General features: G+C 65.0%; 47 protein-coding genes (1 of these 47 only partly in view). 26 read left to right on the top strand and 21 right to left on the bottom strand.

The features are described 5' to 3' along the window. Window positions 1-251: 251 nt before the first annotated feature. Together BHE01S_RS27335 and BHE01S_RS27330 are read right to left on the bottom strand one after the other, a co-directional pair. Window positions 252-2516, bottom strand: coding sequence for an EAL domain-containing protein (locus BHE01S_RS27335; RefSeq protein ID WP_167337715.1), 2265 nt, complete (start codon window positions 2514-2516; stop codon window positions 252-254). A gap of 374 nt (window positions 2517-2890) precedes the next feature. Continuing rightward, entirely contained in the window at window positions 2891-5104 is a 2214-nt protein-coding gene (locus BHE01S_RS27330; RefSeq protein WP_042269365.1) for a glycoside hydrolase family 3 C-terminal domain-containing protein, read from the bottom strand. 508 nt (window positions 5105-5612) lie between these two features. On the opposite strand from BHE01S_RS27330, the gene BHE01S_RS27325 reads away from it, so the two are divergent. Beyond that, a complete protein-coding gene (locus BHE01S_RS27325) occupies window positions 5613-6050 on the top strand; it encodes a hypothetical protein (protein ID WP_042269363.1) in 438 nt (145 codons plus the stop codon). Between the two features lie 265 nt (window positions 6051-6315). Here BHE01S_RS27325 and BHE01S_RS27320 read toward each other — a convergent pair whose 3' ends face one another. After that, window positions 6316-7233 carry a LysR family transcriptional regulator gene (locus tag BHE01S_RS27320; RefSeq protein ID WP_042269361.1) on the bottom strand — a complete coding sequence of 306 codons (918 nt, stop codon included), beginning with the start codon at window positions 7231-7233 and terminating at the stop codon, window positions 6316-6318. Window positions 7234-7462: 229 nt separating this feature from the next. Here BHE01S_RS27320 and BHE01S_RS27315 point away from each other — a divergent pair, with 229 nt between their 5' ends. Then, window positions 7463-8326, top strand: a complete 864-nt coding sequence (locus tag BHE01S_RS27315) for an NmrA family NAD(P)-binding protein (RefSeq protein ID WP_042269360.1) — start codon at window positions 7463-7465, stop codon at window positions 8324-8326. Window positions 8327-8442: 116 nt separating this feature from the next. Next, window positions 8443-9156 carry a GNAT family N-acetyltransferase gene (locus BHE01S_RS27310; RefSeq protein WP_042269357.1) on the top strand — a complete coding sequence of 238 codons (714 nt, stop codon included), beginning with the start codon at window positions 8443-8445 and terminating at the stop codon, window positions 9154-9156. Window positions 9157-9169: 13 nt separating this feature from the next. Here BHE01S_RS27310 and BHE01S_RS27305 read toward each other — a convergent pair whose 3' ends face one another. Continuing rightward, window positions 9170-10135: a GlxA family transcriptional regulator gene (locus tag BHE01S_RS27305; RefSeq protein ID WP_042269355.1), complete on the bottom strand. Its 966-nt coding sequence runs from the start codon at window positions 10133-10135 to the stop codon at window positions 9170-9172. A gap of 109 nt (window positions 10136-10244) precedes the next feature. Here BHE01S_RS27305 and BHE01S_RS27300 point away from each other — a divergent pair, with 109 nt between their 5' ends. From BHE01S_RS27300 to BHE01S_RS27260, 9 genes are all read left to right on the top strand, one after another. Next, window positions 10245-10538, top strand: coding sequence for a hypothetical protein (locus tag BHE01S_RS27300; RefSeq protein WP_042269353.1), 294 nt, complete (start codon window positions 10245-10247; stop codon window positions 10536-10538). A gap of 145 nt (window positions 10539-10683) precedes the next feature. Continuing rightward, the gene (locus BHE01S_RS27295; protein ID WP_321898828.1) at window positions 10684-11094 is read left to right on the top strand and encodes a BON domain-containing protein; all 411 of its coding nucleotides are present in this window, start codon (window positions 10684-10686) and stop codon (window positions 11092-11094) included. Window positions 11095-11238: 144 nt separating this feature from the next. Further along, window positions 11239-12114, top strand: coding sequence for a GNAT family N-acetyltransferase (locus BHE01S_RS27290; protein ID WP_167337714.1), 876 nt, complete (start codon window positions 11239-11241; stop codon window positions 12112-12114). Between the two features lie 17 nt (window positions 12115-12131). Further along, on the top strand, window positions 12132-13058 hold the full coding sequence (locus BHE01S_RS27285; protein ID WP_042269351.1) for a 2-hydroxyacid dehydrogenase: 927 nt from the start codon (window positions 12132-12134) through the stop codon (window positions 13056-13058). A 202-nt stretch (window positions 13059-13260) separates the two neighbouring features. After that, complete coding sequence (locus BHE01S_RS27280; RefSeq protein WP_042269349.1) at window positions 13261-14679, top strand: aspartate aminotransferase family protein; 1419 nt, start codon at window positions 13261-13263, stop codon at window positions 14677-14679. Between the two features lie 44 nt (window positions 14680-14723). After that, window positions 14724-15224, top strand: a complete 501-nt coding sequence (locus tag BHE01S_RS27275; protein ID WP_042269347.1) for an Lrp/AsnC family transcriptional regulator — start codon at window positions 14724-14726, stop codon at window positions 15222-15224. A gap of 166 nt (window positions 15225-15390) precedes the next feature. Further along, window positions 15391-16863, top strand: coding sequence for an NAD-dependent succinate-semialdehyde dehydrogenase (locus BHE01S_RS27270; protein ID WP_042269345.1), 1473 nt, complete (start codon window positions 15391-15393; stop codon window positions 16861-16863). Continuing rightward, window positions 16860-17831, top strand: a complete 972-nt coding sequence (locus BHE01S_RS27265; RefSeq protein ID WP_042269343.1) for a M14 family metallopeptidase — start codon at window positions 16860-16862, stop codon at window positions 17829-17831. The genes BHE01S_RS27270 and BHE01S_RS27265 overlap by 4 nt, the downstream gene beginning before the upstream one ends. Before the next feature lie 36 nt (window positions 17832-17867). Next, window positions 17868-18212 carry a cupin domain-containing protein gene (locus BHE01S_RS27260; RefSeq protein ID WP_042269397.1) on the top strand — a complete coding sequence of 115 codons (345 nt, stop codon included), beginning with the start codon at window positions 17868-17870 and terminating at the stop codon, window positions 18210-18212. Window positions 18213-18236: 24 nt separating this feature from the next. On the opposite strand, the gene BHE01S_RS27255 is transcribed toward BHE01S_RS27260, so the two are convergent. The 11 genes from BHE01S_RS27255 to BHE01S_RS27205 all read right to left on the bottom strand — a co-directional run bounded on the left by BHE01S_RS27255 (window position 18237) and on the right by BHE01S_RS27205 (window position 30803). After that, window positions 18237-18599, bottom strand: a complete 363-nt coding sequence (locus tag BHE01S_RS27255; RefSeq protein WP_042269341.1) for a helix-turn-helix domain-containing protein — start codon at window positions 18597-18599, stop codon at window positions 18237-18239. 2 nt (window positions 18600-18601) lie between these two features. Next, window positions 18602-19771 carry an NAD(P)/FAD-dependent oxidoreductase gene (locus BHE01S_RS27250; RefSeq protein WP_042269339.1) on the bottom strand — a complete coding sequence of 390 codons (1170 nt, stop codon included), beginning with the start codon at window positions 19769-19771 and terminating at the stop codon, window positions 18602-18604. Then, window positions 19768-21243: an FAD/NAD(P)-dependent oxidoreductase gene (locus tag BHE01S_RS27245; RefSeq protein WP_084069294.1), complete on the bottom strand. Its 1476-nt coding sequence runs from the start codon at window positions 21241-21243 to the stop codon at window positions 19768-19770. The genes BHE01S_RS27250 and BHE01S_RS27245 overlap by 4 nt, the downstream gene beginning before the upstream one ends. Then, window positions 21222-21542: a (2Fe-2S)-binding protein gene (locus tag BHE01S_RS27240; protein ID WP_042269337.1), complete on the bottom strand. Its 321-nt coding sequence runs from the start codon at window positions 21540-21542 to the stop codon at window positions 21222-21224. The genes BHE01S_RS27245 and BHE01S_RS27240 overlap by 22 nt, the downstream gene beginning before the upstream one ends. Next, window positions 21539-23404: an ABC transporter ATP-binding protein gene (locus BHE01S_RS27235; RefSeq protein WP_042269335.1), complete on the bottom strand. Its 1866-nt coding sequence runs from the start codon at window positions 23402-23404 to the stop codon at window positions 21539-21541. The genes BHE01S_RS27240 and BHE01S_RS27235 overlap by 4 nt, the downstream gene beginning before the upstream one ends. Next, window positions 23401-24357, bottom strand: a complete 957-nt coding sequence (locus BHE01S_RS27230) for an ABC transporter permease (RefSeq protein ID WP_042269333.1) — start codon at window positions 24355-24357, stop codon at window positions 23401-23403. Before BHE01S_RS27230 ends, BHE01S_RS27235 begins: the two co-directional genes overlap by 4 nt. After that, entirely contained in the window at window positions 24354-25310 is a 957-nt protein-coding gene (locus tag BHE01S_RS27225) for an ABC transporter permease (RefSeq protein ID WP_042269331.1), read from the bottom strand. Before BHE01S_RS27225 ends, BHE01S_RS27230 begins: the two co-directional genes overlap by 4 nt. A 92-nt stretch (window positions 25311-25402) precedes the next feature. Beyond that, window positions 25403-27019 (bottom strand): ABC transporter substrate-binding protein, encoded by a 1617-nt coding sequence (locus BHE01S_RS27220; RefSeq protein ID WP_042269330.1) that lies wholly within the window; start codon window positions 27017-27019, stop codon window positions 25403-25405. Window positions 27020-27093: 74 nt separating this feature from the next. Further along, entirely contained in the window at window positions 27094-28368 is a 1275-nt protein-coding gene (locus BHE01S_RS27215; protein WP_042269328.1) for an NAD(P)/FAD-dependent oxidoreductase, read from the bottom strand. A 25-nt stretch (window positions 28369-28393) separates the two neighbouring features. Then, window positions 28394-29062, bottom strand: coding sequence for a haloacid dehalogenase type II (locus tag BHE01S_RS27210; RefSeq protein WP_042269327.1), 669 nt, complete (start codon window positions 29060-29062; stop codon window positions 28394-28396). Between the two features lie 250 nt (window positions 29063-29312). Further along, a complete protein-coding gene (locus BHE01S_RS27205; RefSeq protein WP_042269325.1) occupies window positions 29313-30803 on the bottom strand; it encodes an aldehyde dehydrogenase family protein in 1491 nt (496 codons plus the stop codon). A gap of 240 nt (window positions 30804-31043) precedes the next feature. Between BHE01S_RS27205 and BHE01S_RS27200 the strand changes: the two genes are divergently transcribed. Together BHE01S_RS27200 and BHE01S_RS27195 are read left to right on the top strand one after the other, a co-directional pair. Then, a complete protein-coding gene (locus tag BHE01S_RS27200) occupies window positions 31044-31916 on the top strand; it encodes a GNAT family N-acetyltransferase (RefSeq protein WP_042269323.1) in 873 nt (290 codons plus the stop codon). An 87-nt stretch (window positions 31917-32003) separates the two neighbouring features. Next, a complete protein-coding gene (locus BHE01S_RS27195) occupies window positions 32004-32312 on the top strand; it encodes a hypothetical protein (RefSeq protein ID WP_042269321.1) in 309 nt (102 codons plus the stop codon). 359 nt (window positions 32313-32671) lie between these two features. On the opposite strand, the gene BHE01S_RS27190 is transcribed toward BHE01S_RS27195, so the two are convergent. Then, on the bottom strand, window positions 32672-32926 hold the full coding sequence (locus BHE01S_RS27190) for a hypothetical protein (RefSeq protein ID WP_245639875.1): 255 nt from the start codon (window positions 32924-32926) through the stop codon (window positions 32672-32674). A gap of 386 nt (window positions 32927-33312) precedes the next feature. On the opposite strand from BHE01S_RS27190, the gene BHE01S_RS27185 reads away from it, so the two are divergent. Next, window positions 33313-34089, top strand: a complete 777-nt coding sequence (locus tag BHE01S_RS27185) for a substrate-binding domain-containing protein (protein ID WP_245639878.1) — start codon at window positions 33313-33315, stop codon at window positions 34087-34089. Between the two features lie 31 nt (window positions 34090-34120). On the opposite strand, the gene BHE01S_RS27180 is transcribed toward BHE01S_RS27185, so the two are convergent. After that, entirely contained in the window at window positions 34121-34579 is a 459-nt protein-coding gene (locus tag BHE01S_RS27180; RefSeq protein ID WP_042269318.1) for a VOC family protein, read from the bottom strand. Between the two features lie 225 nt (window positions 34580-34804). Between BHE01S_RS27180 and BHE01S_RS27175 the strand changes: the two genes are divergently transcribed. Continuing rightward, window positions 34805-35971: a radical SAM protein gene (locus BHE01S_RS27175; RefSeq protein ID WP_052406147.1), complete on the top strand. Its 1167-nt coding sequence runs from the start codon at window positions 34805-34807 to the stop codon at window positions 35969-35971. Window positions 35972-36109: 138 nt separating this feature from the next. Here the strand turns inward: BHE01S_RS27175 and BHE01S_RS27170 are convergent, their stop codons facing one another. Further along, complete coding sequence (locus BHE01S_RS27170) at window positions 36110-37441, bottom strand: leucine-rich repeat-containing protein kinase family protein (protein ID WP_052406146.1); 1332 nt, start codon at window positions 37439-37441, stop codon at window positions 36110-36112. Between the two features lie 278 nt (window positions 37442-37719). Then, window positions 37720-38175: an MEKHLA domain-containing protein gene (locus BHE01S_RS27165; protein WP_042269316.1), complete on the bottom strand. Its 456-nt coding sequence runs from the start codon at window positions 38173-38175 to the stop codon at window positions 37720-37722. A gap of 374 nt (window positions 38176-38549) precedes the next feature. On the opposite strand from BHE01S_RS27165, the gene BHE01S_RS27160 reads away from it, so the two are divergent. From BHE01S_RS27160 to BHE01S_RS27135, 6 genes are all read left to right on the top strand, one after another. Beyond that, window positions 38550-40091 (top strand): methyl-accepting chemotaxis protein, encoded by a 1542-nt coding sequence (locus BHE01S_RS27160; protein WP_042269314.1) that lies wholly within the window; start codon window positions 38550-38552, stop codon window positions 40089-40091. 206 nt (window positions 40092-40297) lie between these two features. Continuing rightward, window positions 40298-40591, top strand: a complete 294-nt coding sequence (locus tag BHE01S_RS27155; RefSeq protein ID WP_167337713.1) for a hypothetical protein — start codon at window positions 40298-40300, stop codon at window positions 40589-40591. 64 nt (window positions 40592-40655) lie between these two features. Beyond that, on the top strand, window positions 40656-40997 hold the full coding sequence (locus BHE01S_RS27150) for an RcnB family protein (RefSeq protein ID WP_042269310.1): 342 nt from the start codon (window positions 40656-40658) through the stop codon (window positions 40995-40997). Further along, entirely contained in the window at window positions 40994-41185 is a 192-nt protein-coding gene (locus BHE01S_RS27145) for a hypothetical protein (protein WP_042269309.1), read from the top strand. The genes BHE01S_RS27150 and BHE01S_RS27145 overlap by 4 nt, the downstream gene beginning before the upstream one ends. 73 nt (window positions 41186-41258) lie before the next feature. Next, on the top strand, window positions 41259-42530 hold the full coding sequence (gene cls / locus BHE01S_RS27140) for a cardiolipin synthase (RefSeq protein ID WP_042269307.1): 1272 nt from the start codon (window positions 41259-41261) through the stop codon (window positions 42528-42530). 130 nt (window positions 42531-42660) lie between these two features. Then, window positions 42661-43902 (top strand): cystathionine gamma-synthase family protein, encoded by a 1242-nt coding sequence (locus BHE01S_RS27135; protein WP_042269305.1) that lies wholly within the window; start codon window positions 42661-42663, stop codon window positions 43900-43902. A gap of 64 nt (window positions 43903-43966) precedes the next feature. Here BHE01S_RS27135 and BHE01S_RS27130 read toward each other — a convergent pair whose 3' ends face one another. Continuing rightward, entirely contained in the window at window positions 43967-44869 is a 903-nt protein-coding gene (locus tag BHE01S_RS27130; protein ID WP_042269304.1) for an NAD-dependent epimerase/dehydratase family protein, read from the bottom strand. 138 nt (window positions 44870-45007) lie between these two features. Continuing rightward, entirely contained in the window at window positions 45008-45937 is a 930-nt protein-coding gene (locus BHE01S_RS27125; RefSeq protein ID WP_042269302.1) for a LysR substrate-binding domain-containing protein, read from the bottom strand. 137 nt (window positions 45938-46074) lie between these two features. Here BHE01S_RS27125 and BHE01S_RS27120 point away from each other — a divergent pair, with 137 nt between their 5' ends. The 4 genes from BHE01S_RS27120 to BHE01S_RS27105 form a co-directional block, all read left to right on the top strand. Further along, on the top strand, window positions 46075-47241 hold the full coding sequence (locus BHE01S_RS27120) for a mandelate racemase/muconate lactonizing enzyme family protein (protein WP_042269300.1): 1167 nt from the start codon (window positions 46075-46077) through the stop codon (window positions 47239-47241). A gap of 105 nt (window positions 47242-47346) precedes the next feature. Then, the gene (gene dctA / locus BHE01S_RS27115; protein WP_042269298.1) at window positions 47347-48711 is read left to right on the top strand and encodes a C4-dicarboxylate transporter DctA; all 1365 of its coding nucleotides are present in this window, start codon (window positions 47347-47349) and stop codon (window positions 48709-48711) included. A gap of 108 nt (window positions 48712-48819) precedes the next feature. After that, entirely contained in the window at window positions 48820-49815 is a 996-nt protein-coding gene (locus BHE01S_RS27110; protein WP_042269388.1) for an aldo/keto reductase, read from the top strand. A 230-nt stretch (window positions 49816-50045) separates the two neighbouring features. Next, on the top strand, window positions 50046-50571 hold the 5' portion of the coding sequence (locus BHE01S_RS27105; protein ID WP_042269296.1) for a glucose 1-dehydrogenase. Its footprint extends 221 nt past the window's final position; 526 of the gene's 747 nt are visible here — the first part of the coding sequence; it begins with the start codon at window positions 50046-50048; its stop codon lies off the right edge, out of view.

Here is a 50571-nt window from a genome sequence, read left to right as displayed (position 1 = left end):
GCAATTCGTCTTAATCGCTTCGTTTTCGTTCGCAGCGATCAGCGAAGGAGGCGAATTATGCGGGTCATTCCGGATATCGTCAAGCGACTTTCGAATATTTATTTTTGAGGGCCGCTACGTCGACTATTTCGAGTCGCATTACCGCCCTATCGGGAGCCACCGGCACCCACGCGTGCCAGGGCGTCCCTTCTGTCACCAAATCGGGAACCGGTGCTGCACCCGGCCCTCCGCACAATCGGATTCAAGCGCAATCAAGCGCTGACGGTCTCGACGACGCCTTCGGGAAGCGGCTGGGGCACGCCGACACAAAACCCCTGCGCGTAGTCGATGCCAATCCCGCTGAGGCGCCCGATAATCGCCTCGCTTTCCACAAACTCGGCAATGGTCGCCTTGCCCGCTGCGTGGGCCACCTGGTGAATGGACTGGACGATCGTCCGATCAAGGTCGCTGTTGGCAATTCCACGCACGAAGCTGCCGTCGATCTTCAGATAGTCCACGGGCAGGCGCTTGAGGTAAGTGAACGAGGACATGCCGGAGCCGAAATCGTCGAGCGCGAATCGGCAACCGAGTGCGCGCAAGCTCTCCATGAGGGTAATCGCTTTCGAGAGATTGGTGATCACGGCCGTTTCCGTGATCTCGAAGCAGACGCTTTCGAAGCTGATTGCGCAGCGCTGCTGCTGCTGGACGATGTACGCGAGCAAGTCCTCGTCGCCGAGCGACGCGCCGGAGAGGTTGATCGACCAGACGTTTGCCGCAAGATGGCCCGCCGCGATGGCTTCGAAAGCACGGCCGATCACCCATCGATCGACGAGCGGCATCAAGTTGAAGCGCTCGGCGGCACCAATGAAGTACACGGGAGGAATCACATCACCCGATTCATCGACCATGCGCAGCAGCAACTCAACGTGCACTTCCTCGCCAACACTGCCCTCCTTGAGCGACTTGATCTGTTGCGCGTACAGGCGGAAACGGTCGTGCTCGAGCGCCGCTTTCACGCGGGCCACCCACTCCATCTGCGTATGGGTGGCCGACTGGAGCTGATCTTCGAGGCAGTACTGATGCACGCGGTTGCGGCCTTTTTCCTTGGCCATATAACAGGCGACGTCAGCCGCCTTCATGATGTCCCACGTCGAGATTTGCGTGGCGTCCACCTCCACCACACCGATGCTCACGCCAGTCGTCAACAAACGCTGGTCCCAGGGTAGCCGGATGACGGTCACTGCCTCCCGCAGATCCTCCGCGACCCGCATGGCGTCGTCGATACCGCACTCCGGCAGCACGACGCCGAATTCGTCACCGCCCAGCCGTGCGAGGATATGGGCAGCGCGCAACTGTTGTTTCAAGGCGCTGCCCACACTGCGGATCAATTCGTCGCCGGCCGCGTGGCCGCACGTATCGTTGACGACCTTGAACTGATCGAGGTCGAGGAACATCACCGCATGCGGGCGTGTCCCGGCCTTCTCGAGCAAGCCCGATAGCCGGCGCTCGAATTCACGGCGATTCAGCAAACCCGTCAGATGATCGTGCGTGGCCTGATATTCGAGTTCGGCCGCATGCTTGCGCTCCGTGCTCGCGTCTCGAAGCACCATCACCGTGCCCAGCACCTCCCCTTCGTCGTCGCGGATCGTCGCCACAGAGCAGGCCACCGGCAGGAGCGAGCCATCCGGGCGCGTCACCGACAGCCTGCGCTGCGCGTCGTCGGCCGCTGCTGCGCGGTTGTACAGGCATGGAGCAGTGACGATATCGCCGGACCGCTCGTCGTAGAGATCACACACGTCGAATAACAGCCTCTGGTAAATATCTCGCCTGGGACGCCCGAGCATGCGCTCGGCGGCGGCGTTGCAATAGGTCACGCTCGCCTCGTTGTCCATGCGGATCACACCGTCGTCGATCGAAGCGAGCGTGGCTTCGGTGAGGCTCTTTTCCTTCGCGGCGGCCGCTTCTGCCCGCTTGAGCCCGGAGATATCGAAGAGACAACCCACGATGCGCGTCGCCCGGCCGGTTTCATCGCGTATGGCCTTGCCGCGCCCCCGACACCACAGGTATTGACCGTCGGCCATTCGCAGCCTGTACTCGACATCGTAGAGGCTGTCGTGCTTCAGGTGATTGATGATAGTTTCGCGCAAGCGGAGCAGATCCGCAGGATGCACGAGCGCATTGAAAGCGCGGGTATCCATGGGGAGGTCGCCGTCGCCATAGCCGAGTTGCTGATACAGATAGCGGGAATAGTAGGCACGGTCGCGGACCAGGTCCCAGTCCCATAGTCCAGCATTGATGCCCTCGAACCCGAGGCCAAGACGCTCCTCACTCAAACGCAAACGGGCGGCCAGGCGCCGGGAGTGGCGCAGCAGCAATAGCACGCCGGTGCAAGCGAGCGCCGCGACGAGCCACACTATCGCAGCATGGGCAGCACGGGAATGCCGAGCGTGCGCGGCCGCCGCAACGGCACTCACCCATACAGGGACGAGCACCACAACGATTCGGCCGCGGCGGTTGCCTTCGGTAAGCCAGTTCACAGCACGTGTGATCAGTCTCATGGCTGATTTAGTATTCTTCTTGGTTCAGCTTCCATGCGTTGCGTGCGCGCGGCACTACGAGACAAAGTCACAGTAAAGTGTGACGGCGTGTATCTGGAAAACGCGCAAACGGAGGAAGGCCCACGGACGGGTGGGTAAGTCTACCCGCATTCCGTATTCTGAATGAATGGGGATTACCCGTGGAAGGCATTTATGTTTATGGGAGTATGCATTTACGTTCTTGCGCGCGCAAATGACAGATAAAGAAAGTATTGCCAGTTTAATGTTGAACCGGCCCGCAAACGTTCGCGAGCCGGCCGTTTTCAAGAATAGAAAACAGAGGCCGCCAACGCAGCCTCCATGTGCCCTCCTTCTTACCGGGTCTGCAGGCGGATATCGCGCGACGAGGCGCCCACATACACCGCGCTGCCAGGCACATAGGCCCAGTCGTTACGCGTCGTGTCCCAAACGCTCTGCGCACGTTCCGTGATCGTCACGCGCACCGGCTGCGACTGGCCCGGCTTCAGGAACACCTTCTGGAAACCAACCAGCCGACGCGGCGGCTCGCCTGCATAACTCACGCCCAGATACACCTGTGCCGTTTCCGCACCGGCTACGCGGCCGTCGTTGCGCACCGTGAACGACGCCGTGAGCGTATGCCCCGGGCCCTGCTTCACCGTCAGTCCCGAATAGCTGAAGTGCGTATACGAAAGGCCATAGCCGAACTCGTAAAGCGGCGTGATGTTGTTCGCGTCATACCAGCGATAGCCCATGTCCAGCTTTTCGGAGTACACGGGATCGCTCGCGAAGGCGCCGTTTGTCCCCCACGTCGGCGTGTCCTGATCGTGCGCCGGGAACGTGACCGGCAGCTTGCCCGAAGGGTTCACCTGACCGAACAGCACGTTCGCGATCGCCTTGCCGCCGCCCTCGCCCGGATACCATGCCTCGACGATTGCCGAGACCTGATCCTTCCACGGCATCAGTACCGGATTCCCGCTTTCGACGATCACGATCGTGCGCGGATTGGCCTTCGCAACGGCCTCGACCAACTGATCCTGATTCGACGGGTTTGCGAGGCCCAGGCTTTGCAGATCGCCGAAGTCCTCACCCGCAGGCTGCGCCACGACGACGATCGCGACATCGGACTGGCTGGCGAGCGTCGCGGCCTGGGTAATCTCCTGCTGTGTATAGGCGCGGAACGGCTGCGTCTGGTCGGTGTTGCCTGCGAAACTCACCTGCGCCGAAGGCGCGAGCTGCTGGATCGCCTGGGTAATAGGCGTATTGAGCTTGAGCCACGGGTTGGTCCACCAGCCGCAGCCCGTGGACGAAGCGAACGTGAGGCCGCCGCAGCCCGAGAAGTTGCCTGTGACCGGATCGCGCGTATTACCCGAGCCGCCGCCAGTCAGCACGGCCGTATCGGCGTGGGCGCCGATCACCGCGATCTTGTGCAGGCTCGGCGCCGAAAGCGGCAGCTGGCTGTTATCGTTCTTCAGGAGAACGATGGATTGCTCTTCCGCAGCCTGCGTGAACGCGTTATACCTCGCGAAGTCGATCGTGGTGCCGCCCTGCGCCGGATGGTCCAGCACGCCCGTGCTGATCATCACATAGAGCTTGCGCCGCACCATGTCGTCCAGACGATCCTGCGAGACCGCCTTCGAGGCGATCGCCTGTTTGACCAGATCGGGCGTGAGGTAGACCGTCGGGCCCACATCCTCTTCCTCGTCGAGGCCTGCGTTGATCGCCGGGGCCGTGCTATGCGTCGCGCCCCAGTCCGACTGCACCTGGCCCTGGAATCCCCAGTCCTTCTTCAGCACGTCGGTCAGCACATGCGTGTTTTCGCATGCGTAGGTGCCGTTCAGGCGGTTGTAGCTGCACATCACGCTGCCTGGCCGCGCTTCCTTCGCGGCGATTTCGAACGGCAGCAGATAGAGTTCGCGCAGCGTGCGCTCGTCGATCTGGCTGTTGCCGCCCTGGCGGCCCGTTTCCTGTTCGTTGCCGACGTAGTGCTTGATCGTGGCGATCACCTGCTGGCTTTGCGTGCCGATGGTGCGCGCCGCCAGCATTTCGCCCGCCAGCACGGGGTCTTCGCCGAGGTACTCGAAGAGGCGCCCGCCGCGCGGTTCGCGCGCGAGGTTCGTACCGCCGCCCAGACCCATGCCGAATCCTTGCTCGCGCAACTGGTCGGCTATGCGCGCGCCGAAGTCGCGCGCGAGGTACGGATCCCAGCTTGCAGCGAGCGCGATCGTCGCCGGGAAGGTCGTGCTCTTCTGGCTCGTGCTGCCCGAGCCCGTTGCGGAATCAACCATATTCAGGTCGGGAATGCCCAGACGCGGCACGCCCTGAATATAGCCCGCACCGCCGCCCGGCACGGCGCTCATCTGATATTCGGAATGGATGAACTGGAGCTTCTCGTCCTGCGTCATGCGCTTGAGCAGCAGGTCGGCACGTACGTGCGCGCCGAGGTTCTGGGGGACAGCCATCAACGGCATCGGCAATGGATAAGGTACGTCGTTGCTGCTGTCGCCGGCATGGGCGGTAGCGGCCATCGCAACCAGCACGGCGGCGGTGGCCCAACGGGTGATCCTCATATGTCTCTCCGAGAGTTCGAATACGTTATGGAGTACTGATCAGACCGGTAAGCAGGGTCTGGCAGAGCGGCCGGCCGCGTCAGGCACCGACAAACTTCCTGCGGGGGAAACCGGTTGAGCCGCGGAACGCAAACGTTTGCCTCTGTATGTCCGCGTGAGCCTCGCCGGTTGATGTAGCAAAACTCCAAATAATCATATAAAAACTATTGAGTAGCCTTACGGGCTTTTATCTCAGTATTTTCCCGGCTGGCGGTAGCTGACATGCATGAAAGGCGCGAAATCGACAGTTAAACGTAATGTTAGCGTAATGCGATTGTTGCAAACGCAACGGAAAGTCGGTATTCGATGTCATTTGCATGGCACTCGCGAGTTCGGAGCGGCGCCCTGTGGACGCGGCGCCCAGAGCGCGCTGCGGGCCGAAAAAAGCTAATCTGTCACGAGGCCTGCGCTAGCGGCAGCGCTCACGCTGCCGCGCGCGAAATCGACATCACTGTAAGGAGTGACCACGATGGAAAGGCAACGCAACGCTTCCCGAATTGCTTCGACCCTGCTCGCCGCGGCATGCGCATTCGCTCTGGCGAGCGGCGCACTCGCGCAAACGGGCATGCCTCAAACGGAGCAGCAAGGCGACATCTCGTTCGTGTCCGGCGGGGTTGGCCGCGACGAGTCCACGGCGCTGCGGCACGCGCGCAGCCAGTGGCCGCTCTCGATGCTGTTTACCGGTCCCGGTTCGAGCTATGTTGCGGACGTGCATGTGCAGATCGCGGGCGCCGACGGCACGTCCGTGCTCGATACGCGATCGCACGGTCCGTACATGCTCGTGCGACTGCCCGCCGGACGCTATACGATCACCGCCACGTATAACGAGGTCACGAGGACGCAGCGCGTAAACGTCGCCGGCAACGGCAGCGCGCGTGCGACGTTCTCGTTTCCGGGCAAGCACTGAGCACGAATCGCGGCGCCGGTCTGTCGAGACGGCTCACCAGAGAACGGCTCGCCCGAGCCAGGCTTTTGCGTCGTTTTGATGGCGGGCCTCGACGACACACATCGGACTCAACGCGTTCGTCGCCATCACGAACGAACTCGTCGGCTGAAACATCTGCAATCGTTTCGCGATGGTCATTCGTGACGCCGGCGTTCGCGAAGCGCTGGCTGCGCCAACTCGTGCTCACGGCATGCCGGCAACGCGTGCCGGCGTGATGTCGCCGCAATCAATGCCCAGCGGCCCAGGCGACGATGAAATCGATGAATGCGCGCGTCTTCGCGGGCGTGTAGTGGCGCGACGGATAATAAACGTATAGCGGGAAGCGTTCGTCGGGCCAGTCGGGGAACAGGTTCACCAGCCTGCCATCGGCAATCAGGGGTTCGGCACCGAGAAGCAGCATTTGCGCAATGCCGGAACCGGCCAGACATGCGTTGAGCAATGCGCCCGGATCGTTCATTGTGAGCCGACCATTCGTCGCCGCCACGACACGCTTGCGCTTGCGATGAAACTCCCACGGATAAGGCTTGCCTGTCTCGGGATCGCGGAATTCGAGGCACCGGTGAGCGGAGCCTTCGAGATCTTCGGGGCGCAGCGGCCTGCCCCAGCGCGAGAGATACGCCGGCGCCGCGACCGTCACGACGGCGGTATCGAGCAGCTTGCGGGCGACCAGCGTAGAGGATCTCGGCTTGCCGAATCGCATCGCGGCATCGAAGCCCTCCGCAACCAGGTCGCCAAGGCTATCTCTCGCAATCAGTTCGATCTCGAGTTCGGGATGGGCGTCCATGAACCGGTCGAGATCCGCGCCGAGAATCGCCCGATAGCACACCGGGTCCAGATTCACCCGCAACCTGCCACGCACCGCCGACGCATTGCCCGATGCCGCGATGGCCGCTTCCTCGAGCCCCGCGAGATGCGGGACGACCTGCTCGTAGAAACGGCGCCCGCCTTCGGTAAGCGAAATCGATCGCGTCGTGCGATTGAAGAGCCGGATGTCGAGCCGCTTCTCCAGCCTCGCAATCGCGCGGCTCACGCCTGGCGGCGACATGCCTAGCACGTCTGCCGCGGCGGCAAACGTCCCCGCGTCGACGACGGCGGCAAACACGCTGATCGCGCCGGAAATGTTCTCGAGTGTCGTTGTTCTCAATGTCGTCGTTCCACTGGCAGCCGGTACGGCGGCCCTCGCAGCCTCTGGCGATGATGGACCGGCCATCCGATTCGTGCGCCCGAGTCACTGATGTAGTGCCCTTCGCGGCATTTAGCTTCGGCCGCCCTGCGTCCAGAATGCCTCTCACCGAAACGCAGCCAGGCAGCGCCTTGCTGCCATCGCGTTCGGCTCTTTCGACCAATTCGTCGTCGCATGCGGAGGGTTTCAAGTGTACGCAATTACAGGCATTACCGGAAAAGTGGGCGGTGCACTCGCCCGTGCGCTGCTCGCCTCGGAGCAACCGGTGCGGGCGGTCGTGCGCGACGCTGCGCGCGCCGCGTCGTGGCAAGCGCAAGGATGCGAGCTGGCCACGGCAAGCATGGAAGACGCTTCAGCGCTTACCGCCGCCTTCAGCGGCGCGCAGGGTGTGTTCATCCTGCTGCCTCCGCAGTTCGACCCTTCGCCGGGATTCCCGGAATCGCGTGCGATCATCGATGCCGTTTGCACCGCGCTTCACAAGGCACGGCCCGCGAAGGTCGTTTGTCTGTCGACCATCGGCGCACAGGCGCAGGAAAGCAATCTGCTCACGCAACTCTCGTTGATGGAGGAGGCGCTAGCCGCGCTGCCTGTGCCGGTGACGTTCCTGCGGCCCGGCTGGTTCATGGAGAACGCTGCATGGGATGTCGCGCGCGCACGCGACGATGGCGTGATCGAGAGCTACCTGCAACCGCTCGACCAGGCCGTGCCGATGGTCGCGACCGCGGACGTCGGCCGCCTCGCAGCCGAATTGCTCACGCAGAGGTGGCGCGGCACACGCGTGGTCGAGCTGGAGGGCCCGCGGCGCGTGAGTGCCAACGATATGGCTTGCGCGTTTGCCCGCGTGCTTGGCAGGCCTGTGCATGCGGTGGCGGTGGACCGGCAGGAATGGGAGTCGCGCTTTCTGTCACAAGGCATGAAGCATCCCTTGCCGCGTATGCGCATGCTGGACGGATTCAACGAGGGCTGGATCTGCTTCTCGAAGGCCGCCGATGAAATCCTTCGCGGGCATGTCGAACTGGACACCGTGCTCGAAGCGCTCGCAAGCAGTGCGTGACGAAGGGCATTGGCGCGAATGACGCCAAACCTGGCGCGTTCAGCCGTGGTCCGTCGAACGCGCCTCATCTAGACTATCGTCGCAAACCGTCCTCAACCCTCAATGGAGCGCGAATCATGTTCGATGTGCCGGCAACGAAACCTGCGGGCAGCATAACCGGGCTGGACAACGTGCCATGGCACGCGCTAACCGGCCGCCAGCGCCATCTTGCAGTTGGGAACGATCGTGCGGTCCGGTATGCGCCAGCCGTCGCCCCTTTTGCGGCGATGGCTGACACCTCGCCTGAATCGTTCGACGTCTTGGCGCGCCTGATCGAAGAGCACGCGCCCGTTGCTCTGACCACGCTGGATGCCGTGGAGCCACCCGCCGGCTTCGCGCTGATCCGGCACGCCACGCTGCTGCAAATGGTCTGGCAAGGCGAAGCGCCTGCGCCCGCCGCGCTGGAGCACGTGCCGCTAACGGAGCATGACGTGCCGGAGATGCTCGAGCTGGCCGCAGCAACGCAGCCCGGCCCCTTTGGCCCGCGCACCATCGAATTCGGCGGCTACCTGGGCGTGCGCAGGGAGGGCAAGCTCGTCGCCATGGCCGGCGAACGCATGAAGATCGAGGGGTATACCGAAATCAGCGCCGTATGCGTGGACCCGGCCTTCAGGGGGCAAGGGCTCGCCGCGGGCCTCATGAAGCTGCTGATGGCGGCAATCCGCGCGCGCGGCGAGACACCCTTCCTGCACGTGCTCACGTCGAATCACGGCGCCATTTCCATCTATCGCACGCTGGGCTTTGTCGAGCGCCGCGAGATGCATCTCACGGTGCTTGGCGTTGCGCCATAGAAGGGCCGCTCGTTCATAACAAGTCGCTGCGCAGTTCCCGTACGCCTCTTCCCAACCGCTGCCGCAACAGGCTGCGCAGCGTCGCGCCGTCGCCGTAACCGACTTCGGCGGCAATCCTTTCCAGATCGAGCTTGCCGCTGCGCAGCAGCGACTGCGCGTGCTCGACCCGCAAATCCTGAAAATACGCCAGCGGCGACTTGCCGAGCACCTCCTGGCAGCGGCGCTGCAATGAACGCGAGCTCGTCGCCAGCGCCTTCGCGGCATCATGCAACGAGAATCCCGACTTGAGATTCTTTCTCGCCCATTGTTCGAAGCGCTGAATGAGCGGATCGGCTTGCGCCAGATGATTCGGGATGATGTACGGCGCCTGCGAAGAGCGGATGTCGGCCAGCAGATAGCGCGAGACGAGCGATGCGAGTTCGGGGCTCGCCGAGCGGATCAGCCAGAGCGCGAGATCGAGATGCCCCATCGCTGCGCCTGCCGTGACGCCAATATCCGAAGGCACGAGCATACGCGATTCGTTTAGCTGAACATGCGGATAGCGTTGCCGGAAGAACGGCGCGAGCGACCAGTTGGTCGTGGCTTCGCGGTGATCGAGCAGCCCCGCCTCCGCGAGGATGAACGTCCCCACGCACGAAGCGCCGATTCGCGCACCTGCCGTTTGCCATTCGAGCAAACGCGCCATGCCCTCTTCGACGTCCCGGCGCTCGAACGACTGCATCAACTCCTGCGCGGACAGCGTCACCAATGCCGGCACGATCACCCAATCGGGCTTCGCATCCGGCGCGACCGGCTGCACCGGCACCGCGAGACCGTGAGCCGAGCGCACCCGCTTTCTCACCCCCACGAGCGTGACGTCGAAACGCGGAACACCGCCCATGGTCGCGGCCGAAAGCTTGTTTGCAGCCGAGAACGCGTCGAGCGTGACGGAGAGCCCCGTATCGAACACGCCATCGAGAGCCAGCACAGAAATGCGCATGGCGTAAATACCTCTAAAGTTGTCGTTTGTGACAGTACAGCCGACGAGAACCCAACGATACACTCAATCGCGTTGCCAGTCGCAACAAACATGAATCAAGAAGGTTGTCATGAAGGTTCTCGCCATTGGATCGATCGTCAAGGAACTCACGCCCGCGCAGCGCGACGAGATCATGCCGCACGAAGTGCCCGCCACGCTCAAGCTCTACCTGGACGACAAAATCGAGCAGTACTGGTTTCGCCAGGACAAGCCGGGCGTGGTGTTTCTCATGAACTCGGGCTCGGTCGACGATGTGAAGGCCACGCTGGATACGCTGCCGCTCGCTCAGGCCGGCATCCTCGCGTTCGATCTGCTGCCGGTGGGCCCGCTCGCGCCGCTCGGCCTGCTCCTGCAAGGAAAGTAAGCGCTGCGAAGGAGGCGCCGCCCACGCATGCGCCACGGGTCGGCGGCGGCCTCCTGGCAGCCTTCTTCTCCTCGCCAAGGATTTCACCTACAACGTACGGATCCGCCGCTCGTTTTCGATGTACTCCGGCGGCGGGTGCGCAACCTTGGGGAACCTGCAGAACCTGGCAAAGGGAAAAAGGATGAAAACTAACGGTAAACGCCAAATTGCCCGCACGCTGGTCTTCGCGGCCATCGCGGGCTGCGCGGGTCATGCGCACGCACAAGCGGCCGCGAGCGCGCCCGGCGAGGCATCCGCTCAGCAAGGCGCGAGCGCGCCATCGGGCAGATCGGACAGCGCGCTCGTGCGCGATGTCCGCCGGGCCTTCACCCGCACCACGGGACTGAATTTCGCCAACATCCATGTGACGGCGCACCACGGCGTCGTCTCCTTGACGGGGTCGGTACCGCACCAGTCACAGATCGCGCGGGCCGGCGACGCGGCCGGCTCGGTGCGCGGCGTCACCTCGGTGTCGAACCATTTGACGGTACGTACGGCCCGCGGCAGCGGACCTTGACTGGCGGACGCACAGGCAGACACACCAGCGGACCTGGCAGCGGACTCAAAACCGGATTCGATCGGCCGCACAACAGGATCGTCCTATTCCCGGCGCGCGCGTCCTGTCAAAGTGAGCCATCGAACTTCGATCAAGGAGCCCTCCGTGTCCGGCCAGCCCGCGTCCACGAGCCTCGTCTGCGAGGCTTTCACCGAATCCGACATCGAGGGTGCCCACGCGCTTTCCCAGCAATTCCGTTGGCCCCATCGTAGCGACGACTGGCGTTTCGCTGCTGCGGCCGGGCACGGCTTCGTGGTTCGCGAAGGCGAGACCGTGGTGGGCACGGCGCTGTGCTGGCCCTGGGGCGAGCAGGGTGCGACGCTCGGGCTCGTGATCGTCTCGGCCGACCAGCAAGGCCGCGGCATCGGCCGGATGCTGATGGAGCGCCTGCTCGCAGCGCTCGGCCCGCGCATGACGGTACTGCATGCCACCGAGGCAGGCGAGCCGCTCTACGAAAAGCTCGGTTTCAGGAAGATCGGCCTGCTGCATCAGCACCAGGGCGACCGCTTTGCGGCGCCCATTGTCGAGCCGCCGGCGGGCGAGCGTTTGCGGCCGCTCGAGCCGGGCGACACGCCGCGCCTCATCGAACTCGCGTCGCGCGCGAGCGGGCTCGAGCGCAGCGCACTCGTGCCGCCGCTGCTCGATGTGTCCCAGGGCGTCGCGGTGGTGCGCGGCGACACGCTGCTCGGCTTCGCGCTGCTACGCCCGTTTGGCCGCGGCCATGCGATCGGTCCGGTGGTCGCCGCGGCCGTCGACGGCCTGCACGTGCAGCGCGCCAAAGCGCTGATCGCCAACCGCCTCGCCGCCAACGCGGGCGCCTTCACGCGACTCGATACGCCCGACGAGCGGGGCCTCGGCCCGTGGCTCGAATCGATCGGCCTCGCGCGCGTCGACACGGTCGTGAAGATGGCGCGCAACGGCGAGCCCGCGCACGATCCGGCCGTGCTGCAATTCGCCATTGTCAATCAGGCGCTAGGCTAAGCGCGGGAACCGCCTTCATGACGCTCCTCTACAAGGCCGACCCCGAGCGCGGCAAACAATGGGCGCAGCTCTTCGCACACAAGGCGCCCGAGATCCCTTTCCGCCTTTGGCCCGATACCGGCGAGCCCGCCGACGTGCGTTATCTCGCGGCGTGGCAGCCGCCAGAGGACCCCGCACGCACATTGCCCAATCTCGAAGTGATCTTCTCCGTGGGCGCGGGCATCGACCAGTTCGATCTCTCGGGTGTGCCCGAGCACGTCGCCGTGGTGCGCATGATCGAGCCGGGCATCATCGAAGGGATGCTCGAGTATGTGACGCAGTCGGTCCTGACCATCCACCGCGATCTGTTCGACTACGCCTTGCAACAGCAGCAGCGCGTGTGGCGCGCCCTGCCGGTGCGCCCCGCCGCGTCGCGCCGCGTGGGCGTGCTGGGACTCGGCATGCTGGGCAGCGCGGTGCTCGAACGCCTGCGCCTCTTCGGCTTTGCCTGCGCGGGCTGGAGCCGCTCGCCGCGCACCTTGCCCGGCGTGCAATGCTACGCAGGCGCCGAAGCGCTCGACGCGTTCCTCGCGCGCACCGATATCCTTATCTGCCTGCTGCCGCTCACCGAAGCGACGCGCGGCCTGCTCGACGCCACGCTCTTCGCGAAGCTGCCACAGGGCGCGTCGTTCATCAATGTCGGACGCGGGCCGCAACTGGACCAGCGGGCGCTGCTCGACGCGCTCGACAGCGGTCGTCTGCGCAACGCAATTCTCGACGTGGCCGATCCCGAGCCGCTGCCGCCTGAACATCCGTTGTGGACACATCCGCGCGTACGCCTCACGCCCCACATTGCGAGCGCCACGCGCCCCGAAACGGCCGTCGATGTCGTGCTCGAAAACATCCGCCGCCACCGCGACGGCTTGCCGATGCTCGGCCTGATCGACCGGACGCGCGGCTATTGATACGACCGGGGCAAAAAGGGGCTCGGCAGAATATGCTGCGGCCCCCGATCAAAACGCTACAAACTCGCTATTTCGCGAATTATTTGGCGAAACGTGCACCGGTCCCGGCCCGGTAGCATGGAACGGTGAATCAACGGCCCATCCATGGCAAATCAACGCCGAGGCGCCGCACTCCTCTGACTTTTCAGCCGGAAACCGAACCATGCCGAATCGCTCGCCGAATCTTTCACTGATCGAAGCCGACCGCAAACATCTGATCCATCCCGTCGTGAACTACCGCGCGCACGAGGCGCGCGGCGTGACCGTGCTCGAATCCGCCCAGGGCGTGTTCCTGCGCGACGCCGACGGCCGCGAACTGCTCGACGCGTTCTCCGGTCTCTGGTGCGTCAACACGGGCTATGGCCATCAAAACATCGTCGAAGCCGCGTCGCGCCAGATGGCGCGCCTGCCCTACGCTACCGGCTACTTCCACTACGGCTCGGCGCCCGCCATCGAACTGGCGGCGCAACTCGTGGATCGCTCGCCCGCTTCGCTGCAACACGTGTACTTCACGCTGGGCGGCTCGGATGCGGTGGATTCGGCGCTGCGCTTCATCACGCACTACTACAACGCAACCGGCCGCCCCGCGAAGAAGCACGTCATCGCGCAGGAGCGCGGCTATCACGGCTCGTCGGCAGTCGGCGCGGGGCTGACTGCGTTGCCCGCGTTCCATCGCAACTTCGACCTGCCGCTCGCCACGCAGCATCACATCCCCTCGCCCTATGCGTATCGCAGCGAGCATGCGGACGACGCGGCGCTCATCGCCGCTTCCGTCGCCGCGCTCGAAGCGAAGGTCGCGGCGCTCGGCGCCGAAAACGTCGCCGCGTTTTTCTGCGAGCCGATCCAGGGTTCGGGCGGTGTGATCGTGCCGCCCGTCGGCTGGCTGAAAGCCATGCGCGAAGCGTGCCGCAAGCTCGACATTCTGTTCGTCGCCGACGAGGTGATTACGGGCTTTGGCCGCACAGGTCCGCTCTTCGCGTGCCAGGCCGAAGACGTCGAGCCGGATCTGATGACTGTCGCCAAGGGCCTCACCGCAGGCTACGCGCCGATGGGCGCCGTGCTGATGTCGGATGCCGTTTATCAAGGCATTGCCGATGGCGATGCCGCCGCCGTGGTCGGCCACGGCCACACCTATTCGGCGCACCCGGTGAGCGCGGCCATCGGCCTCGAAGTCATGCGCCTCTATCACGAAGGCGGCCTGCTCGCGAACGGCGTCGCGCGCGCGCCGCGCTTCGCTCAGGGGCTCGACGCGCTGCTCGCCCACCCGCTCGTGGGCGACTCGCGTCACCGCGGTCTGCTCGGCGCGCTCGAACTCGTGGCCGACAAGGAGAGCAAGCAGCGCTTCGACGCAGCGCTCGGCCTGCCCGAGCGCATCGCGGCGGCGGCCTATGGCAACGGCCTCGTATTCCGCGCGTTCGGCGACGGCATTCTCGGCTTCGCGCCCGCGCTTTCGTACACCGAAAGCGAGTTCGACCTGCTGTTCGAGCGCCTCGAAAAAACGCTCGACGACGTGCTCGCGCAGCCCGAGGTGCGCGCGGCACTGAAGGTCAAGAATGGGGTCAGCGCCCGTGTCGCCGCGTGATAACATCACTCGACACTTCGACATGCAGGGCCGCCCCCATCACGATGAGCAACGACTGCAAGCTGGACCGAATCGATCTGCGCATCCTCTCGCAGCTGCAGAAGCGGGGGCGCATCACGAATGTCGAACTGGCCGACGCAGTCGGGCTGTCGCCCAGCCCCTGCCTGATCCGCGTGAAACGTCTGGAGAAGGCGGGGTTCATCGTCGGCTACGGCGCGCAGATCCAGCTGGAAAAGCTCGGCGACGTGCAGATGGTATTCACCGAGGTGACGCTCGCCGACCATCGCCGCGAGGACTTCATCAAGTTCGAGAAAGCGATACGCGAGGTGGACGAGGTGGTCGAATGCCATCTCGCGAGCGGCGGCTACGACTATCTGCTGAAGTTCGTCGCGCGCAGCGTGAGCCATTATCAAAGCATTGTCGAGGGGCTGCTGGAACGCGATATCGGCATCGAGAAGTACTTCAGCTACGTGATCATCAAGACAGCGTTCGTCAAGACGCACTATCCGCTCGAAACGCTGTTTTCGCAGAACCTGCATTCCTGAGCATGGGTAACGGACGTGAGGCACGCGCCTCGCGCGCCTGCCTCACGCATTCATGTTCTCGCGCACGCTTCGCGCCGGCACCTCACGGTTTCGGCGCGCCAGTCGTGCGCGTTCACTTCCTCGCATCGAACCATCGACTTCCGCACGGGCGGAAAGGAATCGGCAAATGACTACGCGTTATCCCTTGAGCGCGCTGATTCGCAGCGACAACTTCATCGACGGGCAATGGGTGAGCGCCGCCTCCGGCACGCGCTTCGCGGTGACCGACCCCGCGACCGGCAAAACGATCGCCGAGGTCGCCGATAGCGACGCGAACGACGCACGCGCCGCCACCGACGCCGCCGCCCGCGCATTCCCCGCCTGGCGCGACACGCTCCCCGCTGAACGCGCCGCCGTGCTGCGCCGCTGGCATGCGCTGATCGTCGCGAACGCCGACGAACTGGGTCGACTGATCTCGCTCGAACAAGGCAAGCCGCTGCACGAGGGACGCGGCGAAGCGATGTATGGCGCGTCCTATGTCGCCTGGTTCGCCGACGAGGCCACGCGCATCTACGGCGACCTCATCCCGCAGCAGCAGCGCGGCAAGCGCATGAGCGCGGTGAAGGAGCCCGTTGGCGTGGTCGCGGCGATCACGCCGTGGAATTTCCCGCTCGCGATGATCGCGCGCAAGATCGCCCCGGCCCTCGCCGCGGGCTGCACGGTGGTCGGCAAGCCGGCCGAAGACACCCCGCTCACCGCCCTCGCTCTCGTCATGCTCGCGCACGAGGCGGGTGTGCCTCCCGGCGTGCTGAACCTCATTTGCGCATCGCGCCAGCGCGGCGTGACGGCCGTCGCCGCGTGGCTCGCGGACGGCCGGGTGCGCAAGATCACCTTCACCGGCTCGACGCCCGTGGGCAAGCACCTCGCGAAGGAATCGGCGGGCACGCTAAAGAAGCTCTCGCTCGAACTGGGCGGCAACGCGCCGTTCATCGTGTTCGACGATGCCGATCTCGACGCCGCCGTTGAAGGCCTCATGGCTGCGAAGTTCCGCAATGGCGGCCAGACCTGCGTGTGCCCCAATCGCGTGTACGTGCAAGCGGGCGTGTTCGAGCGCTTCGCCGACAAGCTCGCCACGCGCGTGGCCGCCTTGAAAGTCGCACCCGCGACCGACCCCGCCGCGCAGATCGGCCCGATGATCAACGCGCGCGCGGTCGAGAAGATCGCCCGCCACGTGGACGACGCCGTGAGCCGCGGCGCACGCGTGCTCACGGGCGGGAAGCGCCTCGCCGAGCTGGGCGCGAACTGGTACGCGCCCACCGTGCTCGCGGGCGCCACGCCCGACATGCAGCTAAGCTGCGAAGAAACCTTCGGCCCCGTTGTGCCGCTGTTCCGCTTCGACGACGAAGCCGAGGCGATCCGCGCCGCCAACGACACCCCGTATGGCCTTGCCGCCTACTTCTACAGCCAGGACGTGCGCCGCATCGATCGCGTCGCGCGGCAGCTCGAAGCCGGCATCGTCGGCATCAATGAAGGCGCGCTCGCGAGCGAAGCGGCGCCGTTCGGCGGCGTGAAGGAATCGGGCTATGGCCGGGAAGGCTCGAAGTATGGGCTCGACGATTACCTATCCATCAAATACCTCTGCCAGGGAGGGCTTGCATGAGCGCCTATCCGATCGAAGTCGCGTTTCCCGACATCGCCGCCCACGAGCGCAGCGAAACGGGCATCCCCTATGTGCATACCTTCGACTCGGGCGCACCCGGGCCGCACGTGATGATCAATGCGCTCACGCACGGCAACGAGGTGTGCGGCGCGATCGTCGTCGATGCGCTGTTGCGCGCGCGGCTGCGGCCGCGACGCGGCAAGCTCACGCTCGCGTTCGCGAACGTGGAGGCCTACCGCCGCTTCGACCCCGCGCACCCCGACGCCGCACGTTTTGTCGATCAGGACTTCAACCGCGTGTGGACCGCGCAGACGCTGGACGACCTCGCGCGCGAATCGAGCGAACTGCGCCGCGCCCGCGCGATGCGGCCCGTGATCGACGAGGTCGATCTGCTGCTCGATCTGCATTCGATGCATGAGAAGTGCATGCCGCTGATCGTCGCGGGGCCGCTCGCCAAGGGCGTCGAGCTCTCCACGCGGCTTGGCGCGCCGGCCACCGTCATTGGCGACGAGGGCCACCCGGAAGGCCGCCGCATGCGCGATTACGAAGGCTTCGGCGACCCGGCGAGCGCAAAGAACGCGCTGTTGATCGAGTGTGGCCAGCATTGGGAAGCGAGCGCCGTGACCGTGGCGCGCGATGTCACCGCGCGCTTCCTGCTGCTCCCGGGTGTCGTAGACGAAGCGGATCTGCCGGCAGACTGGCTGCAACCGCTGCCGCCGGAAATGCGCGTGGTGCGCGTGACCGAGCCCGTGGTGGCGAAGAGCATGGACTTCCGGTTCGCAGGCGAGTACACGGGCCTCGAGGTGTTCCCCAAGGCCGGCGCCGTGATTGGCTGGTCCGACGGCGAGCCGGTCGTCACGCCCTACGACGACTGCATTCTCGTGATGCCGTCGCTGCGCCAGCTGCGCCCGGGTGTAACCGTGGTGCGGCTCGGCAAGATCGAGCAGCGCATCGTTCAGAAGCGCTGAAGCGCCCTTCCCTTTATTCAGGTTAACGAACGAATGATGAAAGTTCAGCAGATCATGCAAAGCGTCGACGTGCAGGCGCTCGAAGACTGGGGCACGGCGGGCGCGCCCGGCTCGCAGGCGATACGCGTTTCGGGCGTGCAAAAGGTCATTCCGGGCACCGAATCCGTCGACACCGGACTTTTCGAATGCACGAGCGGCACCTACCGACGCTCCGTGAAGGAAGCGGAGGTCATGCATATCCTGAGCGGCAGCGGACGCTTCACGCCGGACGGCGAGGCGACCGTGCATTTTCGCGGCGGCGATACGCTTTTCTTCGCCGCCAACACGGAAGGCACGTGGGAAGTCGACGAAACGATGCGCAAGGTCTACGTCATTCTGTGACGCGTGACACAGGCCAGCAGGCGCTCAAGCCGCTTCGAGCGCCCTCGCCTGCTGCAGGAAGGCGCTGGGCGTCACGCCGCAAAAGCGCTTGAAATGGCGCGCCAGATGGCTCTGATCGAAGAAACCGACCTGCGTCGCGACCACGGCGCCCGGCACGCCCGCCAGCAGCAGTAGCTGTGCGCGGCGCACGCGCACCTCGCACAGGTACTTGTATGGCGAAAGGCCGATCTGCTGACGAAACACGGTAGCGAACCGCGAGACGCTGAGCGCCGATACCTCGGCCAGTTCGGCGAGGCTCACGGACTTGTCGAAATTCGCGTCGATATAGGCCAGCGCGTCGCGAAGCGGAGTGACTGGCGCGGCAACGGATGCATTCGCGTCATGCATGATCAAGCCTCGCTGGCAGTCGCTGTGTGCGCGCCGACAACGGGCGCAGCACGCCCGAAGCGCGCAATCGAAAACGGTTCGAGCGGAATGTCGGTTGCGCCTGCGTCGAGCAGTTCCGCAAGCGTTTCGCCGACGCCCGGCCCGATCTGGAAGCCCGAACCGCTGAAACCGAACGCATAGAAAAGGCCCTCCGTGGTCGAACTCGGGCCGATCACGGGCTCCGAATCCGGCAGGTAGCTTTCCACGCCGCTCCACACGCGGATCACGTGCAGCGGCGCTAGCGCGGGAACCAGCCGGCGGAACTGCGCGATCTGCTGCACGGTGTTGCCGGGCAGCACGCCGGCGCGGCGCGTGCCTGGGTCGGCGGGACCCGGGGGGCCGCCGCCCAGGACGAGGTTGCCGCGCGGAATCTGCCGGAAATACACGCTCTCTTCCTTGACCGAGGTGTAGACCCCCATTGAATGCACGAAGCGATAGGGCACGGGCTCGGTCACAGCCATCTGCGGGCCGCGCGCAACGAGCGGCACCGGCTCGCCGAACTGCTCGGAAAGCGCCCCCGCCCATGCACCGGCGCAAATCAGCAGTTGCTCCGCGCGCCATACCGCCCCGGTCGCGCTTTCCACGCGAAAGCCGCCCGCTTCCTTTTCCACGCGCACGATTTCGGTGTTCTCCACGAGATGCGCGCCGTGCCGCGCGGCGGCGCGGCCGAAAGCCGGCGCGGCCAGACGCGGATTGGCGTGGCCGTCGCGCGGCGAGATGGAGGCGGCCAGCACTTCGCGGCCAAGGAACGGGAAGCGCCTGAACATCGCCGCGCCTTCGAGCACTTCGAGATCGAGCCCGTACCCGCGCGCCTGCCCGGCGTAGCGATGGAAGTATTCGGCGTCGTGCGCGTGGTAGCACACGCGCGTGTGGCCCGAAGGCAGAAACTCCACGTCTTCGCCGAGCAGCGACTGCGCGCGATACCAGATATCGAGCGCGCGATTGGACATGGCGAGCTGCGCGAGCGCGCGGCCCTGGCGGCGCACGCCGCCGAAGTTCACGCCGCTCGCCTGCTGGCCTGTGAGCCCGCGTTCGATCAGGATCACTGAGCGCTTGCGGCGGCTCAGGAAGAACGCCGTGGACGTCCCGATGATGCCACCTCCAATCACGATCACATCGGCGCGATCCTTCATTCGCTGAACTCCTTTGTGCAGCATGCGCGGTACGGCTCGTGCGCGGCGGGCGCCGTACCGCCCTGGGTTTCGTCGATACCCTTCCCGGCGGCACTCAGCGCCATCGTCAGCGGCTTGACCGGCGCCTGCCCGCGCAGCCGGCCCACGGCTTCCAGCGGCACGCGCGCCTCGGCGGCGATGACTTCGGCCCCCGCGTGCGCGCAGAAGCGGCCCTGGCAGCGCCCCATCCCTACGCGTGAAAATGCCTTCGCACGATTGGCTTCCGTGGCGCCCGTCTCGCGCACCACGCGGCGCAATTCGCCTGCCGTGACGGCCTCGCAGCGGCACACGACGGTGTCGTCGGGCAACGTCGCCGCGAAATGCGCGGGCCAGGGAAACGCATTGCGCAAACCTTGTGCGAAACGCGTGAAACGTGCGAGTTCAACCCGCAGCCTTGCCGCTTCGGCGAACGCGCCGTTCGATGAGGCCGCGCCCGCATCCTGCAATGCCGCCAGCGCGGCGAGTCGGCCCGCGCGCTCGGCCGCGTCGGCGCCGCGCACGCGCGCGCCGTCCCCGGCCAGATAAACGCCTGCCACGCTGCTGCGGCCGTCCTGATCGACCTCGGGCAGCCATTGCCGCGCGGCCCGATCGAAATGGAACACGCAACCCGCGAGATCCGCGATTTGCGTCTCGGAGCGCAAGTGATAGCCGAGCGCGACGGCGTCGCACGCCACGCGCGCTTCGCCGCCGTTCGCGAGTTTCACGCGCACTGCGGTCACGCCGTGCCCGGCCGAGCCTTCGATCGCAAGCGGCGTCACACCGCGATACATCGGCACACGCGCGCGGCGCAGCGTGCGCAGGAGCGCCGCGCCCTTGCGCAGCGTGGCGGGCACCTGCAGCAAATCGGGCAACGCGCGCATGCGCTGGCCGAGCGTGGACGTATCGAGCACCGCGCTCACCGTCGCGCCCGCTTTCACGTACTGCGCGGCGACGAGGTAAAGCAGCGGGCCGGTGCCCATCATGACGGTGCGCGCGCCGATGGCGCAGCCCTGCGACTTCAGCGCGACCTGCGCGCCGCCCAGGCTATAGGCGCCCGCCAGATGCCAGCCCGGCACCGGCATGAGCCGGTCGGTCGCGCCGCTGCAGACGATCAGCGCGTCGAAGGCAAGCTCGTGGTAGCGCGCGCCGCTCGCGAGATGGACTGACTTCGGTCCGACGTTCCAGACGAGCGTGTCGGGCAGGTAGTCGATCTGCGAGCGCAGCGCGTCGAAGTCGCGATGCAGCGACGCGGCACGTTCGGCCTCGGTGCCATAGAGCGCTGCGTAGCTGCGCTTGAAGCCTTCGGGCTGACGCCGATAAATCTGCCCGCCGTCGCGCCGCCCTTCGTCCACGACAACGGGGCGCAGGCCCGCCGCGACCAGCGTCTGCGCCGCACGAACGCCCGCAGGTCCCGCGCCGATCACGACGACCTTCAGCTCTGCGCGCGCGGCCATACGCCCTCCCCGGCAAGCACGTTGCGCGTGACGATCGACATGCCCGGCGCCGCGGGCGTCGTGCAGGCGCGCAGCCGCTCGCCCTGCGCGGTCCACACCCAGCAGTCCTGGCACGCGCCCATCAGGCAGAAACCGGCGCGGCGCCCGTCGTCGAACTCGCAGTCGCGCAGCGCGTCCTGCGTGGCGAGCAGCGCGACCATCAGCGTGTCCCCCTCGGCGGCCTGCGCCACCCTGCCGTCGATCTCGATCTCGAAGGTCGGGCGGCCCGTTTCCGCCACTCTCACGAAGCGCGCACTCATGCAGCGGCCCTCCCGGTGGATTGCGTTGCCTGCGCGACCTGCGCGGCCTGTGCGGTCTGCAGGCGCTCCAGTTCGGCCGTCGTGTGATGGCAAAGAATCTGCGCGCCGCTGGGCAAACGCTTCATCGCGGGTGCCGACACATTGCACGCGCCGTCGATACGCACCGGGCAACGCGCCCGGAACGCGCACAGCTCGCGCACCTCGGCCGACGCCCCGAGCGGCGGCAGCGCCGCGTCCGCCACGGCACGCCGCGCGTCGAGCCACCCCGGCTGCAGGGCCGGCACCGAATCGACGAGCAAACCCGTGTACGGGTGATAAGGCGGCGCCTCCAGCACGTCGCGCTGGCCCGCCTCGACGCACTGGCCGCCGTACAGCACGACGACGTCGTCGCAGATCGCGCGCACCGTCGAAATATCGTGGCTGATGAACATGTACGAGACGCCCAGCTCGCGCCGCAATTCGGCGAGCAGCTCGAGAATCGCCGCGCCGACGACGGTATCGAGCGCCGACGTCACCTCGTCGCACAGAATGAGCGCTGGCTCGGCCGCAAGGGCGCGGGCCAGGTTCACGCGCTGCTTCTGGCCGCCCGAGAGACCGCCCGGCTGACGCTTCGCAATCGATGCGGGCAGCTTCACGAGATCCAGCAGTTCGAGCATGCGCTTTTGCGCCCGCGCGCCGCGCAGGCCGTGATAGAAGCACATGGGCCGCGCGAGGATATCGGCAATCGTGTGGCTCGGGTTGAGCGCCGTGTCGGCGTTCTGGAACACGATCTGGATGCGCCGGTACTGGTCGGGCGTGCGCGCCGAAAGCGCCGCGGGCAACGGCGCGCCGTCGAGCAGCACCTCGCCGCGCGCGCGCTCGACCAGCCCGGCCACCACGCGGGCGAGCGTCGTCTTGCCCGAGCCCGATTCGCCGATCACGCCCAGCGCGCTGCCGCGCGGGATGCGCAGGCTCACGTCCTCGAGCACGCGCACGGCGGGCACACCGTTCGCATCGACGCGGCCATAGCCCGCGGTCAGTCCGCGCACTTCGAGCAGCGGCACTTCGGCCACAGGCGGTACGAGCGGGGGGCCGGGGTCGGGGTGGCGGCGCGCGGCCAGCAGCGCCCGCGTGTAGTCGTCGGCGGGGGCGTCGAGCACCTGCAGCGTCGTGCCGTTCTCGCGTACCGCGCCATTGTTCAGGACGACGATACGATCGGCCATCTGCGCCACAACCGCGAGATCGTGCGACACGTACACGGCTGTCGTGCCCAGCTCCTTCACGACCTTGCGGAAAGCCGCGAGCACTTCGATCTGCGTGGTCACGTCGAGCGCCGTGGTGGGCTCGTCGAACACGACCACGGCGGGGTCGGTAATAAGCGCCATCGCCGCCATCAGCCGCTGCAACTGGCCGCCGGACACCTGGTGCGGATAGCGCGCGCCGATCGTTTCGGGCGAAGGCAGCGCGAGCGCACGGAACAGGCTCACTGCCTTCTCGCGCGCCGCCGCGGGCGGCATGAGCTTGTGCAGCAGCGCGGGCTCGGTCACCTGATCCATGATCGTGCGCGCCGGGTTGAATCCCGCCGAGGCGCTCTGCGCCACATAGGCCACGGTGCGCGCGCGCAGCGCGCGGCGGCCGCGCTCGTCGAGCGCGAGCATATCGGTGCCGCCGATCTTCACGCTGCCGCCCGCAATGGCGCAGCCGTCGCGCGCATGGCCGAGCAGCGAGAGCGCGATGGTGGTCTTGCCCGACCCCGACTCGCCGATCAGCGCGAGCACTTCGCCCTGCTTCACCGTGAAATCGACGCCCTTGACGATCTCGACGACCGGATCGGGCGCCGCGCCCGCGACCACACGCAGGCCCGTCACTTCGATCATGTTCATTTTCCGCCTCCATGCGCGCGGCCGCCGTGACGGCGCAGGCTGTCGATCAGAAGGTTCACGCCAACGGTCAGCGTCGCGATGGCGACGGCCGGCATCAGCACGGCGGGCGCGCCTTCCGAGAGGCCGCCGATGTTCTCGCGCACGAGCGAGCCCCAATCCGCATCCGGCGGCTGCACGCCGAGGCCGAGGAACGAGAGGCCGGAGAGCAGCAGCACGATGAAGACGAAGCGCAGGCCGAAGTCGGCGAGCATGGGGTGGATCATGTTCGGCAGCACCTCCACGCGGGCGATATAGAAGAGGCCTTCGCCACGCGCTCTGGCGACCTGCACGTATTCGAGCGTCATCAGGTTCACGGCCAGCGAGCGCGAGATACGGAACGCGCCCGGAATATAGGCGAGCGCCGCAACGGCGATGAGCATCGGCACCGACGAGCCGAACGCCGCGATCACGACGAGCGCGAGCACCTTGCTCGGAATGGAGATCAGCGCGTCGAACAGGCGACTCAGCATCTCGTCGATCCAGCGCGGCGCGACCGCGGCAAGCAGTCCGAAGAATGTGCCGATCCCGCTGGCGAGCAGCGTTGCGGCGAGCGCGAGGCCCACGGTGTACTGGGTGCCGTAGAGCACGCGGCTCAGCATGTCGCGGCCCAGGAAGTCGGTGCCGAGCGGATGCGCCGCGCTATACGAGCCGAAGATTTCCGTGGAGGTGATGGCGCCGCCCTTGTACGGCGCGACGAGCGGCCCGATGAAGGCCACGCCGAGCCAGAACACGACGATCGCAAGGCCGATCAGGCCGAGCACCGAAAGACGCCCGACGATGCGGCGCAGCGGCGAGCGCGGCGGCGTGGGAACGTCGCCCGGCACGTCCTTCTCGACTTCGGCGACGGGCCGCTCCTCGCTCTCGCTAGTCGCGTAGAGCACGGTCCCGGCATGGGATGTGGCGGGTCGGTTCATCGTTGACGCAGCCTCGGGTTGGATACGATTTGACACAGGTCCGCGATCAGCACGAGCACCAGATACGCGGCGCAGAACACCATCACACAGCCCTGCACGAGCGGCAGATCGCGGTTCGTCACGGCGTCGACCATCAGGCTCGCGAGGCCCGGATAGTTGAAAATCGACTCCACGATCACCACGCCGCCAAAGAGATACGAGAGGCTCAGCGCGACGGCATTGGCGATCGGGCCGATTGTGTTCGGCAGCACATGGCGAAGCACGATGCGAGCGGGCGAGGCGCCCTTCAGGCGCGCCATTTCCACATACGGCGCGCCCAGCTGGTCGAGCACGGCCGCGCGCGTCATGCGCGCCATCTGCGCGACGATCACGCAGCACAGCGTCATGACGGGCATCGCGTAGATGCGCAGGAGCGTGCCGAACGAGTCCACCTCGGAGAGGTACGAGAGCGCCGGCAGCCAGCGCAGCTTCACCGCGAAGATCAGCACCGCGATGGTGGCGACCAGAAATTCGGGCACCGCCACGGCGGAAAGCGTGAGCACGTTGAGCGCGCGATCGAGCAGCGAGCCGCGGAAAACGGCGGAAAAAATGCCGATGGCGAGCGCGAGCGGCACCGAAACGAGCGTGGTGAGCCCCGCCAGCACGAGCGAATTCGGCAGGCGCGTGGCGATCAGCTCGCTCACCGGCTGGTTGTTCGACACCGACGTCCCGAAGTTGCCGGTCACGGCCTGCAGGAGCCAGTGGACATAACGCGTGAGCGCGGGCTGGTCGAGCCCGAACTGGTGACGCAGCGCGGCCACCTGCTCGGGCGTGGCCGCCTGGCCGAGGGCCTGCTGCGCGGCGTCGCCGGGCAACAGGCCCGTAAGGCCGAACACGATTGCCGAGACGATCAGCAACGTGAGCAGCGCGAGACCGAGACGCGCGCCAATGAGACGTTGCGCGTGAGCTTTCATCGGATGTCGCCTCCCTGAGCATCATGAAGCGGGGAATCGGTGACCGGGTGCGCATCCAGGCGCGCACCGGCCGCAAAACATCACGCCTGGCACTACGCTTCGAGCCAGACGTTCTCGGCGAACTTGAAGCCCATGAGGCCGGCAATCGGAATCGAGCCGAGGCCCTTGAGCTTCGTCGTGTGCGCGTCAAGCGAGCTGAGGAACAGCGGAATGCCGATGCCGCCGTCGGTATGCACGAGCACCTGCATGTCGCCGTAGATCTTCTTGCGCTTCGCCTCGTCCGGCTCGCCGCGCGCGGCGAGCAGCATCTGGTCGAACTTCGGGTCCTTCCAGTTCGCTTCGTTCCATGGCGCATCCGACTTGAAGAACTGCGTGAAGATCACGTCGGCGCTCGGGCGCGCGTTGATGTTGCCGAAAGTCAGCGGGTGCTTCATCCAGTGGTTCGACCAGTAGCCGTCGCCGGGCGTGCGCACTACCTGAAGGTTCAGGCCCGCCTGCGGCGCGACCTGCTGCAGCAGCATCGCCATTTCGACGGAGCCGTCCGCGGCCGGGGAGGCATAGACCTGCAGCGGCGTACTGCCGAGCTTGGCCTTCTGGAAGTAGAACTTCGCCTTCTGCGGATCGAAGGTGCGCTCCGGCAGGCCGGCAAAGTAATACTTGTTGGTCGGATCGATAGGCTGGTCGTTGCCGATTGCGCCGTAGCCGAGGAACACGGCATTGCGGATCTGCTCGCGGTCGAACAGGTGCATCATGCCGCGGCGGAAATCGGCGTTGCCCGTAATGCCGCCCTCGTCGCGCATGATGAGGTCGGTGTACTGGCCCGTCTTCGTCTCCTTGACCGCGAAACCCGGCGTGCCCTTGATGCGCGAAGTCGAGCGCGGGCTCACCTGGTTGATGAGCTGCACATCGCCCGAGAGCAGCGCGTTGACCCGCGCCGATTCGTCGCCGATGCCGACCAGTTCGATCTCGTCCAGGTGCGGGAGGCCCGGCTTCCAGTAGCGCTCGTTGCGCACGACGACCGTGCGCACGCCCGGCGAGAACTCCTTGAGCTTGAACGGGCCGGTGCCCACGGCCGTCTTGAAGTCGTTCGTGCCGTCCTTGATGATCATGAAGTGCGAGTCGGAGAGGATCACGGGCAGGTCGGCGTTCGCCCCCGAGAGCGTGATCGTCACTTCGTTCGGGCCCGTGGCCTTCACGTCCTGGAACTGGTCGGCGAGCGTCTTGACCTTCGAGCCTACCGCGGCGTCCTTGTGGCGCATGAGCGAGTACACCACGTCGGCGGGCGCGAGCGTCTTGCCGTCGTGGAACTGCACGCCGCTGCGCAGCTTCACGATCCACACCGTCGCATCCTTCGTTTCGAGCGACTGCGCGAGCGCCATTTGCGCGCCGAGATGCGAGTCGTACTCGGTCAGGCCGTTGTACAGCATGTTGGCGCGCACATAGTCGGTGGACACCGACTCCTTCGCGGGATCGAGCGTGTCGGACGCGGACGACGACTGCGTCGCCACGCGGATCTTGCCGCCCTGCTTCGGTTTTTCCTGCGCGAAGGCCGCGCCGCTCGCGGCGAGCAGGCCCGCCCCCGTCATCGACATCATGCCCCCCGCGACCATCGCGCGAAGGAGGTCGCGGCGCGAGGCGCCGCGCTTCGTCAATGCATCGAGCCGCACGCCCGGGTGAGCGATGTCTTCAAGCGATTTGTCGGTGCTCATGAAACTTCTCCGCGTCTGATGTGGGGGGTCGCAGCCCGACGTATCGAAGCTGCGTGTTGTAGGAAAAGCCAGCGTCAGTAAAAAACGTCTTTGATCTGGTAGTACGCGCCGACGAGCGGCAAAAACCACGGCTTGCCCGTGTGCCCCGGAATGGCGGGCCACGCGAAATCGCGCCACGGGTTCGCGTACGGGTTGCCGCTCATCACCTCGGCCATCACCTGGCCCATGTGCGTCGACATCTGCGTGCCGTGTCCGCTGTAGCCCATCGAGAACCACACGCCGTCGTGCTGGCCCGCACGCGGCAAGCGGTCCGCGGTGATATCGACGAGCCCGCCCCAGCAGTAATCGATCCGCACGCTCGCGAGCGCCGGAAAGATCTGTGCGAGATTGCGCTGCAGGATGCGGCCGCTCCTGGCGTCGGAAGGCTGCTCCGACGCCGTGAAGCGCGCCCGGCCGCCGAACAGCAGGCGCGAATCCGGCGTCACGCGAAAATAGTTGTGCATGAGGCGGCTCGTCGTGTACGAGCGACGGTGGGGCAAGAGCTGCATGAGCTGCGCGGGCGGCAACGGTTCCGTCACGACGATGAACGAGCCGACCGGTGCAAGACGCCGCCGGTACCACGCGAACGGCCCATGCCGAGAAGGGCCCGTGGCGATCAATACCTGTTGCGCGCGCAACGTTCCGCGGAACGACTCCACGCGATAGCCGCCGCTCTCTCTCGCGATGGACGTCACGGCGGCGTGCTCGTAAAGCCGCGCGCCGCGCCGTACCGCGGCGTTCGCGAGCCCTACCGCGAAGCGGCCCATGTGCATCTGGCCGCCGTGCTTCTGAAGCAGTCCGCCATGGAAGCTGTCCGATTCCACCTCGTTGCGGATCTGTTCACGGCCGATGATCTCGATGTCCGGATCGACTTCGCGGCGAATCAGCTCGGCCGTGCGTTCGAGGTGTTCGAGGTGATGCGGCTTCGCCGCGAGCTTGAGCTTGCCCGAGGCGAGGTAGTCGCAGTCGATGCCCTCTTCGCGAATCAGCCGCTCGACGGTATCGACGGCCGCCGCATAGGCGCGGTAGCAACCCTGCGCGCGCTCGACGCCCAGTTGCCCGCGCAGCGCCGCATAATCCTGCGCCACGCCGGTATTGCACTGGCCGCCGTTGCGCCCCGACGCGCCGCCGCCCATGCGGCCCGCGTCCAGCACCGCGACGCTCGCGCCGCGGCGGCCTAACGCGAGCGCCGCGGAAAGCCCCGTGAAGCCGCCGCCAACCACGGCGACGTCCACGCGGCCCTCCACCGGTCCCTCGCTTGCGAGCAGACCGCCAGGGGCGGTATCGAGCCAGTAGGAGTCGAGCTTCATCGGGCGGCCTCGGCTATCGCGGTTGTCACAGACCCAGTTGCGAAGCGAGTTCGCCGATCGTCTTGACTTCGTAGTACTCGTAGTACGGCGTGCCCGGCTCGTGGCCGCGCTGGACGAAGGCCTTGTGCTTGATGCCCATGTCGTGCGCCGTCATCAGGTCATAGCGCAGGCTCGACGAAACGTGCAGCACGTCGCCGGGGTTGCAGTTCAGCTGGTCGAACATGTACTCGAAGCCCTGCATGCGCGGCTTGTACGACTGCGCCTGTTGCGCCGTGAACACGCGATGGAACGGCGCGCCGAGCTTGTCGACATTGCTCTGGATCTGGTCGTCCGAAGCGTTCGAGAGAATCACGAGCTTGTACTTCTTCGCGAGGCGCGAGAGGCCTTCCGGCACGTCCGGGTGCGGGCCCCAGGTCGGCACGGCGGTATAGAACTTTTCGGCTTCGGCCTCGATGAACTCGACGTTCATGCGCTTGCAGGCGCGGCGCACCGAATTGACGACCACGTCGCGGTACGGCTTCCATGCGCCGAGCACCTCATCGCGGCGATAACCCGCGAAAAACGCGACGAACTTCTCGAGATCGGCGCCCTCGAGGCGGTCGCCATATATCTCGCGCGCCATGTCGGCCATGCGGAACCTGGTCAGTGTGCCGTAGCAGTCGAACGTGATGTACTTCGGCTCGAAATCGATCATGATGGCAATCCTTTCGTGTGATGAACCCGCTGCGGGCTCAGTGGCGAAAACAGGTGAAAGTGCGTCCCTGTGGAAAATTTAAACAGCGCAAAATTTGGGGTGAGCGTCGAATCGTGGGGCCCATACGGTATAAACCAAGCGTTTTCGGAGGCCGCAGCAGCAGAATCTGCGGCGGCGCCATCGCGCGGGTCATGGCAGCATGACCGTGCGTTTTCCTGCATAGTTCGTCAGCCTGGCAGCCAGCACGTCGTCAGGTTCCCGTATCGATCAGCACGCTCTTGAAGCGCAGGTGCGCTTCGTAACCCTGGCGCCCGAGGTCCTTGCCCATGCCCGAACGTTTGTAGCCGCCGGTCGGGATCATGAAGTCGTTGCTGCGTCCGTAGCGGTTGACCCACACGGTGCCCGCCTCCAGCGCGCGCACGAACCGCAGCGCGCGGCCGATGTCCGCGGTGTGCACGCCGGCGGCGAGGCCGTATTCGGGATGCGAGGCGAGCGCGAGCGCCTCTTCTTCAGTGTCGAAGGTCTGCACCGTGAGCACCGGGCCGAAAATCTCGGCGCGCACCGCCTCGTTTTGCGCCGTCACGCCGGTGAGAATGGTGGGCAGGTAGAACGCGCCGGGCACGGGCGCCTCTGCGCAGCGGCCGCCGCAGTACAGCGTGGCGCCTTCGGCCACGCTGCGCTCGACAATCGCTTCGATGCGCGCGGCCTGGGTTTCCGAAATGATGGGCGGCAGCGTCGTGCCCGCAGCCCACGTCGCCCCGGCGCGCAGCGCGGCGAACGCCTGCCCGATGCGGGTAACGAGTTCGTCCGCAACGGCGCGCTCGACCAGCAGCCGCGAACCGGCCACGCACACCTGCCCCGCGTTGCCCGCAATCGCGCCGGCAATGCGGCGCGCGACCTCGTCGAACTTCGGCGCGTCCGCGAACACGATTTGCGGGCTCTTGCCGCCCAGTTCCAGCGTGACCGGCTTCGTGCCGCTTTGCGCGCACGCCGCCATGATCGCGGCGCCCGCGCGCGTCGATCCCGTGAACGTCACTTTTGCAACGTCCGGGTGGCGCACGAGCGCGTCGCCGGTCGTCGCGCCGTCGCCTTGCACCACGTTGAAGATGCCCGGCGGAATGCCCGCTTCGACCGCGAGTTCGGCGAGGCGCAGCACGGAGAACGGCGTCATTTCCGAAGGCTTGAGCACCACGGCATTGCCCGCCGCGAGCGCCGGACCGATCTTCCACGACGCCATCACGAGCGGGAAATTCCACGGCGCGATCGCGCCGACCACGCCATAGGGCTCGGCGATCGTCATGCCCAGATGGTCGTGATCGGTGGCCACGACCTCGCCGCCGATCTTGTCGGCGAACTCGGCATAGAAGCGGATGCCTTCCGCCGTAAACGGCACGTCCCACGCGCACACGTCGCGCACGGGGCGCGTCGAGCCGAGCGCTTCGAGCGGCGCGAGCGTGGCGGTGTCGGCGGCGATCAGGTCGGCGAAGCGGCGCAGAATGCGGGCGCGCTCGCGCGGCGCCATGCGCGGCCAGCCGCTCGAGCGAAACGCGCGCTTCGCGTTGTCGACGGCGCGGTCCACTAGTTGTTCGTCGCCAAGTGGCGCCGAGGCGTAGACGGCGCCGTCCGATGGCCGCGCGACCCCGATGCGCGCCGCGCCCCCGGCGACCCGCTCTCCGCCAATGAAATGGCTGGCTTGTTCCGCGATTGCGGCAGCCACTGCAGCGGGATCGAACTGGTCCATGACTGGGTTCCCTCGACTTGGTCTCGATGGGAAATATCGTAGGTCCACTGCCGCCGCATTTTTCGCCGACAAAAAGGCGCAATCAGCAGAATCGAAGCGTTATTGACTGCCCAACCCCGCGTTTTGCATTGCATCACGGGCGCGCGCCCACGGCGCGTCCGGAACAGGAAGATCGTCCTAGTCAGCCACGGCGGGCAATGCGATAGTCACGGAACGCGTATACAGAATCTGGAGGCCGGCGTGTCCGACCCAAACCTGAACAGCGTCATTACCTACCGCGCATTTACTGCCGACGATCTGCCCGCCGCGCATGCGTTGTCGACGGCGGTGCGCTGGCGGCACCGCCCCGAAGACTGGCGTTTCGCCGCGCGTATCGGCCAAGGCATCGTGGCCGTGGACGAAGGCGGCTCGCTCGTCGGCACGGCTTTCTCGTGGTTGTTCGGTCCCAACGCGGCGACGCTCGGCATGCTGATCGTCAAGCCCAGTCATCAGCGCCGCGGCATTGGCCGTGCCATGATCGAGCACTGGATGCAGGCGCTCGCTTCGCGCACGCTGCTGCTCCACGCAAGCGACGCGGGCTGGCCGCTCGTCGAGCGGCTCGGCTTTACGCGCATCGGCCGCATTCACCAGCACCAGGGCGCGGCGTTTCAGCCGCCGCTCGTCTCGCTGCCCGCGGGCGAGCGGCTGCGCCCGATCGGCGCGAGCGACCGGCCCCGCCTCATCGAGCTGGCTACGGGCGCAAGCGGACTCGACCGCTCGGACATGCTGCCGAAACTGCTCGATCAAGCGAGCGGCATCGCGCTCGACCGCGACGGCGACCTGATCGGCTTCGCACTCTTTCGCCGCTTTGGCGACGGGCACGTGATCGGTCCCGTGATCGCCCCCGATTCGCCGGACGCATGCCGCGCCAAGGCGCTGATCAGCCATTGGCTCGCCTCCAACGCGGGCATGTTCGTACGCATCGATACGCCCGTCGATCTGGGCCTCTCCGACTGGCTCGAAGGCGTGGGGCTGCCGCTCGTCGATCATATCGAGAAGACGGAGCACGGCGCGCCTTTGCGCGTCGATACCCAGTTCAAACAGTTCGCAATCACGAGCCAGGCGGTGTGGTAAGCGTGCTCGGGTGGAAAGCCTCCGGCGTGCTACCACCCGCGCAGCGAACGGATTACCATTAGGTTTCTCGCCTCGAGGGTGACGGCTATGGCTACCTATGGTATCGACGGTGTACGCATCAGTTCCTCGACCGACCGGGTCACACACGTGCGCTGGGCGCTGATCGACCCCCAGACGCACAATTGGCTCTCGGCACCCACCATCTCCGAGGTGGCGGCCGTCACCAACGACATCCGCTCGGGGGCCGTGGTTTATTCCGTATTTACGCTGGGCGGCATGCGATTTCTTGGCCCAAAGATCAAGCCGGTGCCGCATCCCAACGGAATCGATGGAATCGATCTGGAAGTGCCGGACGGTAACGTCGAAAAATCCATCGACGATCTGCCGCGCGTCTAGCGGTGCGCCGGGCGGGGTCTTCTGCCGACTGCCGGAAAGAAAAGCGCGATGCGCCCGGGTGGGCGCACGTTTGCCGCTTGTCGTCGACGTTGACCCGGCAAACCGGATAATTCGGCATGCAGAGTATTTGACTCATAAGGTTCGCTCGCCGGACCGGCGGCGTCCTGTCCGTTCCGCTGCGGCCCATGCCGGACAATCGCACGGACCCATGCGGCCGCGCGTCTTGTCCCCAAAGCGCCGCACGGGTTCGGCCTTGCATCGGCGGGAGAACGCCCCCGCTAGATATTGCATCACATTGCGATGCTTTTGCTTTCTATCACTGCCGAAGGCGTTTCTTCTGCCGTGCCTGCCTAGCCTCCCTATTGCGAAGTCGTGAGCTTCAGGTTCGGACGCAAGTCGTGCGTAACCGCTTCATGTTGCCCTTTGCGCAGGTCCGACACCTGTTCGATGCCGGCCTTCAGCACTTCTTCGCAAAACGCAATTCGCGTGCGGTAATACTCGGCCTGCAATTGCGCATCCAGAACCCGCTGTTCGGCCTGGAAGAGCGCCATGCGCAATTCGCCCAGCGCGCGTTGAGCCTGCTTCTCCGGCGTTGCGGCATTGTGGGCAATCAAGTTTGAAAGCCAATGCAACATGGATAAGCCCCCCTGTCTTCGATTTCACGCTTCGCACGCGTCAAGTTTGATAACCGCTCGAACTGTCGCTGGGAAAAGACTATCAGAGGCGAAGAAAACCAGTGTGTGCACAAACGAACGTGTTGTATAAACGATGCAAAACGATCGTAGCCACGATGCGCTTTCGCCACAGGTTTCCGCCGCGCGCTTTCGTTGCACGGCTTTGCTGCAAATAGGGAGCGATACATGTGGCGTAGTGCCGGATCAGCCGATCGAGATGGGGCGCAGCCGTGACTATCCACCAGCCGAGGGTTCGCACACTCGCGATCTGCATGGCGTTCGCGTTATTGGGCCCCAGCGCGTGTCTGGCAGACCAGGTGAAAGTCATGATGTCGGGCTGGTTTGCGCCGGCGTATCGTGACCTGGGTCCGCAATTCGAGGACGAGAGCGGCTATACGCTGGCCACCGTCTGGGGAGCGGCGGCGGGCACCGCCCTGAATGCGATTCCCGTGCGGTTTGCGCGTGGCGAGTGGGCCGACGTGCTGATCGTGGTCAGCTATGCGCTCGACGATCAGATTCGCGCCGGCAACGTAGTGCCTGGCAGCAAGGTGGACTTCGCACGCTCGCCAATCGGCCTGGTGGTGCGCGAGGGTACGCCGAAACCGGACATCAGTACTGTCGACGCCTTGCGCCGCACGCTGCTTGCAGCGAAGTCGATTGTCTATCCGGAAAGCGCGAGTGGCGTCTATATCGCCAATGAACTGTTTTCGCGCCTCGGCATTGACGAGCGTGTGAAAAGCAGGAGCCGCATGGTTCCCGCCGAGCGGGTCGCCACTGCAGTCGCGAACGGCGACGCGGAGATCGGCTTGCAACAGGTCGCGGAACTGTTGCCGGTCAAGGGGATAACGGTGGTCGGCAGTCTGCCCGCGCAAGTGCAAAGCTACACGGTGTACTCCGGGGGCATCGCGACCACAGCGAGAAATCCTGCCGGCGCCGAGGCGCTGATCCGTTTTCTGTCCTCGCCGGATGCGGCGCCCGCGATTACGCGCAGCGGGCTCGAACCGATCACGGCGCCGCAGCCTCCTGCTCTGCCGCAAGTGGCGCCGCAACCGCCAACGCAACCGCAAGTGGCGCCACAAGAACCGCAATCGCAACCGAATTGAGCGAAGCCGCCCCGTCAGCGAAAATTGGGCCTCAACCCGGCGCCATCCCTTTTTCGGCCAGCTCCTTTTTCGCGCTTTCGTTCTTGGTCAAGTGCGTCAGGCCCATGCCGCGCAGGACATTCGGCGCCTTCGTGAACTGGATGTTGTCATAGCCCACGATCTCGAAGCGATTGCCCCAGGGGTCGCGAAAATCCAGAAACGGACCGTCGAGCGTCTTCACGCCTGCGGCCGCGAGTGCGGCGCGCGCCGCCTCCTTGTCGTCGACAACGAGGCCGACATGCCGGCCGTCGTCGGCGGGCTGTCGGCGTCCGGCCTGCAACGCGATGAATTGATCGCCAAGATCGATGAAGGCCATCGTCCTGCTCTTGCCGCGCAACTGAAAGTCGAAGATGCGGCCGTAGAAAGCCAGCGCTTCCTCGATATCGCCGACCTCCAGCGCGACGTGGTTGAAGCCGATAGCGCGCGGCTTGGTGGTTGTGGTGTCAACCATTTCTCTCTCCTTCTGCAAACCCGTACAGAGCATTCACGAACTCGCCCGGAACCGGCTGCCCAGTGAGGCACCATCGAGCACCGGGATTGAAGGTGTCCGGCAATAGCCAGTCAAACAGGATTGGTTTGAGCCATTACTGAAAAATATCGCTCCCGATCCGGCGCCTGTGCCGTGCATAACCTATGATGGTTCGTGCGGAACGAGTTGGCAAACCTCGAGGGCACCATGGACAGGACAGAGCGGACCATCAAATGGCGCAGTTTGCCAAATGTAAGCAACGGCGCGAGCGAGCCCCACACTCCACTGCCTGCGGTCTGTGACGTTTCGGTTACGAACGTTTGCAACGCTGCATGTGACTTCTGCGGCTTTTCGCGCGAGAAGAAAATGGCAGGCCCGCGCCGCTATCTCGATCCTGATGCGTTCGCGCGTGCGATGCCGATGCTGCGCAGACGCAAGATTCGCTATATGACGCTGCAAGGCGGCGAGCCTCTGGTGCATCCGCAAATCGAATCGCTCGTAGGGTCGGCCACCAAAGCCGGCATCCAGTGCGGCGTGATCACGAACGGCTGGTTCCTTCCTCGGCACATCAAGCAACTGGCTGCCGCCGGCCTGAAGCGTCTCCTGATCTCGATCGACAGCGCGGACATGAGCGAGCACGAACGCAATCGCGGGCTGCCCGGCCTTGCGGCCCGCATCCACGAGGGCATCGCCGAGGCGCACGCCTTCGGCATCCCGGTCTGCGCAACGGTTACGGTGAGCCATCTGGTCCGTTACGCAGCGCTTCCCGAAACGCTCGACCGGCTTGGTTTCGATTCCGTAGTGTTTTCCTACCCAAGGCGCGACGCATTCGGTTCCACATCGCTGGTGTACGACGAACATTCGAAGCTCGTCGACCTCAGCCGCGACGAACTACTCGAAGCATTGAGCGCAATCGAACGTCTCAAGAAGCGCTTTCGCGTCATGGACCCGGGTGCCGCACTGGACGAGGTCGCGCGGTTCGTGCGCGGCGAACAGCAACGCATTCCGTGCATCGCTGGCAGCAAGTATTTTTATATCGACTGGAACCTCGATATCTGGCGTTGCGAACCGTGGGATGAGCCCATGGGCTCCGTGTTCGACCTCGACCACCTGCCCGACCAGCAGGAACCGTGCAATGCCTGCATGATGGGGTGCTACCGGCATGCCAGCGTCCTGATGCACGGCGCCAAGGCCGTCACTGACTCGGTCTATGCGCTGGGCAGGGGCGAGCTTCGCAGTGCTGTCAGCTTGTTGTTCCAGCGCGGCGTGGCGTATTCGCTGTGGGCACTGGCCACCGAAGAGTTACCCCGGACGGCGCTTGGCGCATTGGGAGGACGCAGCGGCGCACGCCGCTCCTCGCCGCAGGGCGCGTAAATCGGCGCGATCTGCAGCGCTATGAGTACGCAACGTTTCAGACGAACGACGATCCGGCGCTGAAGCTCGCGATCTACGCGCCGGTCAGCACGCATGCCTGAGCCTGCCACGATGTGCTAACGGCTTGCGCTCACTTGCTCAATCGTTCAACGCAGCCAGCCGCTCGACAATTTCATCGAACGAAGGTCGCATCTCGACTTGCTCGCGCAAACAGTCTGCTATTAGCGCATCGAACCCGGCGGCGCGATCATGAGCCTCTCCGGCCAGACGCTGCGCGAGTTCTTCCAGCAGGCAGCCGAACGCACGCACCTCGATACGTTCGAGCGCCTGCGCCCGGGCGCGATCGTCGATATCGTAAAAGGACGCCGCGCCGAAATCGCCGAGCAAGACATGCCCAGTACCGTCGTGCAGGATGTTGTGCGCATAGAGATCGCCGTGCATGATCCCGCGTCCGTGCAGATGGCGTGCCGCCGCTGCGATCGCGCGCGCGATCTGCAATGCAACCGGCCGGTCGAAGCGTACATCGGCCGCATAAACGTCACGCGTACACGAGTCGAGGCTCGGCGGCCCCGCGAGATTGACGAACGACGGATGGATCAGCTCCATCACGAGGCCATGCTCGCCGAGCGGATGGCCTGTGATCTTGCCGAGCACCGGGATGAGATTCGGGTGCAGCCCGGCTTGCAGGCACGCGGCCATTTCGAGCTCCGGTAGACCGTCGCTCGTCACCGCGCCCTTGAACAGCTTGACGGCGACCGCCTCCACCGGATGCCCATCGCGCAGGAGCCGCGTCGCGCGATGCGTCACGCCCGAGGCGCCCTCGCCTAGCGTCTGTCCAAGCGCGAGCGTATGCCAGTCGATATCGGGCACCGGCGCATTGGCCTGCGCCACCTGCTCGCGCACGACGTTCAGCGGATTGCCGGCATAAGCAAGCCACGCGAGCCGCGGCAGGCGCAACAGCCAGTCGGGCAAGGCGTCGAGCCGGTTCGCCGAAATCCGCAGCAGTTCGAGCCGGCTGCAAGCGGCCATCGTCTCGGGCAACGACCTCAGCCGGTTGCCCGCGAGCATCAGCTTTTGCAGATTCGGACGCTCGCCGATTTCCGCCGGCAGCACGTCGACCGCGTTATCGGTCAGGATCAGCCAGCGCAATCGCGGCGGCAGCGCGCGCCCCGAAACGCGGCGAATGCGGTTCGCCTTGAAGCCGACCATGCTCAGCGATTCGCAGTCGCCGAGTACAGGCGGCAACTCGGTGAACCGGTTGCTCGAAGCGAACAGAATGCGCAGACGGCGCAGCCTCGACAGGTCGTCCGGCAGCGACGTGAGCGCATTGCCCGAAAGGTCGAGCACCTCCAGGGTGTCGGCGAGGTCGAAGATCTCGCGCGGAAATTCGCTCAGCCCGCAGGCGAGCTTGAGCTGTCGAGCGCCGGCGAGTTGCCCGTCACGGAGTTGTTCGAGGGTAACGGTCTTCACGCGTAAATGAAATCGAATAATGGCAAGGAAGTTGCAGGCGCCGCGGCACAACGCAGCGCCGGCCATTGCAATTCTAGCGGGTCGCTCGCTGGGGCCGCATTCTGGACTGCAGGGTTCGAGTCGTCGCGTCGCAACATCTGTTGGCGCTTCTGGGAGCCGGGCGGCTCGACATTGCGACGCCTGGCTATGAGGTCAGGGCCTCGCGCGCGAACATGCTGGCGGGCGTGAACCGGGCAATCGATGTATTTCTCACGGGCCACGTCAAGCGCAAGCGAGGGTCAGCAAGGCGCAACGTGCGGAATCATCGCAGCCTGCCCGTGCAACATACCGGCTTCGTCGATCAGTTGCCATACGGTCGCGCGCTCGATCCAGAAACGCTGTCCCGACTTCGTGATGCGGATGCCGCGATAGTCTTTCACGAAGCCTTCGCGCGTGACCGAATCGAGAAACGCCTGCCGCTCGCTACGCTCGGGCGCTTGCGCGGAAAGACGCGAGGGCAGCGCCGTGATTTCGTTCCAGTCGTAGCCGAAGATCGCTTGCGCGCGACGATTGCCATACATGAACACCGGGTCCGTCTGCGTGCCGTGCGCAAGCAAACCGAACGGCGCGCGCTCGTAGAGCCAGGCCGCGCCCTCTGTGTCGCTCATGCCTTCGGGCACGAGCGCACTGCCCAACAGGCGGCGATAACTGTTTGCGAGAAGGCGAAAAAAATCGGTATCCGTGTTCGGCGACATTCAGACTGGCTCCTTCGAAGCGAGGGGGTTCGCGTTGCGCAATTCTATCAACCGCGCGTGAAAGCCCGCACCCTGCCGGGCCGACGGGGTGAACGTCGGGGTAGGCACCTTACGGGGAGACGCCTGACCACCATATCGTTTCGCAACCCTTATTATTTGTTTGACCTGCTTTTTTGTCAGGAACGAGCCTGATCGATCGCATGTTATGTGCGCCAGATCACCGCTCCCCATGACGCAATGCCGGGTGCGCCGTGGATGCCCTCCCTTCATCCCCAACCGCAGGCGCAATGCGCTAAAACTCAAGAAGGGCGGACGCAAGCCGTTATAAGGAGGTCGGCGCGTCATGCGCCCCGCATTCCAGCCATTCGACCCCAATGAAACTCAGCCGCAAGATTCCGCTCGCTTTCGCCGCGTCCCTCACCCTCATGTCGGCGGGTGCGTTCTACGGCATCCACACGCTCAACCAGGCCATCGATACCTACCGCACCACCGTGCTGGATGCCGCCGCGAATGAGCGCATGGTGTCGGCCACGCTCGTCGAGTTCAAGCTGCAGGTGCAGGAGTGGAAAGACACCCTCCTGCGCGGCAAGGACCCGCAAAAACTCGACCGCTACTGGAGCGCGTTTCAGAAGCGCGAGCGCACTGTGAACGATCTCGCCGCCGCGCTCGAAACGAAGCTGCCCGAAGGCGAAGCGCGCACGCTCGTCGCGCAGTTCGCCGAGGCGCACGAGGCGATGGGTCAGGGGTATCGCAAGGGCTTCGAGGCGTTCAAGGCGGCGGGCGCCGATCCCGTTGCAGGCGACACCGTGGTCGCCGGCGTCGATCGCGCGCCAGCCCAGCTGCTCGACCGAGCCGCGCAGACGATTGCCGCTACCAACGCGCAAGTGGCCGCACAGGCCGCGGTGCAGGCCGCGCACGCCACCATCGTGAGCGCCGTGCTGATGGTGGTCGCGTTCCTGCTCGCGCTGGCGGGTGGCGTCCTGTTCAGCCGCACGGTCACGAGCCCGCTGGGCCGCGCCGTGAACTTTGCGCGCGAGGTTGCCGACGGCGACCTGTCGACCGATCTGCATGCGCATGGCGACGACGAAACGGCGGAACTGCTCACGGCGCTTGCGAAAATGCAGGCGAGCCTCGCGCGCGTGGTGAGCAAGGTCCGGGCCAACGCCGAAGGCGTGGCAACGGCGAGCGCGCAGATCGCCTCGGGCAACCAGAATTTGTCTTCGCGTACCGAAGAGCAGGCAGCGTCGCTCGAAGAAACGGCCGCGAGCATGGAGGAGCTGACCTCGATCGTCCGCATGAACGCCCAGAATGCGGAGCACGTCAGCTCGCTTGCGGGTACGGCGGCGCAGACCGCGGCGCGCGGCGGCACAGTGATGCGCGGCGTGGTCGGCACGATGCAATCCATTGCCCACAGCTCGAACAAGGTCGGCGAGATCATCGGATTGATCGACGGCATCGCGTTCCAGACCAACATTCTCGCCCTCAACGCCGCCGTTGAAGCGGCGCGTGCGGGCGAGCAAGGCCGCGGTTTCGCCGTCGTCGCGGGCGAGGTTCGCACGCTCGCGCAGCGCAGCGCGAGCGCTGCGCGCGAGATCAAGGCGCTCATCGAGCAGTCGAAGGAACACGTCGAAAGCGGATCGTCCCAGGTGGCCGACGCCGGCCGCATCATCGACGAGATCGTCGAAGCCGTGGAGCGCGTTTCCGGCACCGTGCAGGATATTTCGACGGCGTCGCGCGAACAGTCGGCGGGCATCGAGCAGGTGAACATCGCCGTCGCGCAAATGGACGAGGCCACGCAGCAAAACGCGGCGCTCGTGGAGGAGGCATCGGCTGCGACGTACGCATTGGCTGAGCAGGCGCACTCGCTTCGCGAGACCGTGTCCGCGTTCAGGCTCAGGGAGGGCGCCGTCGCCTGACGTCATGCGCATGCCGCGCGCCCTCGGGGAGACCAGCGCCGCGGCCGGCCGCGGCAGCCTTGAGGCTTTGGCGGCGACTCCCGCCGTGTTCGCGCGCCAATTTTGTGAGGCGATACGCCGCACAAAAACTTCACTCCCCTTGCTTGAAAGCAAATCTTACGAAATGTAAACTTGCTGCAAGCTTTGGATTCGGAACGAGTCTTACCGTGGCTTCCCTCGAACCTCGGGTCAGTCCTTCGAGTCAGTCCTTCAATAATTTAGTCATCCTTCATTTCATGACCCGGGAGAAAGCCGTGAACACGTACATCAACCGACTCAACGCCTCGTTTGCGATTGCCGGCCTCCTCATGATGGCGCCGTTCATGGCCATGGCCCGCTTGCCAGCGCCGAGCACTGCTCCGCACGGCGAATCTGTCGTCAAGGAACGTACGTCGAACCGCGTCGCCGATGAGGAGCGTCGCGCCAGCGAATCCGCCGGAAGTGAGTCCGTTAGCGAATGATCAACGGTCCCAGGTAAATTTCATCTCACTTCCTTTTTCCTGAACGCTATTTGGAGCATTCACCATGAAAGCGAAAGTCACGACACTTTTCATTGTTGCCGCCCTGCTCGCAACGACAGGCACGGCGTTCGCATCGCAGCCTGAACACCGTCCTGGCAACCCGCCGCCCACCTCGATCGAAAGAGCCAACCGCCCGGTCGGTGCCATTCCGCATCGCGACTGGCATCGTGGCGACCGCCTGCCGCCCGAATACCGTGACCGGATTTTCGTGGTCGAAAACTGGCATCAGCATGGCCTGAAAGCGCCCCCGCGCGGCTACCATTGGGTAGGCGTAGCCGGCGACTACGTGCTCGTTGCCAGCGCGACCGGCGTAATCTCAACGGTTCTGCCCGCCGGTACCCATTGATCACGCCGTTGTTCCACGATTTGCCCGCTCTTCGCCGCGACGCGGCCTGGGGCCGGCAACCCGCAGCGGCCTGGGCCAACCCGCTCTCCGATGACGTGACCGTCAACGAAATCAAGACCTTGCACCGCGTCATCATGGAATTGCCGGCGAATCCGGACCACATGGCCGGAGCCGCCGTGCCGGATTGATCGTCCGGCGCTGCTTGCGCATGCAATGTGCTACAGCAGGGCATCGTTCCCATCCGCGAGGCGAGGCCCACGCATGCCGACAATTGCCCTCATCGTCGTGACGGTCGCGGTGACGCTCGTCGCCATCCTGGTGATCGCGAACCTCACGAGCGGCGAAAAGAAGATCGAGCACAAGATCGACCGGCTCTACGCGAGCGACAGTCCGCAGTTCATCCGTTCGATGGGGCTGCTGCTCGGGCCGCCCGTCGTGGGAGGCAACCGCTTCGAGGTGCTCGTGAACGGCGATGAAATCTTTCCGTCGATGCTGGCGGGCATCCGCTCGGCGCAGCACACCATCACCTTCGAGACCTTCATTTACTGGTCCGGGGCAATTGGCGAGGAAATCGCGCGAGCGCTGGCCGACAAGGCGCGCGCGGGCGTCGCCGTGCATGTGCTGCTCGACTGGGTTGGTTCGTCGAAGATGGACAAGCGCTATCAACGCATGCTGCGCGAGGCGGGCGCCCAGCTCGTGCTGTATCACAAGCCGCACTGGACGGGTCTCGGCCGCATGAACGACCGCACGCACCGCAAGCTGCTCGTGATCGACGGACGCATCGGGTTCACGGGCGGCGTGGGTATCGCCGAGGAATGGACCGGCCACGCGCAGGACGAAAAGCACTGGCGCGACACGCACTTTCGCATTGAGGGTCCGGCGGTCGGGCAGATGCAGGCGGTCTTCATGGACAACTGGGTCAAGTCGACGGGCAATGTGCTGCACGGCTCCAGGTACTTTCCCGAGATCGACGCCGCGGGCAACGGCCTCGCGCACATGTTCAGCAGCTCGCCCTCGGGCGGCAGCGACGACATGGAGCTGATGTACCTCATGGCGATCACCGCCGCGGCGCGCTCCATCCATTTGTCGACGGCGTACTTCGTGCCCGGCAAGCTGACGATCAACGCGATCGTCGAGGCGGTGAAGCGCGGCGTGAAGGTGCGTATCATCACGCCCGGCAAGCGCATCGACACCCACACGGTGCGCGAGGCGTCGCGTGCGTGCTGGGGCAGCCTGCTCGCGGCCGGCGCAAAGATGTACGAATATCAGCCGACGATGTTCCATTGCAAGCTGATCGTCGTCGACGAATATCTGGTGTCGGTCGGCTCGACCAACTTCGACAGCCGCTCGTTCAAGCTCAACGACGAGGCCAATCTCAACATCTACGACCGCGATTTCGCGCGCCGGCAGACGGCCATTTTCGATGCCGACGTCGCCCTCGCGAAACGCATCACGCTTGAAGACTGGCGCCGCCGTTCGCTGCGGGAAAAGCTGCTCGAACACGCTGCCGCCCTCCTCGATTCGCAGTTGTGACCGTCGCAGTCCGAACGGCGTTGGCGCGTGCCGGATTGGCCCGCAGCGCCGAGGTGCCGGCAACATGCCGGCAACGCGCGTTACAGGCGATAATGTGCCAAACGCAATCGACTGGAGAAACGGAGTAAGAATGAGCAAGCACGGCTTCACCACTGGCATCGTTCACGGCGACAGGATCGCGGGCACCGAGCACGGCGGCGTGCGTCAGCCGATTCACACGTCCGTGCAATATGGTTTCGAGCGCGTCGAGGACCTGATCGGCGTGTTTCAGGGCACGAAGAAAGGCGGCTTCAACTACGCGCGGCAGGGCACCCCCACGACTGCCGCGCTCGAGCGCAAGATCACGAGCCTCGAAGGCGGCACCGGCACGGTCTGCTTCAGCACCGGCATGGCCGCGATCACGGCGACCTTCCTCACGCTCCTGCGCGCGGGCGATCATCTCGTGTCGAGCCGCTACGTGTTCGGCAACACCAACAGCCTGTTCGGCACCTTGCGCACGCTCGGCGTGGAAGTCACGACCGTCGACGCCAGCGACGCCGAAAACGTGAAGAACGCCATCCAGCCCAATACGCGTATGGTGTTCGTCGAAACCATCGCGAATCCGGGCACGCAGATTCCCGACCTGCAAGGCATCGGCGCGCTGTGCCGCGAGCGCGGCCTGGTCTACGTCGTCGACAACACGATTACCTCACCCGCCCTGTTCCAGCCGAAGGCAGTCGGCGCGAGCCTCGTCATCAACTCGCTGACGAAGACCATCGCGGGCCATGGGGCCGCGCTCGGCGGCGCGGTAACCGATACGGGCCTGTTCGACTGGAGCGCGTACCCGAATATCGCCGACGACTACCGGCGCTCGCCGGCGAAAGACCAGGGGCTTTTGCAGATCCGCAAGAAGGGCCTGCGGGACATGGGGGCGTCGTTGTCGTCCGAGCAGGCGCACGCCATCGCCATGGGCGCGGAAACGCTCGCCCTGCGCGTGAAGCAGAGCAGCGACAATGCGCTCGCGCTCGCGCAATTTCTCGAAGGCCACGAAGCCATTGGCAAGGTGTTCTATCCGGGCTTGAAGAGCCATCCGCAATACGAGGTTGCACAGGCGCTCTTCAAGGGCGCATCGTGGCTGCTCTCGTTCGAACTGCTCAACGCGGAGCGCATGATCGACGTCGTCAACGCGCTCAAGCTGCCGATCAAGGCAACCGGCCTCGGCGACACGCGCACGCTCATCATTCCCGTCGCGCCGACGATCTTTTTCGAAGCCGGAGCGCAAACGCGCAAGGCAATGGGCATCTCCGACGGCATGCTGCGGCTTTCGGCGGGCATCGAGGATATCGACGACCTGATCGCGGACTTCTCGCAAGCGCTCAAGCTGGCGGCATAACGCCGGCCGAAGCATCGACGTCGTGAAGGGGCCAGCGCTCGCTGGCCCCGCGCATTGACAGCGCTTACGGATTGCAGCGTTTTGCCTCGTCGCGCCAGTAGTGCTGCTGCTGCCAGCCGAGCAGCCGTTTGAGCTTCTCGTTGCTGAGCAGCGTCTCGAACTCGCCGAGGGCCTTCTTGACCGGCACGCCCGGATAGTAGCGGTCCAGCAGCGTCTGGGTCGGCAAGTCGGACGACACGTCGTCCGCCGCCACGTTCATGATCTCGAAGCCGAGCCCGTCCGTTTCGATGGCGAGGCGGCACGCGTTGGCGAGGTCTCGCCCGTCGATATAGCTCCACGCAATGCGCTTGCGCAGCGCGGGGTCCTTGAGCCACGTGGAGAACTTCGCGTAGTCCTCGGGATCGAGCACGTTGCCGATGCGAAAACAGTAGATGTCCGACCCGGTGCGCGCCTGGAAGGCCTTCGCGGTCACTTCGTTGACCACTTTCGAGGTGGCATAGCTGTCCATCGGATCCACCGGATAGTTCTCGTCGAGCGGAAAGTACGCGGGATCGCGATGCCGGTGGGCGAACACCACGCCGTAAGTCGTCTCGCTCGAGGCCACGATCACCTTGCGGACCCCCAACTTCGCAGCGGCGTCGAGAATGTTGTATGTCCCCATCACGTTGATGCGATAGACCTCGTTATCGGTCGTCAGCATGATGCGGGGAATCGCCGCGAAGTGCACGATCGCGTCGATCGGTTTCGGCTCCAGGTCGTCGGCGAATTCCACCGGCGCCGTGGTCGACGCGATCGCATTGAAAACCTGGCCCGCGTCGGTGATGTCCGTGATCAGCGTGCGCGCGGTACGTTTCGGCATGGGCACACGGTCCAGATTCAACACTTCGTAGCCGTGCGCTACCAGGTTCTCGACCACCCATTTGCCGGCAAGGCCGCTGCCGCCGGTCACTATCACTCGCTTTGTCATCTGTGTCTCTCCTGTTCGTCGCGTCATTCCCGCCTCTGCAAACGCGCACGTTACCGCAAACATCGGCCGGCTGTAATGACCACCGCTGCCTTTCCAGCCGGATGGATTGTCTGCGCCTCAAGGAGACAGACAAGGTCTTCACGCGCCCGATTGCGCGGGCTCGGCCACCGGAGCGTGCCGGTTGAACCGTTCCGCCAGAAAATCGATGAACGCCCGCGCACGCGCCGATTGATTGCGCTTGTTCGGGTAATACACGAACAAATCGGCAAGCGGCTGCACGAACTCGGGCAGCACGACGCGCAGGCGCCCGCTCTCCAGATACTTCGCCAGGTCCCACTCCGAGCGCAGCAGAATGCCGTGCCCGTCGAGCGCCCAGCCAAGCACGATGTCGCCGTCGTTGCTCGACAGCATGCCGTGCACCTTTACCGAATGCGCCTCGCCACCGCGCGCGAGGCGCCATATGCCGTATGCATTGTCGTTCTGTCGATGCACGATGCACTGATGATTCGCGAGATCGCCCAGCGTTGCGGGCGTACCCTGCGTCTCCAGATAGCGCGGCGAGGCGCACAGCAGGCGGCGATTCGTCATGATGCGCCGCGCAATGAGCCGCTTGTCGGGCAGCTCGCCAAAACGGATCGCCAGATCCACGCCGCTTTCGACGAGGTCGATCGGCCGGTCGGTGACGTCGAGCTGCACTTCGACATGCGGATGCCGCCTCGCAAACTCCGATACGAGCGGCGCGATCGTCGTGCGCCCAAAGCCGAGCGTCGCGTTCACACGCAGCAAGCCGCGCGTGACGGAGCGGCTCGACGACACCACATCTTCCATTTCCTTCACTTCGGCAAGAATGCGCGTCGCGTAGTGCAGAAAGGTCTCGCCCTCGGCGGTCAGGCTCACGCTGCGGGTGGTCCGGTTGACGAGCCGCACGCCCAGGCGCGCCTCGAGCTGCGCAAGCCGTTTGGTCGCCGCCGGCGGCGTGATGTCCATGTCCCGCGCAACGCTTGAAAGGTTTCCGTAACGCCCGAGCAGGACAAAAAACGCCAGGTAGGAGGTCAGATCATTCTTCACCGCAGGTTAATAAAGATGTGAAAACAAGTGAATCATAGTGCTGTTCCAGGCGCATAACCTAGCGTCTCCCACAGCCAGCCAACCGCGAGCGGCCATGCGAACGACGCGAATGCTGGCCGCGCCACCAGGAGACACCCGTGAGAATCGTTGAAATCCGCGAAAAAACCATTCCGATCAGTTCCTCGATCCGCAACGCCTATATCGACTTCAGCAAGATGACACTCAGCCTCGTCGCCGTGGTCACCGACGTGGTCCGCGACGGCAAACCGGTCATCGGCTATGGCTTCAATTCGAATGGCCGCTATGGCCAGGGCACGCTGATGCGCGAGCGCTTCATCCCCCGCATTCTCGAAACCGATCCCGCCTCGCTCGTGAACGAGGCGGGCGACAATCTCGACCCGCGCAAGATCTGGGCGACGATGTTCGCCAACGAGAAGCCGGGCGGCCATGGCGAGCGCTCGGTCGCGATCGGCACGATCGACATGGCGGTGTGGGACGCCGTGGCGAAAATCGAAGGCAAGCCGCTCTTCCAGCATCTCGCCGAGCGCTACGGCAACGGCCAACCCAACCGCAGGATCTTCGTGTATGCGGCGGGCGGCTACTACTACCCGGGCCAGGACCACAACAAGCTCAAGGACGAAATGCGCAGCTATATCGACCGCGGCTACACGGTCGTGAAGAAGAAGATTGGCGGCGCGTCGCTCGACGAGGACCTGCGCCGCATCGATTCGATCCTGAGCGTGCTGGGCGACGGCCAGAAGCTTGCCGTCGACGCCAACGGCCGTTTCGATCTGGACAACGCGATCCGGTACGCGAAAGCGCTCTCGCAATACGACCTGTTCTGGTACGAGGAGCCAGGCGACCCGCTCGACTTCGAATTGCAGGCAACGCTGCGCAACTACTACGACAAGCCGATGGCGACCGGCGAGGATCTGTTCTCGATGCAGGACGCGCGCAACCTCATCCGCTACGGCGGCATGCGGCCCGACCGCGACTGGCTGCAGTTCGACTGCGCGTTGAGCTACGGCCTCGTCGAATATCTGCGCACGCTGGAGATGCTGCATCAGCACGGCTGGTCCGCGAGCCGCTGCATTCCGCACGGCGGCCATCAGATGTCGCTCAACATCGCGGCGGGCTTGGGTCTTGGCGGCAACGAGTCGTATCCCGATCTGTTCCAGCCTTATGGCGGCTTCCCCGACGGCGTGAAGGTCGACAACGGCTACATCACGATGCCCGACCTGCCCGGCATCGGCTTCGAGGGTAAGGCCGACCTGTTTGCGCAAATGCAGAAGCTCGCGGCTTGACGCCGAAGCGAACAGGATAACGCGACCGCAAACCCAACCGCTGCACGCATGGCGGTTGGCGGTCGCCCAGATTCACCCGGATGGCGCCATGCTCAGGAGACAGACATGCGGCCCTCGAAACTCAGAAAGTATCTCTCGAAGCTCTACATACAGGTCTTGATCGGTATCCTGGCGGGCATTCTCGTCGGCCACTTCTATCCGGATATCGGAGCCGATCTCAAACCGCTTGGCGACCTCTTCATCAAGCTGATTCGCATGGCGCTCGCGCCGATCATCTTTGCTTCGGTCGTCGTGGGCGTTGCCCGTATGAGCGATCTGCACGAAGCTGGGCGCGTGGGCGTGAAGGCGCTGCTCTACTTCGAAGTGGCTTCGACCATCGCGCTTCTCGTGGGCCTCGTCGTCGTGAACGTGATCAAGCCGGGCAGCGGCATGAACATCGATCCGGCGCACCTCGACAGTTCGGCCATTGCCGGCTACGCGCACGCAGCCCACGACCACACGGCGCTCGGGTTCCTCATGAGCATCGTGCCGAACAGCATCGTCGGCGCGTTTGCGAACGGCGAAATGCTGCCGATCATCTTCTTCTCGGTCCTGTTCGCCATTGCGCTGGCGAAGCTCGGCCCGCGCACCGCACCGCTCGTCGATATGCTCGACATGTTTTTGCAGGGCATGTTCGGCGTCGTGCGTATCGTCATGTATGTCGCGCCCGTGGGCGCGTTCGGCGGCATGGCGTTCACCATCGCGAAGTACGGGCTCGGCACGCTGGCCTCGTTTGGCGAGTTGATGCTTTGCCTGTACGTGACGTCGATTGTCTTCGTCGTGGTGGTGCTCGGGCTCGTCATGCGCGTTTGCGGCTTTTCGCTATGGAAGTATCTCCGCTATATCCGCGACGAAATTCTGATCACGTTCGGCACGGCGTCGACCGAGGCGGTGCTGCCGCAGATGCTCGTCAAGATGGAAAACCTCGGTTGTTCGCGTCCTGTGGTCGGCATGGTGCTGCCGACCGGCTATACGTTCAACGCGGACGGCACGGCGATCTATCTCACGATGGCGGCCCTCTTCGTGGCGCAGGCGATGAACATTCATCTTTCGCTGCTCGACCAGCTTGTCGTGCTGGGCGTTTTGCTGCTGACTTCGAAGGGCTCGGCCGGTGTAGCGGGAGCCGGGTTTGTCGCACTCGCGGCAACACTTGCTTCGATGCATAAGATTCCGGTTTCCGGGCTCGTGCTGCTGTTGGGCGTGGATCGCTTCTTGAATGAAGCTCGTGCTGTGACGAATCTGATTGGTAACGGCGTGGCGACCATTGTGGTCGCCAGATGGGAGGGCGCGCTGGATGTCGAGCGGGCGCGGGCGGTTTTGAATGGCGAGGTCGAGGTTGAGATTGGCGAGGCGTCGGGCGCGGGCGATATGTCTTTGCCTGGCGGCGAGCCTGTTTCTGGCCCGAGGGGACTGGTAGAAAACCGTCTGTGAATTGAGTGCTTTGGCCAGCAGCAGGACAGACCGCCAGCTACACTACTGGCGCAGAGGCCATCGAAACGCCTGCGAGACAGCTGCGCAAACCATAGGAGGAGCATGCAAATGACGCTTTCGAAGAGAAAATTTGGGCGGACCGGCTGGAATGTGTCCGAAATCGGCTTTGGTGCATGGGCAATCGGCGGCTCGTGGGGCAGCGTTGGCGAAGACGATGCGAGAGCCGCGCTGAACGCCGCGCTCGATAGCGGCGTCACCTTCATCGACACCGCCGACGTCTACGGCGACGGCCGTTCGGAGCGCATTATCCGGGACGTGCTGCGCGAACGCGGCGGCGAGCGTCCCATCGTGGCGACGAAGCTCGGACGCCGGCTCGACCCGCATGTGACCAGCGGCTATCTGAACAAGCACGCACTCGAAGGCTTCATCGACCGGAGTCTTTCGAACCTTGGCGTCGACACGCTCGACCTGGTGCAGCTACACTGCCCGCCGACGGAGGTTTATTACCGCCCCGAGGTGTTCGACGCGATGGACAGCCTGGTCGCCGCCGGCAAGATCCGCTTTTACGGCGTTTCGGTCGAAAAGGTGGAGGAAGCCCTGAAGGCGATCGAATATCCCAACGTGGTTTCGGTGCAGATCATCTACAACATGTTCCGTCAACGTCCCGCCGAGCTGTTTTTCCGCGAGGCGCTAAAGAAGAACGTTGCCGTCATTGCGCGAGTGCCGCTCGCCAGCGGCATGCTCACCGGCAAACTGTCCGCGGATTCCGTTTTTGCGGCAGACGACCACCGTGCGTTCAATCGTCATGGCGAGGCATTCGACGTGGGCGAAACGTTCTCGGGCGTGCCGTACGACGTCGCCTTGAAGGCGGTCGACGAACTGCGCGGCCTGGTACCCGTGGACGCTTCGATGGCACAACTCGCCCTGCGCTGGATACTCATGGAAGACGCTGTCTCCGTTATCATTCCGGGCAGCAGGAACGCGGCCCAGGCGGCGTCGAACGTCTCGGCGGCGAACCTCGCGCCGCTGTCCAACGCGACGATGCAACGCGTGCGGGACGTTTACAAGCAATATATTGCGCCGCACGTCCACCAGCGCTGGTAAAAGCCCTTACGGTCGATGCCGCTGGAATTCCCCATCCGCTTACTCCACGCTGACTTCAGTTTGCGGCGCTTCGCCCGATTGTTCGGCTGATCCTGCCAGTCAATTCGCGCCTGGCCGCTTTATCGCGGCGGCGCGGACCTTTAAATTCGTATGCGTCGCCGGCCGATTGCTTCATACCAGTCAAGACGCCGGTTCCATTCGATGCTGCGACATACGGTAAGGAGAACAGGATGAGCAAGCTTGCAGGCAAGGTGGCGGTCGTCACGGGCGCGTCGAAAGGCATTGGCGCCGCGATCGCCAAGGCCCTCGCGGCCGAAGGCGCTTCGGTGGTCGTGAACTACGCGAGCAGCAAGGCGGGCGCCGATGCGGTCGTGAGCGCGATTACGGCGGCCGGCGGCAAAGCGGTTGCCGTTGGCGGCGACGTGTCGAAAGCGTCCGACGCACAAGGCATCGTCGGCGCGGCCGTCGAAACTTACGGTCGCCTCGACATCCTCGTCAACAACTCCGGCGTCTATGAGTTCGCGCCTATCGAAGAGTTCACCGAGGCCCAATACCGCAAGCAGTTCGACACGAACGTGCTCGGCGTGCTGCTCACCACGCAGGCGGCCGTCAAGCATCTTGGCGAGGGTGCGAGCATCATCAACGTGAGTTCGGTCGTGACGACGGTCACGCCGCCGGCAACGGCCGTCTATAGCGGCACGAAGGGCGCCGTGGATGCGATCACGGGCGTGCTCGCACGCGAACTGGGACCGCGCA

Source organism: Paraburkholderia heleia NBRC 101817 (assembly GCF_000739775.1).
GTDB classification, from domain to species: domain Bacteria; phylum Pseudomonadota; class Gammaproteobacteria; order Burkholderiales; family Burkholderiaceae; genus Paraburkholderia; species Paraburkholderia heleia.
Note: the sequence above shows the minus strand (reverse complement) of the source record. Positions and strands in the feature narration are given on the sequence as shown.

Coding starts and splice junctions, on each gene's coding strand:
- BHE01S_RS27305 (WP_042269355.1), bottom strand. CDS start 10,135: ATGCGCATTTCTGTGCTGGCTCTCGATGGCGTGTTCGATACGGGGCTC.
- dctA (WP_042269298.1), top strand. CDS start 47,347: ATGCGGCCCTCGAAACTCAGAAAGTATCTCTCGAAGCTCTACATACAG.
- BHE01S_RS27130 (WP_042269304.1), bottom strand. CDS start 44,869: ATGACAAAGCGAGTGATAGTGACCGGCGGCAGCGGCCTTGCCGGCAAA.
- BHE01S_RS27255 (WP_042269341.1), bottom strand. CDS start 18,599: ATGCATGACGCGAATGCATCCGTTGCCGCGCCAGTCACTCCGCTTCGC.
- BHE01S_RS27165 (WP_042269316.1), bottom strand. CDS start 38,175: ATGTCGCCGAACACGGATACCGATTTTTTTCGCCTTCTCGCAAACAGT.
- BHE01S_RS27325 (WP_042269363.1), top strand. CDS start 5,613: ATGGAAAGGCAACGCAACGCTTCCCGAATTGCTTCGACCCTGCTCGCC.
- BHE01S_RS27245 (WP_084069294.1), bottom strand. CDS start 21,243: ATGGCCGCGCGCGCAGAGCTGAAGGTCGTCGTGATCGGCGCGGGACCT.
- BHE01S_RS27285 (WP_042269351.1), top strand. CDS start 12,132: ATGACGCTCCTCTACAAGGCCGACCCCGAGCGCGGCAAACAATGGGCG.
- BHE01S_RS27150 (WP_042269310.1), top strand. CDS start 40,656: ATGAAAGCGAAAGTCACGACACTTTTCATTGTTGCCGCCCTGCTCGCA.
- BHE01S_RS27225 (WP_042269331.1), bottom strand. CDS start 25,310: ATGAAAGCTCACGCGCAACGTCTCATTGGCGCGCGTCTCGGTCTCGCG.
- BHE01S_RS27230 (WP_042269333.1), bottom strand. CDS start 24,357: ATGAACCGACCCGCCACATCCCATGCCGGGACCGTGCTCTACGCGACT.
- BHE01S_RS27275 (WP_042269347.1), top strand. CDS start 14,724: ATGAGCAACGACTGCAAGCTGGACCGAATCGATCTGCGCATCCTCTCG.
- BHE01S_RS27250 (WP_042269339.1), bottom strand. CDS start 19,771: ATGAAGGATCGCGCCGATGTGATCGTGATTGGAGGTGGCATCATCGGG.
- BHE01S_RS27310 (WP_042269357.1), top strand. CDS start 8,443: ATGTTCGATGTGCCGGCAACGAAACCTGCGGGCAGCATAACCGGGCTG.
- BHE01S_RS27210 (WP_042269327.1), bottom strand. CDS start 29,062: ATGATCGATTTCGAGCCGAAGTACATCACGTTCGACTGCTACGGCACA.
- BHE01S_RS27240 (WP_042269337.1), bottom strand. CDS start 21,542: ATGAGTGCGCGCTTCGTGAGAGTGGCGGAAACGGGCCGCCCGACCTTC.
- BHE01S_RS27260 (WP_042269397.1), top strand. CDS start 17,868: ATGAAAGTTCAGCAGATCATGCAAAGCGTCGACGTGCAGGCGCTCGAA.
- BHE01S_RS27280 (WP_042269349.1), top strand. CDS start 13,261: ATGCCGAATCGCTCGCCGAATCTTTCACTGATCGAAGCCGACCGCAAA.
- BHE01S_RS27175 (WP_052406147.1), top strand. CDS start 34,805: ATGGACAGGACAGAGCGGACCATCAAATGGCGCAGTTTGCCAAATGTA.
- BHE01S_RS27265 (WP_042269343.1), top strand. CDS start 16,860: ATGAGCGCCTATCCGATCGAAGTCGCGTTTCCCGACATCGCCGCCCAC.
- BHE01S_RS27135 (WP_042269305.1), top strand. CDS start 42,661: ATGAGCAAGCACGGCTTCACCACTGGCATCGTTCACGGCGACAGGATC.
- BHE01S_RS27160 (WP_042269314.1), top strand. CDS start 38,550: ATGAAACTCAGCCGCAAGATTCCGCTCGCTTTCGCCGCGTCCCTCACC.
- BHE01S_RS27185 (WP_245639878.1), top strand. CDS start 33,313: ATGATGTCGGGCTGGTTTGCGCCGGCGTATCGTGACCTGGGTCCGCAA.
- BHE01S_RS27220 (WP_042269330.1), bottom strand. CDS start 27,019: ATGAGCACCGACAAATCGCTTGAAGACATCGCTCACCCGGGCGTGCGG.
- BHE01S_RS27300 (WP_042269353.1), top strand. CDS start 10,245: ATGAAGGTTCTCGCCATTGGATCGATCGTCAAGGAACTCACGCCCGCG.
- cls (WP_042269307.1), top strand. CDS start 41,259: ATGCCGACAATTGCCCTCATCGTCGTGACGGTCGCGGTGACGCTCGTC.
- BHE01S_RS27195 (WP_042269321.1), top strand. CDS start 32,004: ATGGCTACCTATGGTATCGACGGTGTACGCATCAGTTCCTCGACCGAC.
- BHE01S_RS27330 (WP_042269365.1), bottom strand. CDS start 5,104: ATGAGGATCACCCGTTGGGCCACCGCCGCCGTGCTGGTTGCGATGGCC.
- BHE01S_RS27235 (WP_042269335.1), bottom strand. CDS start 23,404: ATGAACATGATCGAAGTGACGGGCCTGCGTGTGGTCGCGGGCGCGGCG.
- BHE01S_RS27215 (WP_042269328.1), bottom strand. CDS start 28,368: ATGAAGCTCGACTCCTACTGGCTCGATACCGCCCCTGGCGGTCTGCTC.
- BHE01S_RS27110 (WP_042269388.1), top strand. CDS start 48,820: ATGACGCTTTCGAAGAGAAAATTTGGGCGGACCGGCTGGAATGTGTCC.
- BHE01S_RS27270 (WP_042269345.1), top strand. CDS start 15,391: ATGACTACGCGTTATCCCTTGAGCGCGCTGATTCGCAGCGACAACTTC.
- BHE01S_RS27180 (WP_042269318.1), bottom strand. CDS start 34,579: ATGGTTGACACCACAACCACCAAGCCGCGCGCTATCGGCTTCAACCAC.
- BHE01S_RS27205 (WP_042269325.1), bottom strand. CDS start 30,803: ATGGACCAGTTCGATCCCGCTGCAGTGGCTGCCGCAATCGCGGAACAA.